Raw genomic sequence first — 49,770 nt, forward strand, 5'->3', positions numbered from 1 at the left:
TCCTCCCGGATGCACCATCTCTTCTGTTATTCCCTTCGATGTTTAGTTCTTAATCACTCTCGTAGTTATCACTTCGCAATCAGCGACAAAAATCACCATTTACGATAAAGTAATGCTTTGTTAATCGTTTAGCGAGAGCACGATGTACGCACAGTATGACGGTTTGATCTTCGATATGGACGGCACTCTCCTGGATACCGAACCCACGCATCGTCAAGCCTGGACTGACGTCCTGGGCCGTTACGGCATGCGTTTCGATCTTCAGGCGATGTTTGCCCTCAACGGATCCCCCACCTGGCGTATTGCGCAGGCCGTGATTGAACTGAATCAGGCCGATCTCGACCCGCATCTGCTCGCGCGCGAAAAAACCGATGCGGTAAAAGCCATGCTTTTAGATACCGTACGCCCTCTGCCGCTGATTGATGTGGTAAAAGAGTGGCACGGGCGCCGCCCGATGTCGGTAGGAACAGGCAGTGAAAGCTCGATTGCAGAAGCTTTGCTCAATCATCTTGGCCTGCGCCACTATTTTTCTGCCGTGGTCGCCGCCGATCATGTTAAACATCACAAGCCCGCACCGGACACCTTCCTGCTTTGCGCAGAATTAATGGGCGTCCCGGCGGCAAAATGTGTCGTTTTTGAAGACGCCGATTTCGGCATTCAGGCCGCGCGTGATGCCGGAATGGATGCGGTGGATGTGCGCTTACTGTGAGTGACGCGCTGTCACTTGCTTCATTATTCGCCAGCAGTTTTTTAAGCGCCACGCTGTTACCGGGAAATTCGGAAGTGGTGCTGGTGGCGATGCTGTTGTCCGGCGTGAGTCAGCCCTGGCTGCTTGTATTAATAGCAACAATGGGTAATAGCCTTGGAGGGCTGACTAACGTTATTCTTGGGCGTTTCTTTCCGCTGCGCGAAAAATCGCGCTGGCAGGAAAAGGCAGTCGGCTGGCTAAAACGCTATGGCGCTGCCACGCTGTTATTAAGCTGGATGCCTGTAATAGGCGATTTACTGTGTCTGCTGGCGGGATGGATGCGCATCTCCTGGGGACCGGTGCTCTTTTTTTTGTGCCTTGGCAAGGCGTTGCGCTATGTTCTCGTGGCGTGGGCAACACTACAGGGTATGACGTGGTGGCACTAATTGGTGGAATGAATACGCGACCTTCAATCGTCAACCATTACAATTATGCTGAGTAACATTACTTTGACAGGCGGGAGGTCAATTTGATCCCGGACGTATCTCAGGCGCTGGCCTGGCTGGAAAACCACCCTCAGGCATTGAAGGGTATTCAGCGTGGTCTTGAGCGTGAAACGCTGCGCGTTAACGCGGACGGTAGCTTAGCGACGACGGGTCACCCGAAGGCGTTAGGCTCGGCGCTAACACATAAATGGATCACAACCGATTTCGCTGAGGCACTGCTGGAGTTCATCACGCCAGTAGAGGGTGATATTGATCATATGCTGACGATCATGCGCGATATCCATCGCTACACCGCGCGCAACATGGGCGACGAACGTATGTGGCCCCTCAGCATGCCGTGCTATATCGAGCAGGGCCAGGAGATTGAGCTGGCGCAGTACGGCACGTCAAATATCGGTCGGCTGAAAACGCTCTATCGCGAAGGGCTGAAAAACCGCTACGGCGCGTTGATGCAGACGATCTCGGGCGTGCATTATAACTTCTCGCTGCCAATGGCGTTCTGGCAGGCGAAATGCGGTGAAACGGATAAAGATGCGATCTCTGAAGGCTACTTCCGCCTGATCCGCAACTATTACCGTTTCGGCTGGGTGATCCCGTATCTGTTTGGTGCCTCCCCGGCGATCTGTTCTTCGTTCCTGCAGGGGAAACCGACCACGCTGCCGTTCGAGAAGACCGAGTGCGGAATGTACTATCTCCCGTACGCCACCTCTCTGCGCCTGAGCGATCTCGGTTATACCAATAAATCGCAGAGCAATCTCGGTATTACGTTTAACGAATTGCACGAATATGTGGCAGGATTGAAGCGGGCGATCAAAACCCCGTCGGAAGAGTACGAGAAAATCGGCCTCGAAAAAGACGGCAAGCGCCTGCAAATCAACAGCAATGTGCTGCAGATAGAAAACGAGCTGTATGCGCCTATTCGTCCTAAACGCGTAACGCGCAGCGGTGAAACCCCGTCGGATGCGCTGCAGCGCGGCGGGATCGAATACATTGAAGTGCGTTCGCTGGATATCAACCCATTCTCACCGATTGGCGTTGATGAGCAGCAGATTCGCTTCCTGGATCTGTTTATGGTCTGGTGCGTGCTGGCGGATGCGCCGGAAATGAGTTCAGACGAACTGCTCTGTACCCGTACAAACTGGAATCGCGTGATTCTGGAAGGGCGTAAGCCGGGCCTGACGTTGGGTATCGGCTGCGAAACGGCACAGTTCCCGCTGACCAAAGTCGGCAAAGATCTGTTCCGCGATCTGAAGCGTGTTGCCCGCACAATGGACAGCATTGACGGCGGCGACGCGTATCAACAGATCTGCGACCAGCTGGTGGAATGTTTTGATAATCCGGAACTGACGTTCTCAGCGCGTATTCTGCGTTCTATGATCGATCAGGGCATTGGCGGCACGGGGCGTTCACTCTCAGCGGAGTATCGTGAGATGCTGATGCAGGAGCCGTTAGAAGTGCTGAGCGAAGCAGATTTTGCCGCGGAACGCGATGCGTCCGTGGTGCGTCAGAAAGAGGTTGAAGCGGCGGATACCGAGTCGTTTGAGACGTTTCTGGCGAAGCAGTCTTAAGCAGAAAAGAAAAAGGCCACATCGCTGTGGCCAAAATATACATCTCTGAATTCAGGGATGATGATAACAAATGCGCGTCTTTCATATACTCAGACGTGCATTCTGTAGAAGAGTTCAGTTTATTTTAAAAAAATCACTGTCGGAGGTGACGTATGCCGTTATTAGATAGCTTTACTGTCGACCATACCCGTATGGAAGCACCTGCAGTACGCGTGGCGAAGACCATGCACACCCCGCACGGCGACACGATCACCGTCTTCGATCTGCGTTTCTGCGTGCCAAATAAAGAAGTGATGCCAGAGAAAGGCATTCATACCCTGGAACACCTGTTCGCCGGTTTCATGCGTGACCATCTGAACGGCAACGGCGTTGAGATCATCGACATCTCTCCGATGGGCTGCCGTACCGGTTTCTACATGAGCCTGATTGGTCAGCCTGAAGAGAAACGTGTGGCAGATGCCTGGAAAGCGGCCATGCAGGACGTGCTGAAGGTGAAAGAGCAGAACCAGATCCCAGAGCTGAACGTTTACCAGTGCGGTACTTACCAGATGCACTCTCTGGAAGAAGCGCAGGAAATCGCGCGCCACATCATCGAGCGTGATGTTCGCGTGAACAGTAACGAAGAGCTGGCCCTGCCAAAAGAAAAACTGCAGGAACTGCACATCTAGTGCACCTTTTCCCTCTCCCTCAGGGAGAGGGTAGGGTGAGGGTTGTTTAACCCATGACCACAACTTCGACTTTTTCCTTTATCCATCGTCCCCTCGTTCCGTTTGCACATGATTACATTCATGGTGACAGCGAGCCGTGGCATGAGCACGACTGCGCGCAGCTGTTGCATACCCTTAGCGGCGTGGTTCGGGTGGATACCGCATCTGGCTGTTGGATTGTGCCTCCCGGTCGCGGCGTCTGGCTGCCGGCGGGGACCCGCCACTCGCTCCGCATAACCGGTAACGTGGCGGCGCGAACGCTGTTTGTCGATCCGCTGGCGCGGGCCGATCTTCCGGCCACCTGCCAGATCGTGCAGATCACATCGCTGCTGCGCGAACTGATCCTCGTCTGCCTTGCTTTACCTGAATCGTACTCACCCGGAAGCCGGGATGAGCGCGTCTATGAACTCATTCTCGATGAAATCCGCACTATGCCGGTGCTGCCGTTTCATCTGCCGGAGCCGGAAAGCGAGGCGCTACGTCGCCTGTGTCTGCTAATCCGGCAAAACGCGGGGGAGAGCTGGAGCGGCGCGCAGGCCGCGAGCATGATGAACATGAGCGAGCGCACCCTGAACCGCCATTTTCAGCAGCAGACGGGATTAAGCTACGGCGAGTGGCTGAGAAGGGCGCGCCTGCTGGAAGCCTTAGTGCGGCTGGCGCAGGGCCAGCCGGTACTGCGCGTGGCGCTGGATCTGGGGTACGGCAGCCACAGCGCCTTTACGGCCATGTTTCGCCGGGTGATGGGCATCTCCCCCAGCGATTACTTTAAGAACGACTGACGGCGTTTAAGAGCGCCTGAAGCGACGCGCGCGCCACGTCGCTGTCGATGCCCACGCCCCAGCGGCTGCTCCCGTCCTGGAACAGGCAGCGGATGTAGGCCACCGAGCGGCTGTCGCTGCGTTCGCCTAACGTATGCTCGTGATAATCCTTAATCACGAACGGGGCGTTGACCCAGCGGCTCAAGCCGTGAGCGGCGGCGGAGAGCAGACCGTTACCCTGACCTTCCAGCTGACGCGTTCCCCCCTGCGTAGCGATGCTTGCCGTCAAACGCAGCTGGCCGTCCTGCTGGCTGTCGCTGCGGTAGGATTGCAGCGCAAACTGCGGCGTGGCAACCAGGCCGTAGCGGGTGCGGAACAGCTGCCACAGCGCATTCTGCGTCATCTCTTTTCCGTGGCGATCGGTTTCCTGCTGCACGTGCTGACTGAAATCCTGCTGCAGGGCGCGAGGTAATTTCAGACCATGATTCTGTTCGATGAGCCACGCGCTGCCGCTTTTCCCTGACTGGCTGTTGACGCGGATCACCGCTTCGTAGGTGCAGCCGATGTCCTGCGGATCGACGGGCAGATACGGCATCTCCCAGCGTTCGCCAGGCCTGCGGGCATCAAAGCCTTTTTTGATCGCATCCTGGTGCGAGCCGGAGAAGGCGGTATAGGCCAGTCGTCCGGCCCACGGGTGGCGCGGATGCACCGGCAGCTGGTTGCAGGCTTCCACCACTTCCACGACCCGGTTCATATCGCTAAAGTCGAGATTCGGGCTGACGCCCTGGCTGTAGAGGTTCATCGCCAGCGTCACCAGGCAGACGTTGCCCGTGCGCTCGCCGTTACCAAACAGACAGCCCTCCACGCGGTCTGCCCCCGCCATCACGGCCAGCTCGGCGCTGGCGACGCCGGTACCGCGGTCGTTATGCGGATGTACGCTGATGCAGACATCCCGGCGGCGGCTGAAGTGGCGACAGAAATACTCGATCTGGTCGGCATAGACGTTCGGCGTGCTCACTTCGACGGTTGCGGGTAAGTTGATCACCATGGGCCGTTCGTCGCACGGCTGCCAGATCTCCGCCACGGCTTCACAAATCTCCAGCGCAAACTCCGGCTCGGTAAAGCAGAAGGTCTCCGGGGAATACTGATACTGCCAGCGGGTGTCTGGGTTCTCTTCACAAAGCTGACGAATAAGCCGCGTGGATCGCGTCGCCAGCTCGACGACTTGTGTTTTCTCCATGCCGAATACCAGGCGGCGGAACAGCGGGGCGGTGGCGTTATACAGATGGACGGTGGCCTGTTTCGCACCGCGCAGGGATTCGAAAGTGCGATGGATGAGATCTTCCCGCGCCTGGGTTAATACCTGAATCGTGACGTCATCCGGAATGCGGTTCTCTTCAATCAGCTGGCGAACAAAGTTGAAGTCCGTCTGCGAGGCGGACGGGAAGGCGACCTCAATTTCTTTGAATCCGCAGCCCAGCAGCAGATCCCAGAACTGCAGCTTGCGGGTGCTGTCCATCGGCTCGGCAAGGGCCTGGTTACCGTCGCGCAGGTCGGTTGAGAGCCAGCGCGGCGCGCGGGTGATACGTCGCTCCGGCCAGCGTCGGTCGGGAAGGGAAAGGGTCGGATAGGGTTGGTACTTGTCGGCGGGTGTGTTCAGCATGATGCGCTCCTGTTGTCTTTTCACTATCGTGAATTGATTTCAGGAGCGCTGCTTTATCGAAACTGACAATCGCTGTCGCGTTCCGGACAACGCGATTTAGTGCGCCCCACCGCCGCCGCTACCGGCGCCAAACGGTGGTTTAGCAAACCACACCAGCCCCAGCAGGACGATAAAGATCCCCGCCGATATCCAGAAAATCTCGTTGGCCGAGATAATCAGACCCTGGTTGGTGATCTGCTGGGCGATCCAGCCGGACGCCTGCTGTTCCGTCATACCCATTCCCTGAAGCTGGTTGTACATCTCCCTGGAGTTCGGATTGAACGGGTTCACCGCTTCGGTCAGCTGGGCATGGTGCATCGATTCACGGTTAGTCCACAGGGTGGTGGTGATCGACGTACCAATCGAGCCCGCCAGCGTTCGCGTAAAGTTCGACAGGCTCGATGCGGCCGCCATGCGCTCAGGCGGTAAACCGGAAAGCGTGATGGTGGTCAGTGGCATAAAGAAACACGCCACGGCAAAGCCCTGAATAAACTGCGGCCACGCGGACGCGCCAAAGTCCATTCCCGGTTCGAACGTATACGCGCGCCAGTAGAAGCACACGGCGTACATGATAAAGCTGAACGTCACCAGCCGGCGCATGTCGAGCTTGTGGGCGAAGCGGCCAATAATCGGCGACAGCAGAACCGGAATCAATCCAACCGGCGCCGAGGCTAAACCTGCCCAGGTTGCGGTGTAGCCGTATACCTCCTGCAACAGCTGCGGCAGCAGTACAATCGCGCCGAAGTAGAGCATGTAGGCGAGGCTGATACACAGACAGCCTATGGTGAAGTTTCGCGACTTAAACAGCGACAGGTCGACTATCGGGTTATCGTCCGTCAGCTCCCAGACAATCAGGAAGCTCAGCGACACCACCGCGACAATCGTCAGGATGATGATCTCCCTGGAGTTGAACCAGTCCAGCTCTTTGCCCTGGTCGAGCATGACCTGCAGGCTACCGATGCCGACAACCAGCAGTGCCAGACCAATGGCGTCGATACGCCGCTGTTCCGTCCGGGTTTCTCTGCCGCGCAGCGACTGGAGCGTCATCATTACCACGATGGCGCCAATCGGTACGTTGATGAAGAAGATCCAGCCCCAGTGATAGTTGTCGCTGATATAGCCGCCTAAGATAGGTCCGCAAATCGGCGCGACAATCACGGTCATTGACCACAGCGCCAGCGCGATGGAGCGCTTGGCGGGCGGGTAGTTGTTCAGCAGTAAACTCTGCGACAGCGGAATCAGCGGTCCGGCAACGATCCCCTGAATGACGCGGAAGAAAATCAGCATCGTCAGGCTGCTGGACATGCCGCACGCCCAGGAGGCAAGAACGAACAATATCGTCGACCAGAGAAACAGCTTCACTTCACCGACGCGCTTTGCCAGCCAGCCGGTAATCGGAATGGAGATGGCGTTTGCCACCCCAAACGAGGTAATGACCCAGGTCCCCTGGCTCAGCGACGAGCCAAGGTTACCGGCGATAGTCGGGATCGCCACGTTTGCGATGGTGGAGTCCAGCACCTGCATGAATGTCGCCAGCGACAGCGCGATGGTCATAATGACCAGCTGCGCGCCTTCCAGCGGTTTTTGCGGCTTTTGCTGTTGCATAACGCTCACCTTCGGATTAACCGGCGTTTGCCTTCACGATGTCATCGATCAGCTTGTTGACCGGATCGAGGCTAATTTCACGGGCGTTACTTTCATAAGCCGGGCTGCTGCGCACCTGGCTTGCCAGGATCTGGCCGTCGCGGTTGGCGGTGTCGACCGTCACCAGCGTAGAGAGGCCAATACGCAGCGGGTGATCCGCCAGCTGTTTGGCATCCAGCTCAATACGCACGGGCAGACGCTGAACCACTTTGATCCAGTTACCGGTGGCGTTTTGCGCAGGCAGCAGGGAGAAAGCGCTGCCGGTCCCCATGTCCAGACCGACCACTTTACCGGTGTACTTCACGTCATCGCCGTAGATGTCGCTGACAACCGTCGCGCTCTGGCCGATACGCATATGGGCAAGCTGCGTCTCTTTAAAGTTGGCGTCTACCCACAGATTGTCCGCCGGCACGACCGCCATCAGCGGCGTGGTTGGGCTAATCTGCGCCCCTGGCTGGACTGAACGACGGGAGACATAGCCGGTCATCGGACTGACGATTTTGGTACGCTGCAGGGCAAGCCACGCGTTGCGCACTTCGGTCGCCGCCTGCTGTACGGCAGGCTGGTTTTCCAGGCTGGTGCCCAGCACCATCGCCTGGTTGGCGTTGTATTGTTGAATGGCTACATCCAGCTGTGCCTGAGCGCTGGCAACGGCGTCGCGGGCGTGCTGCAGCTCTTCACGGCCAATCAGGTTGGCGGTGCCGAGCGGAACGCGGCGGTTCAGGTCGCTCTGCGCCTGCGCCAGCGCCGTTTTCTGCACGTCGATGTTGGCCTGCAGCTGTTTGCTGTTGATCATCAGTTGGCGGGTCTGACGGACGCTGGAGGCCAGCGCGGTCTGTGCTTTTTCAAACGCCTGCTGGGCGTCGGTTGGATCGAGGGTCACCAACACATCGCCTTTTTGCACAAAGTCGGTATTGTCAGCCCAGACTTTCGTCACGCTGCCCGACACCTGCGCCATAATTTGTACCTGGTTCCCTGCCACGTACGCGTCGTCAGTCTCTTCAGCATGACGCAGTACTAAAAACCAATAGATCCCATATGCCACGGCAATAATGATAAAGAGCAAGGTCAACAGAAGAAGGGCGCTCTTACGTTTGCCTTTCTTGTTGGCCGGTTGCTGCGGGGTAGTGCTCTCCGCATTTGCGCTCATTGTTGTTCTCCACGATCTTCTTATTTTCACATCGGCTGAGCCGACCTGTTGTCAGAAAGGCCAGCACTGTGACGTGCTGGCCTGTCGGTTTTCTTATGAATCTGGAATGGTGAGCGTGTCGTCGCGTTAGCGCAGCGCCTCAAGAACGGCGCCGTCTTCATCCATCTGGTCCAGACGGGTGAGCAGCTTGCGAGTGATGTGCTCAAGCTGGTCGCGCTCGGCGGTGCTGAGGGCAGACCAGAGTTTGTGCAGGCAATTGTGCTGAGGTGGCAGCACCTCGCGCAGGAACTGGTGACCTTTATCGGTCAGTTGCAGATGCAGGCAGCGGCGATCGTTGTCGCTTTCACGGCGCTCAATCCAGCCGCGCTTTTCGAGTTCATCGGCAATACGGGTCGCATTGGTACGGGAGGAGCCCAGCGCGCAGCTCAGTTCGGAAGGCTGAATGCTGTGATTTTCCTGAGACTCCAGCGTAATCAACGCCATAAACAACGTCTCGTTAATCCCTTGAGCTTTCAGCATTTTATTACGGTTTTCCAGTAGCTTACCCTGCATGTGCATGCACAGGCGAGTCAGCAGAATTTCCTGATACGGGAAGTCCTCATGGCGACTGGCGCGGAATTTAAGCATTTGTTCAATGGGCGTAAACGAACTATCCATTTGGGCATAACCTCATTAATTACAGCCGATATAGTAACGATAGTGACAAATAATGTAAATGAATTATTTGTGCGGTTATATCCGCCAAACTTATGTCACCATCAGAAAGCGCCGGGTAAGTCCGTGACCCGGTGAGCACAGAAAGCGTTGGGTGTGAACCCGCTGAAGAGAGGATGTGAGGACTGGGGTCTGAACTATTCATGCCAATTGTAAATATGTCACCCACATTAAAATTTCTGGGATAAATGATTACGTTTACATTAACAGAGTGAAGGGCCTCTTAACACCCTAAGAGGCCAACTCAATGTAAATGTTAGTTAATTGCATCCTGACGGTGATAACCGCGCCACCATACTAGCAGGTTGAGGGTAGCGACGATGGCCCCGATCGCGCATACCCCCGACCAGCCCGCATGCTGCCACGCCGACGCTGAAATAAGCGAACCCGCCGCGCCGCCGATGAAGTAGCTGGTCATGTATCCGGCCGTCAGGCGGTTACGCGCCTCTGGCTTCACGCGATAGATGACGGTCTGATTGGTGATGTGAACGCCCTGAACGGTGAGATCGAGCACCAGGATACCGACAATCAGCGCCAGCACCGAGATGTGTCCGTACCAGATCGCCGCCCAGGAGAGCAGAAGTAAAACCAGCCCTGCGGAGGTGGTCAGGTGGGATTTGCCCTTGTCGGCCAGCCCGCCAGCGGGGCGTGCGCCCAGCGCGCCTGCGGCGCCGGCCAGGCCGAACAGGCCAATCACCCCTTCGGAATAGTTGAACGGCGGCGCGGCCAGCAGAAACGCCATCGACGTCCAGAGAATGCTGAAGTTAGCGAAGGTGAAACAGCCCAGCAGGGCGCGGGTGCGCAGAAGCTTGTCCTGCGTAAACAGGCTGAAAACGGAGGCCAGCAGCTGAGGATAGTTCAGGTGGTTTTCCTGCTTCACTTTTGGCAGCCCGCGCCACAGCGCCAGCGCCATGATGACCATCAGCACGCTCGCCACCCAGTATACGGTGCGCCAGCCGCCGAGGCTTGCCAGCAGCCCTGCAACGGTACGCGCCAGCAAAATCCCCAGCAGCAGGCCGCTCATGATGGTGCCCACCACCTTGCCGCGTTTTTCCGGGGAGGCGAGGGTTGCGGCGAGCGGGACCAGGATTTGCGCCACCACGGAGAACAGCCCCGTAAGCGCGGTTCCGACGATCATCATCGTCAGCGACTGGCTGCTGGCGGTGATCAGCATCCCACCGGCGGCCAGCAGGGTCATGGAGACGATCAGCATTCGGCGTTCAAACATATCGCCGAGCGGCACCAGGAACAGCAGCCCGGCGGCATAGCCTAGCTGTGCTGCGGTAACGATAAAGCCTGCGGAGCTGGCAGAGAGATTGAACGCGCGGGCGATGGTGTCGAGAAGAGGCTGCGCGTAATAGTTGCTGGCGACCGCCAGACCCGTTGCCACGGACATTAAAAGGATGAGTGCGGGGCTAAGCCCTTGAGTTGTTTTTGTCATTAGTTTCAGGAATCGTTAGTTGAGTGATTATTTTTCCGGAAACCATAATAGCTAATGATTGTAAATAGTGGGGGATTGTTGGGTGATGTATTGTGCGGTTTAGGTGAATGGTGCGGTCTGGTGCCCTCACCCTAACCCTCTCCCACAGGGAGAGGGAACGCTAGCAGAGAGCCGGGGCGAGGGAAAATGTTTTACTTCTGCGCTTCAAGCGCCTCTTTCACCCAGCCGTCAAACTGCTGCTGGTGGGCCTTGATCCAGCCGTCGACATGGTCTTTCACATCCGCTTCAGACGATTTGCCCGCATGCATCATTGCGTTCTGGGCATTGATGTCCGCCAGCGGCAGCTTCATTACCGAGAACAGCTTCGCCGCCGCCGGGTTTTTCTCCGCCCAGGCTTTGTTGGCCACGATACGCATGGTGTTCACCGGGAAGCCGTAGTTCATGCCGTTCGGCAGTTTGGTGTCGATATCCTTCTGCTCGCCCGGAAGGGAGGAGAACGGCACCTGCAGCCACACCACGTCTTTGCCCGGCTTCAGCACGTCGCTCACCCAGTACGGCGTCCAGGTGTAGTAGATCACCGGTTTACCCTCTTTGAAGCGGGCAATGGTGTCGGCCATCATTGCTGAATAGTTGCCGTGGCTCACGTCGACCGTTTTCGCCAGATCGAAAGCTTTGTTCTGGTGGTTAATCACCGCTTCACAGCCCCAGCCCGGCGAGCAGCCCATCATGTCGGCCTTGCCGTCGCCGTTGGTGTCGAACAGTTTGGCGATCTTCGGATCTTTCAGCTGTTCAATGTTGGTGATGTGGTACTTATCGGCGGTTTTCTTGTCGATCAGATACCCCTGCGCTGCGCCCGTCACGAAGGTGCCTTCGCGGTAGAACTTCTTGTCGCCACCGGCGGCGGCATACATGTCGTCGTGCAGCGGCTGCCAGTTCACCGCGGTAAAGGTGGCGTCACCGGAGGCAATCGACGTGTAGCCTACGTTGTAGTCCACTTCGCTCGGCGTGTTAACCGTGTAGCCCAGCTTCTCCAGCGCGCGGCTGACGATCAGAGTCTGGAAGCTCTCTTCCGAAATGGTGCTCTGCACCGGCTGTACGGTAATGCCTTTGCCAGGCAGGTCAGCCGCAAACGCGCTGGTGGAGACAAGGGTGGCAAACGCTGTGGCAAAAAGTACGTTATGTCGCATCGTTGTTCCTTATTTTGATTTCGTGAAAGGGCGGGTGAGTAACCCGACAGGGCCGGTGGTATACCAGCGACGGTTGCCGCGACTGCGTGAATCACGACCGACGGCCTGGGTCAGGCGGTCAAGGATAATGGCGAGGATCACAATGCCGACGCCGCCGACGGTGGCCAGCCCCATATCGAGACGGCCAATGCCGCGCAGCACCATCTGGCCCAGACCGCCAACAGCGATCATCGAGGCGATCACCACCATTGACAGGGCCAGCATCAGCGTCTGGTTAACGCCCGCCATGATGGTTGGCATCGCCAGCGGGAGCTGAACCTTAAACAGCATCTGGCGCGGGCTGGCGCCGAACGAGCGTGACGCTTCGATCAGGTCCGCAGGCACCTGGTTAATCCCCAGAATGGTCAGACGAATAATCGGCGGCAGGGCGAAGATAATAGTCACCACCACGCCCGGCACGTTGCCGATGCCGAACAGCATTACGATAGGCACCAGATAGACGAACGCCGGGGTGGTCTGCATCGCATCCAGCAGCGGACGAATAATCTTCGCCGCCCGCGGGCTGCGCGCCAGCCAGATCCCCATCGGCAGGCCGATGACAATGCAGAAGAGCAGAGCGGTCAGTACCAGCGCCAGGGTGATCATCGCCTGCGACCACGCCCCAATCGCGCCGATGGCAATCAGCGAAATCAGCGTGGCGACCCCCATCCCCGCGCTACCGAACTGCCAGGCAATCAGGGAGAACAGGATAATCGCCACCGGCGCCGGCATGCCCAGCATCAGCTGCTGGAAGCCGTTCAGGATGTAATCCACCGGGACGCGGATCCCCTGGAAGACCGGACGGAAGTGGGTGACCACCCAGTCGATCCCCTCTGTGACCCAGCTGTCCAGCGGGATCAGCGTTTTATGAAACGGATCCATGATGTTGAAATGTTCTGGCGCAGGCGCGGGTGCGCTGTTCAGCCAGTCTGCCGCGCCGCCGCCATCGGCAGGAGCGGGCGTGGAACCCCACGCGTCGGTGGATTGCGCAGCGCTGTCCGCTGCCTCAGTGGTGCCCCACGGGTTAGATTGATCGGTCATTGTTTGCCCCCTCGCGATCTAAAGCCTGCAGCAGCATCCGTTTTGAGATGATGCCGACGTACTGTTGTTCCTCACCCACGACCGGCACGGCGCACGGCGCCTGGCCCACGTGAGAAAGCAACTCGCTGAGCGGCGTTTCGGCGTCCACGGCAAGCGGAGCGTCAATTAACGCCGCATCGATTCCCTGGTTCTCAGTGAGAGCCGTTTTCAGGGAGTCGATGGAGACAATGCCAACAAATTTATTACCGCGTTCAACCAGATATCCGTATTCACGGTCTTCGTCCTGCAGCAGCTTAAGCGCCGAGCGCGGGCCGAAGCCTGGCGTTTTACGGATAATGCCGTTTGGCGTTCGACGGGCAATATCTTTGGCGCTAAAGACCTGGCTAATATCCACGCCGCGGAAGAAGGTGCGGACATAATCGTTCGCCGGATTATTGAGAATTTCATCCGGCGTGCCGACCTGCACCACTTCACCGTTTTGCATAATGGCAATGCGGTCGCCAATACGCATGGCTTCATCCAGATCGTGGGAAATAAAGACAATCGTTCGCTGATGTTTAGCCTGTAATTTTACCAGCTCGTCCTGCATCTCGGTACGAATTAACGGATCGAGGGCGGAGAAGGCTTCATCCATTAATAATATGTCTGGATTAATGGCTAATGCACGGGCTAATCCCACGCGCTGACGCATACCGCCGGAAAGTTCATCCGGATACGCATGCGCATAATTTTCCAGCCCGACCTGACGCAGCGCATCAAGGGCTTTTTCCTGACGTTCCTGAGCCGGCGTGCCGGCTAATTCCATGCCGAAAGCGGTATTATCCAGCACCGTCATGTGCGGCATCAGCGCGAATGACTGGAACACCATTGCAATCTTCTTTCTGCGCACCTCGCGAAGCTCTGCGTCTGATATTCTGGCGATATCCACGCCGTCAATCAGCACCTGTCCGCGGGTGGGTTCAATCAGGCGATTGAGAAGGCGAACCATAGTGGATTTACCCGAACCGGATAATCCCATGATGACAAAAATCTCGCCTTCTTCAATGGCCAGACTGGCGTCTTTAACGCCAAGCGATAGCCCGGTTTTTTCCAGAATTTGCTCTTTCGTAAGGCCTTTCTCAATATATTTGAATGCGCGCTGCGGATGCTCGCCAAATACTTTATAAAGATTTTTCACTTCTAATTTAATTGCCATGCAATAGAGAGTGTCCTGTTATTTGTTTATGCCGATATGATTACCATGGTAAATTGTTAACGGGCATAACCCTAACATACTGAGAATCTGAGACAACCCTGAGTCGGGCTAAGGGCGGAATTTTGACGCAAGCGAAACGGCTGAATTTCCCATGAATAAAGGGCTGAGGGCGGTTTGAATTTTTCTCAATTTTTTGCTGCTGCATCGGGAAATTTCGCCTGAAACGGAATGATTCAGGCGAATATGACGTGGAAATTACAGTGTAGTTGTTTTGTAAATATTAGAGCGGGAATTGGTGGGATTATATTAAATTAACGAACGTTAGCGTTCATTAAAAATCCCAGTCTTCATCCTCGGTTTCCACCGCTTTGCCCATCACGTACGATGAGCCCGATCCCGAGAAGAAATCGTGGTTTTCGTCGGCATTGGGCGACAGCGCGGCCAGAATCGCCGGGTTCACCTCCGCCATCTCCGGCGGGAACAGCGCGTCGTAGCCCAGGTTCATCAGCGCCTTGTTGGCGTTGTAGCAGAGGAAGGCCTTCACGCCGTCCTCCCAGCCGGTGCCGGCGTAGAGTTCCTCCGTATAGCTCAGCTCGTTGTCGTACAGATCCATCAGCAAATCGAGCGCAAAGCCTTTAAGCTCCCCGCGCTTCGCCTCGCTGACTTTCTCCAGTCCTTTCTGATACTTATAGCCAATGTAATACCCGTGCACCGCTTCATCACGAATGATGAGCCGAATCAAATCGGCGGTGTTGGTGAGCTTGCCACGGCTAGACCAGTACATGGGCAGCCAGAAGCCGGAATAGAAGAGGAAAGATTCCAGGAACACGCTGGCGATCTTCTTCTTCAGCGGCTCGTCGGCGCGGTAATATTCCAGAACCAGCTTTGCCTTTCTCTGTAGTGACTCGCTCTCTTCGCTCCAGGTATAGGCGGCGTCCACGTCTTTGGTCTGGCACAGGGTCGAGAAAATCGAGCTGTAGGAGCGGGCATGCACCGCCTCCATAAAGCTGATGTTCGACATCACCGCCTCTTCGTGCGGCGTCAGCGCGTCGCTCATCAGAGCCGGTGCACCGACGGTATTCTGAATGGTGTCCAGCAGCGTCAGGCCAGTAAAGACGCGGATCGTCAGCTGCTGTTCGGCGTGGCAGAGCGTTTGCCAGGCCGGAATATCGTTGGAGAGCGGAACCTTTTCCGGTAGCCAGAAGTTGCTGGTGAGGCGGTTCCACACCTCCAGATCTTTATCGTCCTGAATCTTGTTCCAGTTAACGGCACTCACGCGTGACAGTTTCATCCTTTCTCCTTACAGCGCGCAGGACACGCAGCCTTCGATTTCGGTGCCTTCCAGCGCAAGCTGGCGCAGGCGAATGTAGTAGAGCGTTTTGATGCCTTTCTTCCAGGCGTAGATTTGCGCTCTGTTGATATCCCGCGTGGTGGCGGTGTCCGGGAAGAACAGCGTAAGCGACAGCCCCTGATCCACATGTTTTGTCGCCTCCGCGTAGGTATCGATGATTTTCTCCGGGCCGATCTCATACGCGTCCTGATACAGCGCCAGGTTCTCATTGGTCATAAATGGGGCAGGGTAGTAGACGCGACCGGTTTTACCTTCTTTGCGAATTTCAATCTTCGACACGATCGGGTGAATGCTCGACGTGGCGTGGTTGATGTAGGAAATCGATCCGGTCGGCGGCACCGCCTGCAGGTTCTGGTTATAGATACCATGGCGCATCACGTCGTCACGCAGCTGCTGCCACATCTCGCGCGTCGGCAGGGTAATCCCCGCGCGGGCAAACAGTTCGCGTACTTTTTCGGTTTTCGGCTGCCAGTCGCCTTCAAGATACTGGCTGAAATATTCCCCGCTGGCGTAGCGGGACTGCTCAAAGCCGGCGAACCGCTGGCTGCGTTCGCGCGCCAGCATCATCGAGGTGTGCAGCGCGTGCCATGTAATGGTGTAGAAATAGAGGTTGGTGAAATCCAGCCCTTCCGGACTGCCGTAGGCGATGCCTTCGCGCGCCAGATAGCCGTGCAGGTTCATCTGCCCCAGACCGATGGCGTGCGACGCGGCGTTGCCCGCTTCAATAGACGGTACGCTGCGGATGTGGCTCATGTCCGACACCGCCGTCAGCCCGCGAATGGCGATCTCCACCGTGCGGCCAAAGTCGGGGGAATCCATGGTGTGGGCAATATTCAGCGACCCGAGGTTGCAGGAGATATCCTTGCCGATGTCCGCGTAGTCCAGGTTCTCGTCGTAGGCCGATGCGCTGTTGACCTGCAAAATCTCCGAGCACAGGTTGCTCATGTTGATGCGCCCGGCAATCGGGTTCGCGCGGTTCACCGTGTCCTCGTACATGATGTACGGATAGCCTGACTCAAACTGAATTTCGGCAAGCGTCTGGAAGAAATCGCGGGCATTGATGGTTTTTTTGCGAATGCGATCGTCGGCCACCAGTTCGTCATAAAGTTCGCTGATGGCCACGTCGCCAAAGGCTTTGCCGTAAATACGCTCAATATCGTACGGTGAGAAGAGCGCCATCTCGGCATTCTCTTTGGCAAGCTTAAAAGTGATATCCGGGATCACCACGCCAAGCGACAGCGTTTTGATGCGAATTTTTTCGTCGGCGTTTTCGCGCTTGGTATCGAGAAAACGCAGAATGTCCGGGTGGTGCGCGTGCAGGTAAACCGCCCCCGCGCCCTGACGCGCGCCAAGCTGGTTGGCATAGGAGAAGGCATCTTCCAGCATCTTCATCTCCGGGATCACGCCGGAGGACTGGTTTTCGATGCGCTTGATCGGCGCCCCCGCTTCACGCAGGTTCGAGAGCAGAAACGCCACGCCGCCGCCGCGTTTGGAAAGCTGCAGCGCCGAGTTCACCGCGCGGCCAATCGACTCCATATTGTCTTCGATACGCAGCAGGAAACAGGAGACCAGCTCGCCGCGCTGGGCTTTGCCGCAGTTGAGAAAGGTCGGCGTGGCGGGCTGGAAGCGTCCGGAGAGGATCTCGTCGGCGAGCTGCTCCGCCAGCGCTTCATCACCCTGCGCCAGCGTCAGCGCCACCATCACCACGCGATCTTCAAAGCTCTCTAAGTAGCGCTTGCCGTCAAAGGTCTTCAGCGTGTAGCTGGTGTAATACTTCCACGCGCCGAGGAAGGTCTGGAAACGAAAGCCGCTGGCGTGGGCGCGTTCAAACAGCGTCACCACAAAGGCGCGGTCGTAGCGGGTCAGCACGCGTTCTTCGTAGTAGCCTTCTTTAACCAGATAGTCGAGACGTTCATTCTGGCTCGCGAACGTCACGCTGTTGGGCCGCACGTGGGCGGCAAAAAAGGCGTCCACCGCCTCACGATCTTTATCGAACTGGATGCGCCCCTCCCGATCGTAGAGGTTAAGCATGGCGTTTAATGCGTGGTAATCCGGTGTCGCCTGAATCACCCGTTCTGCGGTTGTCGTTGCCAAAATTCGTTCACTCCTTTACGCACGTTTTCGACGTCCTGCTGTGTCCCCATCAGCTCAAAACGATAGAGATACGGCACGCCGCATTTTTGAGAAATGACATCCCCGGCGCGGCCGAAGGCATCGCCGAAATTGCGATTCCCCGCCGCGATCACTCCGCGAATCAGCCCGCGGTTGTGAGGATCGTTTAGAAAGCGGATCACCTGGCGAGGCACGGCTCCTGCCGTGCCGCCGCCGCCATAGCTGGGCACCACCAGTATGTAAGGTTCATCTACCCGGATCCGCTCCCGCTCGTTCAGCGGAATGCGCACCGCAGGCAGCCCGACGCGCTCAATAAAGCGGAGCGTGTTTTCCGAGCTGCTGGAGAAGTAGACCAGCCCGCTCATGCACGTGTGGCCTGAGCGCTCAGGCGGTTAATCATGTCCGGGCGGAAGCCGGACCAGCTTGTCTCCCCGGCGACCACCACCGGAAGCTGACGAAAACCCTGCTTGCGCAGGGTATCTGCGGCCTCGGGGACCTGGTCAACATTCACCATTTCAAACGCCACGCCGCGGCTTTCCATTGCCCGTTTTGTCGCGTGGCACTGAACACAATCGTTACGAGTGTAAATAATAATGCTCATGATTCGTATTTCCATTTAAAATGAGGGTGCGGCGCGAATCATCGCGTCGGGTTGTGTGTATCTTGCTAAAAGGAATACTAGATGTAGTTATCTTAAGTTTCAACCATACAAGATATGGGAAATTTAGATTAATATCGCCCCTGTGATGAGCACAGCGGGGCAGGGCAGGCTGTTCGGGTTTTTCAGGCTAACGGGCATAAAAAGCCCCGGCGCCTGAGGCTACCGGGGCAGAATACGCGGGGTTATTTACGCAGGCTGAGCAGGGCACCGACGAAGATGCCGACCGCTGCGACGGTTCCCAGAGTACATAGCGGTTTTTCACGCACGAAGGTCGTAGCACAGCTTGCCATATCGCAGGCAGCCTGCGTGGCGCGTGAACGTCCGTTCATACGGGCGCGAGTTTCACGGAGCAGAGACTGAGCCTTACGCTTTGCGGCATCCGCTTCGTCCTTCGCGTCACTTCCCCAGGACTTCAGCACCTCTTCCAGCGTGTCCGCTAATTGGCTGACATCATTACGAATATCCTGAGCGTCGTCATTAATATCGTTTCGGTTCGGTCTGTTAAACATACGATCCTCCGTAATTTTGTGTTCCCGTTCAGTTTAGTTCAGAAATTTAATATCTGAAGCGCATCACGCGTTATCGGGCAGTTTATGGACTATTCTGAAAGCCCTGCTATTGCTGAATACTGTAAGGTTGCCGGGCAGGAAAAGATAACGAGGAAAAGATATGTATTTACGACCTGACGAGGTGGCACGCGTTCTTGAAAAAGAGGGATTCACCATGGATGAGGTGACGCCAAAAGCGTATGGATATCGCCGCGGCGAGAATTATGTTTATGTTAATCGCGAAGCAAGAATGGGACGTACCGCTCTCATTATTCACCCGACGCTGAAAGACAGAAGTTTGTCATTTGCTGAGCCTGCCTCGGATATTAAAACCTGCGATCATTATCAGCAATTTCCGCTCTATTTAGGCGGTGAACGGCATGAGCATTATGGTATTCCGCACGGTTTCAGTTCGCGTATGGCGCTGGAGCGATTTTTGAAGGGACTGTTTGGCGACGTACAGTAAATCCGCGACTGGCGTGCGCCAGTCGCTTCACATCACGCTTTTGCCTGGTTGTACTGGCTGACCTTAAACAGGCGGCGGCAGTAGTCGAGGAAATAGCCGTAAACGGCTCCCATCAACATCGAAATCACAATATTCGAACTGACCGCCGCAGCGATCTGGTGCCAGTCTGCACCGACAGTCAGGAGAATGGCCACGTAAACCGGCGACTGGAACGTCACATACGCCAGAATGTCCGCCAGGTTTTTCACCCAGCCTGCGGGGCTGATACGACGCGCGAAGCGCATTACCGCATCGCGGTATAAACCGTAAGGCCATGCAATAATAATATTGACCGGGATCGCCACCAGACGAGAAGAAAGCGACTGCTCGAAGGACATTCCGGAGAGGAATATTTCGATCAGCATGTTCACGACGGAACAGTAAACAACCATCGCGAAAGTATCCGCCACCGCGTGGCGCAGGCGAGATTGCGGCGAGAACATGTCTGAACTCCTTGAGAAGAACACAAAAGAAACGATTTTCCTTCAGCGGTTAGTGCTTTAGGTTGGTTTGTTTGACGTGTATAGCGTATATCTCTGAGTTTGAACTAACAACTAGTGATTAATTTTTATTTAATCGCCTTTTGTCCACAAAATTCTCTAAAGTTGTTCGTTTTTTGTTCCGAACGTTATAATCTGTCTTTTTTGATGGTTTTCGCATTAAAATCAACGAGTTGATTTCGTTAATGGCGAAAGTAAGGAATCCTCCACCTGAAGCGGCGCAGTATGCTGTAATTTGGATTAAAGTTGGCCATTTATATTAATGGAGTGATTGGATTCATCGGTGTCCTGTCAGCACCTTGCGCTATTATTAATAGTGAGTTCTAGATATATTTACACTGATGCCCGTACGGACCCTTGGGTAGATATTTCAACTCAAATGAATTATTCTGTCGGCGATTTATCTATTTACCCCCCCAAAGAAAAGGTTTCCAAATAATATGTCTTTGACGTTACAGAATCTTAATAATATCCGAACCCTGCGCGCCATGGCGCGTGAATTATCCCTGGACGTTCTTGAGGAAATGCTGGAAAAGGTCAGGGTCGTTACTGAAGAGAAACGCAGCGAGCTGACGGAATTAGAGCAGCAGCGTGCTGAGCAGCAGGAAAAAATTAATGCCCTGCTGGAGCTGATGAAAGCTGATGGTATTTCACCGACTGACCTGCTGGGTTCTGAACTGGCGCAGACGGGTAAGCCAGCGAAAAAGCGTAAGCCGCGTGAAGCAAAATATCGCTTTATTGACCAGAACGGCGAAGAGAAAACGTGGACCGGCCAGGGCCGCACGCCGAAGCCTATCGCCAGCGCGTTGGCAGACGGTAAATCACTGGATGATTTTCTGATCTGACGAATGAGCCGGGCGGAACACGCCGCCCGGCTGACTGTTCAGCAGACGCCGAAATCGCCTTCTTCGTTATAAGGCGCTACATCGGCGGCTTTCAGCGTATATTTCTCGCCTTGCTCATTGCTGGCCTGAACCGCCACAATGCTGTCACCGTTCACTTCGAGCACTTTCAGTTTCGGGCCGCCTTTACGCGGTTGCACATAATCACCGACAGAAAACATATTACCTCCTCATCGTTTTAGCGATCTTCACCTTAGCCCACGCATGACGCCGGGTACAGCGTATTTCACCGATTACTGCTTATGAGGTACGCCGGTTCCAGGGCATCACCTTGAGCAGTCGCGCCATGCCGCAAAAGCCCGTCACACCGGCGAACAGCAGACCGGCTCCGACAAAGCCGCTGAGCAGGAAAAAGCCGCTGGAGACGCTATAGCCCAGCACCACCCCACAGAGTATTAACAGCCCGGCGGCAATTTGCACCTGACGCATCAGCGGCAGCGGCTGGGACTTGTCTTCGACGGTCGGCAGTCCGGCCTGCTTCCAGCCCTGAATGCCCCCCTCGACCACAAATACCTCTGCTGGCGCGGCGGCCTGAGCAAGGCGGTCGGCATTCCCCGACGTCCGGGCGCCGGACTGGCAGTGAAAAATCACCGTATCGCCCGCCTGCGCGTTAAGTGCGCCGGGTAAGGTATCCAGCGGCACGGACCGCGCGGCGGGAATATGCTCGCGGGCGTACTCGTCGGCATCACGTATATCAATCAGTTTTGCGCCTTCAGCGACGCGGGCATTGGCCTGGCGCGGTGAAAGAAGAGGAAGTGACATGGCTGCTCCTTACGGGCAATAAAGGGTTTTCAGGGTGCTGATAAGCTGATGTACCGCATCGTTTTTAATGAAATAGAGAATGCGCTGCGCGTCGCGAGTGCTGTCGATAAGCCCTTCCTCACGCATGCGCGCCAGATGCTGCGACGTGGCGGAAGGACTTAGCCCCGTGGCTCGCGCAAGCTCCCCCGCGCTGGTGCCGGGCGCTCCGCACAGGGTGCAGAGGATCAGCAGCCGACGGGGGTTGCTCATCGCTTTTAAGAGTGTGGCGGCCTGCCCGGCGCTGGCCTGAAGCTGTTCGAGTTCAGTCATAATAGTTTAGCGTTTACTTAATTAAGTAAATTCTAAACTAATCCGATGCATTAAACCAGCGTCAAAAGCGTAAAAGAGGGTAAACGCGAGACCCGGGACTGGTACAGACGAATAAACTGGCTATGCTTACAGCGTTCTCTTTATTATTTTCAATGGATTAGACTGAACGGAGTGTTTATATGGGATTTTGGCGTATTGTTTTTACAATCCTCATACCGCCGCTGGGCGTGCTGTTGGGCAAAGGGTTTGGCTGGGCGTTTATTATCAACATTCTTCTGACGCTGCTGGGCTACTTCCCCGGCCTCATTCATGCGTTTTGGGTACAGAGCAAAAGCTAGGCGCGCCACAGTAAATCGCTATAGATATCGGTCAGTACCCCCGCTGGACCAAACTGCTGCTTGATCCACCGCGTGACCTGGCCAGTTGCGGCATGCTGCGTGGCGAGCAGCATGCGCGAATCCTGACGCGGGTTATTGATTCGTCGGGTGACCAGCAGCCCCGCGTCTACCGCTTCGCGGGCCATGTATTCCGGCAAAAAGCCAATCCCTTCGCCCAGGATCTGACACTGACATTTGGTGTTAAAGTCCGGGACCAGAATCGCCTCCTGCCCGTGCAGCAGCCAGCCGACCTTTTTGTTAATGGTGTGCGCGGTATCTTCCACCATGATGTTGGGATACAGGCGCAGCTGGCTTTCCGCTATTGGCTCCGGGGTGAACGCCAGCGGGTGTTCCGGCGCGATGGCAAACACCCAGCGAATGGCGCCGATCTCGGTGTAATCAATCCCGCCGCCGTCCAGCAGCGTGTCCGGCGCGCCAATCGCGATGTTGGCCTGGTTGTTGATGATCGAATCCCAGACGCCGTTGTAGACCTCGGTGGTCACGGTGATCTGACAGGTGGGAAACTGCTTTTTCAGCACCTGCAGCAGCCGCGCCGTGTGGCGCGGCGTGTATAAAAGCTGGTTAATACAGATGCGCACCCGCGCCTCAATGCCCTGAGAAATGGTGTCAATCCCGCGCTTGATGGCGTGAAAGTCGTTAAGCAGGTCGGTGGCCTTACGGTAAAAGTAAAAACCGGACTCGGTCAGCTCGATGCTGCGCGTGCTGCGGACAAACAGCACCACGTCCAGCCCGGTCTCCATGCGCTTAATGGTGTAACTGATGGCAGAGGTCGTCACGCCCAGTTCGGCGGCGGCTTTGCTGAAGCTGCCGAAGCGTGCGGCGGTAGTAAAGGCCAGCAGGTTTTCCTCGGTAAAGATGGAATTCATATCTCACTTCCTTCAGTCATCAGTTTTGAACATATTTTAACAGCGTCGTTACAACGCATTTGAAGCCGATCACAGTTCTGACTCTTTGTCGAAGGCCGCATGCGGTAAGGCTTCGTCAGGTATAAGCATAATGCAGCCAGAAGCGCTAAAAAGCGGAGAAACATAAGAAAAAGGTTGCACAGACGCACGTTTTGACCGGTTTATTGAATTTACCTCAACAATGAATTGACTGTCGATGAATCATTTTTAAGCGGATTCTTTTATCACCAGGCTGTTGCTATTCTCAGGTCAACAGAAATAAAAACATCGGGAGTCTGAATATGTCTGCGAACGAACTCGTTACTGAATTTCTGCTGGCGGCAGAAGAGGGCAATAGCGATGCGCTAAAAGCCTGTCTGGAAAAAGGCGTGGATATTAACGCCACCAATCGTCAGAAAAGAACTGCCGTTATTATTGCCAGCCTGAAAAAGCATTATGACTGCGTGGCGTTATTAATTGCCGCCGGGGCGGATATTGATAAACAGGATCAGACCTGCTTTAACCCCTTCCTCATTAGCTGCCTGACCAACGATATCACCCTGCTGCGCCTTGTCCTTCCGGCAAATCCGGATCTCGATCGCCTGACGCGCTTTGGCGGCGTCGGCATTACGCCAGCCAGTGAAAAAGGGCACGTGGAGATCGTTCGCGAGCTGCTGGAGAAAACGGATATCAACGTCAACCACACTAACTTTGTCGGCTGGACGCCGCTGCTGGAAGCGATCGTGCTCAACGACGGCGGCGCTAAGCAGCAGGAGATCGTGAAGCTGCTGTTGGATCACGGCGCGAACCCGCACATGACCGATAAATACGGTAAAACCCCGCTCGAACTGGCGCGGGAAAAAGGCTTCGATGCAATAGCTGACCTGCTGCTGGCGGCGGGCGCATAACGCATTCGGCCAGCTTTTTCCGGCTGGCTGCTAATTAAAACGCATTTTTACCGACGTGCATTTTGCACGACGGCGGCCCCCTTTTATCCGCGTTCAGGAGAAAATAATGCCCACAAAAATCGTCATAAAAAAGAACACATATTTTGACTCCGTCTCATTAATGTCTGTTTCCACCAAAGCCAATAAATTACCGGGCGTTGAGCAGGCGTTTGTCGCGATGGCGACGGAAATGAACAAAGGCGTATTAAAAAACCTCGGGCTATTAACGCCGGAATTAGCGGAAGCCAAAAACGGCGACCTGATGATCGTAATTAAAGGCGACGCGGCGAATGATGAAACGCTGGCGGCCATCGAAGCGCTGTTCACGCGTAAAGAGAGCGGTGGCACCCATGAAGCGCGCTACGCCACGATTGCCAGCGCCAAAACTCATCGCCCGGAGAGCAACCTCGCGGTGATTTCCGTCAACGGCACCTTCGCTGCCCGCGAAGCGCGCCAGGCGCTGGAAAACGATCTCAACGTGATGCTGTTTTCCGATAACGTGTCGCTCGACGACGAGCAGGCGCTGAAGCAGCTGGCGCATAAGAAAGGTCTGCTGATGATGGGACCGGATTGCGGCACCGCCATTATCAACGGCGCGGGACTGTGCTTTGCCAACGCGGTGCGCCGCGGACCGATTGGCATCGTCGGCGCATCCGGCACCGGCAGCCAGGAGCTGAGCGTGCGCATTCACGAATTCGGCGGCGGCGTGTCGCAGCTGATTGGCACCGGCGGACGCGATCTCAGCGAGAAAATCGGCGGCCTCATGATGCTCGACGCCATCGACATGCTGGAAGCGGACGACGCGACCCAGGTGATTGCGCTGATCTCCAAGCCGCCGGCTCCTGCGGTGGCGGAGAAAGTGCTGGCCCGCGCGCGCGCCTGCCGCAAGCCGGTGGTTGTCTGCTTCCTCGGCCGCAGCGAACCGCCCGTCGATGAAGATGGCCTGCAGTTTGCGCGCGGCACCAAAGAGGCGGCCCTGAAGGCGGTCCTGCTCACCGGCATCAAAAAAGAGTCCCTCGATCTGCATCCGCTCAACTTGCCGTTGATTGAAGAAGTGCGCGCTCGCCTGACGCCGCAGCAGAAGTACATTCGCGGCCTGTTCTGCGGCGGAACCCTGTGCGACGAGGCGATGTTCGCGGCGCTGGAGAAATTCGACGACGTTTACAGCAACATTCAGCCCGATCCGGCTAAGCGTCTGGGCGACGTCAATGTCAGTAAAGCCCACACCTTCCTCGACTTTGGCGACGATGACTTCACCAACGGCAAGCCGCACCCGATGATCGACCCGACCAACCGCATCAGCCGCCTGCTGCAGGAGGCGCGCGATCCGGAGGTGGGCGTCATCGTGATGGACTTCGTGCTGGGCTTCGGCGCGCACGAGGATCCGGTCGGCGTGATGATCGACGCTATCAAAGAGGCGCAGGCGATTGCGAAGGCCGAAAACCGTCCGCTGGAGATCCTCGGCTACGTGCTCGGCACCGATCAGGATCCGCAGTCGCTGGCGCAGCAGTGCCAGCAGTTGACCGACGCAGGCGTCATCTGGGCCAGCAGCAGCACCAACACCGGATTACTGGCACGCGAATTTGTCTGCAAAGGGGAGAAAGCATAATGACGACCTTATTCAACCAGCCGCTGAACGTGATTAACGTCGGCATTGCGATGTTCAGCGACGATCTTAAAAAACAGCACGTTCCCGTGACCCAGCTCGACTGGACGCCGCCGGGGCGGGGCAATATGCAGGTCGTTGAAGCGCTCGACCAGCTGGCGGAAAAACCGCTGGCGGAGAAAATTGCCGCCGCCAACCGCATCGCTCTTGAGCGCATTATTCAGTCCCATCCGGTGCTGGTGGGCTATGACCAGGCTATTAACGTGGTGCCGGGCATGACCCGCACCACCATTCTGCACGCCGGTCCGCCTGTCGACTGGGAGAACATGTGCGGGGCGATGAAGGGGGCGGTCACCGGGGCGCTGGTGTTTGAAGGGCTGGCGAAAGATCTGGACGACGCGGCAAGGCTAGCTGCCTCCGGAGATATTACCTTCTCGCCGTGCCACGAGCACGACTGCGTGGGCTCGATGGCGGGCGTCACCTCCGCATCGATGTTTATGCACATCGTTGAAAACAAAACCTACGGCAACCGCGCGTTCACCAACCTCAGCGAGCAGATGGCGAAGATCCTGCGCATGGGCGCTAACGACCAGAGCGTGATCGACCGTCTGAACTGGATGCGCGACGTGCTCGGCCCGATGCTGAGCGACGCGATGAAGATCGTCGGCGAAATCGACCTGCGCCTGATGCTGGCCCAGGCGCTGCACATGGGCGACGAGTGCCACAACCGCAACAACGCGGGCACCACGCTTCTTATTCAGGCGCTGACGCCGGGGCTGATTCAGGCGGGCTATCCGGTGGCGCAGCAGCGCGAGGTGTTCGAGTTTGTCGCCAGCAGCGACTACTTCTCCGGCCCGACGTGGATGGCGATGTGTAAGGCCGCGCTGGACGCCGCGCACGGCATTGAGTACAGCACCGTCGTCACCACCATGGCGCGTAACGGCTACGAGTTTGGCCTGCGCGTTTCCGGTCTGCCGGGGCAGTGGTTCACCGGCCCGGCGCAGCAGGTAATCGGCCCGATGTTCGCGGGCTATAAGCCGGAAGACTCCGGGCTGGACATCGGCGACAGCGCCATCACCGAAACCTACGGCATCGGCGGCTTTGCGATGGCGACGGCCCCGGCGATTGTCGCCCTGGTGGGCGGCACGGTGGATGAAGCCATCGACTTCTCGCGCCAGATGCGCGAAATCACCCTCGGCGAAAACCCGAACGTCACCATTCCGCTGCTCTCGTTTATGGGTATCCCGACCGCGATCGATATCACCAAAGTCGCCGGCAGCGGCATTCTGCCTGTGATTAACACCGCCATTGCCCATAAAGACGCGGGCATCGGCATGATTGGGGCGGGCATCGTTCACCCGCCGTTTAGCTGTTTTGAAAAGGCGCTGTTGACCTTCCGCGATCGCTACTTTTTATAAGGCATGCATCCATGAAAAACATGAAACTGGAGTGGAAAAGAGGTGACTGGGCGGCGTATTTCGGGTTGATGACCAACAACCTGACCAATCTGCTGACCATGATGGGGCTGCTCATTTTTGTCGTCGGCATCCCGAAGGAGATTGTTTATGGACGCATCGCGCCGGCCTTCGGGCTGGCGGTGCTGGTCGCGAGTATTTGCTACGCCTGGTTCGGCATGCAGATGGCGCGCGCCACCGGGCGTACGGACGTGACCGCGCTGCCGTCCGGCCCGAGCGCGCCGTCGATTTTTACCGTGACCTTCCTGGTCCTGATGCCGGTGTATCAGCAGACCGGCGATGCGGACTTCGCGATCCAGATTGGCCTGGTGTGGTGCTTCGTGGAGGCGATGATCCTCGCGGGCGGTTCGTTCCTCGGTGAAACCATCCGCAAGATGATCCCGCGTACCGTGCTGCTGTCGTGCCTCTCCGGTTTGGGCCTGCTGCTGCTGGCGATGAACCCGATGCTGCAGGCGTTCGAAGCGCCGACCGTGTCGTTTATCGTGCTGCTGCTGATCTTCATCAACTGGTTCGGTAAAAAGCCGATTTTCGCCCGTATCCCGACCGGTCTGCTGCTGCTGATTGCCGGTACGGCACTGGCGTGGATCTCCGGCCTGCAAAGCCCGGAAGCGATTAAAGCGTCCATGTCATCCTTCGGCTTTAACCCGCCGGAAGTGCACGTGGACAGCTTCATGCAGGGCCTGCCGCACGCGCTGCCTTATCTGGCATCTGCCGTGCCGCTGGGGCTGGCGAACTACATCTTTGACCTGGAGAACATCGAAAGCGCCCACGCGGCGGGGGATGCGTACCCGACGCGCAAGGTGATGCTGGCTAACGGTCTGGCGTCGATGCTCGGCTGCCTGATGGGGAACCCGTTCCCGGTGACGGTCTACGTCGGCCACCCTGGCTGGAAAGCGATGGGGGCGAGCATCGGCTATACGCTGGCCTCCGGCGTGACCATGTTCATCGTGCCGCTGTTCGGACTGGGGGCGTTTATGCTCGCCATCATTCCGATGACCGCCATCGTGCCGATTCTGGTGTTTATCGGCGTCGTCACCGCCAACCAGGTGGTGAGGGAAACGCCCAAAGTGGAAGTGCCGGTGATCTTCATCTGCCTGTTCCCGTGGATCGCTAACTGGGCGCTGACCATGATGAACAGCGTGATGGGAGCGGCGGGCACGAATGCCGCCAAAATCGGTACCGACGTGCTGCACAGCAAAGGGATCTACTACGAAGGATTAGTCCATCTGGGGAACGGGGCTCCGCTTGCCAGCATGCTGTGGGGCTGTATCGCCATTTTCGCCATTATCAACAAACCGCTGCGCGGAGCCGTGGCCGCGGCGGGCGGGGCACTGCTGGCGCTGTTCGGGGTGATCCACGCCCCGGTGGTGGGTTTTGCCGAAGGCAGTTCGCTGATGTTCGTCACCGCGTATCTGATGATGGGCGGGATGTTTGTGGTGAAGCATGTGCTGGATAGTCGCGAAGCGGCGAGCGCGGCGGCACCGGTTTCTGAATCCTGATAATGCCTGATGCCCTCACCCTAACCCTCTCCCACAGGGAGAGGGAACGTTAATCCCCCTCCCTGTGGGAGAGGGCCGGGGTGAAGGCACCAGAACGCACCTTCGAAAGGAAACAAAATGAAAGAGCTTATGGTCGTCGCCATCGGCGGCAACAGCATTATCAAAGACAACGCCAGCCAGTCGGTTGAACATCAGGCGCAGGCGGTGAAAGCGGTAGCAGAGTCGGTGCTGGAAATGCTGGCCTCCGACTATGACATCGTGCTCACGCACGGCAATGGCCCCCAGGTGGGGCTGGATCTGCGCCGCGCCGAAATCGCCCACGAGCGGGAAGGGCTGCCGCTGACGCCGCTGGCAAACTGCGTGGCGGACACCCAGGGCGGGATTGGCTACCTGATCCAGCAGGCGCTCAACAATCGCCTGGCCGCTCGCGGGGAGCAAAAAGCGGTCACGGTCGTCACGCAGGTGGAGGTGGATAAAAACGATCCGGGCTTTACTCACCCTACCAAACCTATCGGTGCGTTCTTCACCGAGGCGCAGCGCGACGAGCTGCAGCGCGCACACCCGGACTGGCATTTTGTCGAGGATTCAGGCCGTGGCTACCGTCGCGTGGTGGCCTCACCGCAGCCGCTGCGTATCGTTGAGGCTGATGCCATCAAGGCCCTTACGCAAAAAGGCTTTGTGGTGATCGGCGCGGGCGGCGGCGGAATACCCGTGATTCGCAGCGAGCAGGGCGACTACCAGAGCGTCGACGCGGTGATTGATAAAGATCTCTCTACCGCGCTGCTGGCGCGGGAGATCGGCGCCGACGTGCTGGTGATCACCACCGGCGTGGAGAAGGTGTGCATTAACTTCGGCAAGCCGAACCAGCAGGCGCTGGACTCCGTCAGCGTGGCGCAGATGACGCGCTACAGGGAAGAGGGCCACTTCCCGGCGGGCAGCATGCTCCCCAAAATCGTCGCCTCGCTGGAATTTTTACACCACGGCGGCAGGCGCGTGATTATCACCTCGCCGGACTGCCTGCCCGCGGCGCTGCGCGGGGAAACCGGCACCCATATTGTTAATGAAGGAAGATAAGATGAGTGAAAACAAAAGCCGCCGCGAATTTATCAGCCAGAGCGGCAAAATGGTCACCGCCTGCGCGCTGTTTGGCACCACCGGATCCGTCGCGTATGCTGCTGACTCCGCGAAGCCAACCTGCGAGACGGGCAAACCGATGAGCATCAACGCGAAACATTACTATCTGGACAACGTGCTGCTGGAGGCCGGGTTCAACGTCGACGGCGGCGTGGCGACGAGCACCCGCACCGAGCTGAAAACGCTGGAGATTAACGACGGGAAGATCGTCGCCCTGCGCGATAACAAGCGCCACGCCGACGCCACGCTGCCGCACTACGACGCGGGCGGCAAGCTGATGCTCCCGGCGATGCGCGACATGCACATTCACCTGGATAAAACCTTTTACGGCGGTCAGTGGCGCTCCCTGAACCGCCCGGCGGGCACTACGATTCAGGACATGATCCGCCTTGAGCAGAAGCTGCTGCCGGAGCTACAGCCCTACACCCAGGAGCGTGCGGAAAAGCTGATCGATCTGATCCAGTCGAAAGGCTCCACCATCGCCCGCAGCCACTGCAATATCGAGCCGACCTCCGGCCTTAAGAATCTGGAAAATCTGCAGACGGTTTTATCGCGCCGTAAGCCCGGCTTTGACTGCGAAATCGTCGCTTTCCCGCAGCACGGCCTGCTGCTGTCGCACTCCGAAAAGCTGATGCGCGAGGCGATGCAGGCCGGAGCGCACTATGTGGGCGGGCTGGACCCAACCAACGTCGACGGCGCGATGGAGAAATCCCTCGACACTATGTTCCAGATTGCGCTGGACTACGATAAAGGGGTGGACATCCACCTGCACGAAACCAGCCCGGCAGGCGTGGCGGCGGTGAATTATATGGTCGAAACCGTGGAGAAAACGCCGGAGCTGAAGGGCAAGCTGACCATCAGCCACGCCTTCGCGCTGGCGACGCTCAACGAGCAGCAGGTGGATGAGATCGCCACCCGCATGGCGGCGCAGCAGGTGACCATCGCTTCCACGGTGCCGATTGGCACTCTACATATGCCGCTGAAGCAGCTGCGCGAGAAGGGCGTGTTCGTGATGACGGGGACCGACAGCGTCATCGACCACTGGTCGCCGTACGGTCTGGGGGACATGCTGGAGAAAGCGAATCTTTACGCTCAGCTCTACATCCGCCCGAACGAGCAGACGCTCTCCCGCGCGCTCGGTATCGCCACCGGCGACGTGCTGCCGCTGAATGACAAAGGCGAGCGCGTGTGGCCAAAAGCGCAGGACGACGCCAGCTTTGTGCTGGTGGATGCCTCCTGCTCCGCCGAGGCCGTGGCGCGCATTTCTCCGCGCACCGCGACGTTCCATAAGGGCAACCTTGTCTGGGGCTCGGTGGGTTGACGTGCATTTATCCCTCTCCCTGTGGGAGAGGGTTGGGGTGAGGGCATCAGGCCGCACTTCCATAGGTCGGGTAAGGCGAAGCCGCCACCCGACAATGCAGTATACTGCTATGCACATTCTTAAAGAGGGATCTGCCATGGCACAAAACATCTACGACAATCCGGCGTTTTTTGAAGGCTACGCCCGGCTTCCACGCTCGGTGCAGGGTCTGGACGGCGCGCCGGAGTGGCCCGCGCTTAAGGCCATGCTGCCTGATTTAACCGGCAAATCGGTTGTCGATCTCGGCTGCGGCTACGGCTGGTTCTGCCGCGCGGCGCGCGAGCTGGGCGCTGCTGACGTCACGGGGGTCGATATCTCAGAAAAGATGCTCGCCCGCGCAGCGGAGCTTACCGCTGACCCACAGATTCACTATCAGCGTAGCGATCTGGAATCTCTCAAGCTCAACGAGAACAGCCTCGATCTGGTCTACAGCTCGCTGGCGCTGCACTACCTGCCGGAACTGGATACGCTATTCGCCAGGGTTCAGCGCGCGCTCAAGCCCGGCGGCAGCCTGGTCTTTTCGATGGAGCACCCGATCTACACCTGCGCCACCCGTCAGGGCTGGCTGACCGACGATAACGGCGAGCGATACTGGGGTGTTAATCATTATCAGGATGAAGGCAAACGAATCAGCAACTGGCTGGCGGACGGGGTGGTGAAATACCACCGCACGCTGGGCACCACGCTTAATGCGCTGATCGGGGCCGGATTAACGATAAGCGACGTCAACGAGTGGGGTCCAGCGCAGGCGCAGATTGACGCCTGGCCCGCGCTGGCCGAAGAGGCGGAGCGCCCGATGCTGGTGCTGATCGCCGCCCGTAAGGCTCAGTAACCCACCTTATACACCCGCCCGCTCTGCACGCCTTCCACGCTGCGGCGATAGGCCTGCGCCACGGTCGCGGCGGGAACGCTCTCAAAGCCCGGGAAGAAGCCGTCGTAGGTTTCGACGGATTCGGTGAGTACCGTCGGGCTAATCAGGTTGATGCGGATCCCGCGCGGCAGCTCGCAGGCTGCAGCGCGGACAAACCCTTCCAGCGCCGCGTTTACCGTGGTGGCATTCACGCCCTGGGCAATAGGCTCGTGCGCCACGATGCCGCTAATCAGGGTGATCGAGCCGCCCTCGTTCAGGTAGTGCTGGCCGATCAGCGCCAGGCGCACCTGCCCGAGCAGCTTGTCCTGCAGGCCCTGGTTGAAGTCGCTGTCCTTCATGGTCGCGAGCGGGCCAAAGTAAAGACCCCCGCTGGCGGAGACAATCGCATCCACCGGGCCGATTTTCTCAAACAGCGCCTGGACGCTCGCCTGCGAGGTGATATCCACCTGCTCGTCGCCCTGCGTGCGGCCGACGCGGATGCCCTCGTGGCGACGACTCAGCTCTTCCGTTACCGCACGACCGACCGTACCGCTGGCACCAATAATCACGATTTTCATAGCCGACTCCTTATGTTGTGAGCCTTCATTCTTTAATAAATAAAAAAGCAGATAAACTGGGCTAAAGTTAGAAGATTGCTAACCAGAGGTTTGGAATATGGATAAGCTTCGCAGCATGGAGACCTTTATTGCCGTGGTTGAAAGCGGCAGTTTTACCGGTGCGGCGGCTCGGCTGGAGATGTCGGCGGTAATGGTGGGGAAATACGTTGCACTGCTGGAATCACAGCTCGGCACCCGTCTGCTGGAGCGTAACACGCGGCGCCAGAGCCTGACCGACGCCGGACGGGTCTATTACGACGAGGCGAAGCGGGTGCTGGAGCAGGTCACAATCGCCGAAAGCGCCGTGGAACGCCTGCGCGCCGTGCCGTCCGGCACCCTGCGCGTGACCGCACCCACCTCGTTTGGCGGCAGCGCGATCGCGCCGCTTACGGCCTCTTTTTTACAACGCTACCCGGAAGTGCGCATCGAGCTGGATCTCACCAACCGGATGGTGGACCTGGTGGAGGAGGGCATCGATCTGGCCATTCGTATTGGCGACATTCACAACGACGATCTGGTGGCGAAATACCTCTGCCCTTACCGGATGGTGATCTGCGCCGCGCCGGACTACCTTGCGCGCTACGGTACGCCGCAAACCCCTGCCGATCTGGTGGATCATCTCTGCTTATCCCACAGCGTGTGGACCGCACGCAACGAGTGGCGGCTGCCGGGCGTCGAAGGCGAGGTGCGCTGGAAGCGGGATGCGGTCTTGAGATGCAACGACGGCTACGGGCTGCGGATGGCCGCGAGAGCCGGGGCGGGGCTATTGCTGCAACCGGAGGTGCTGGTGGCGGAAGATCTGGAAAGCGGCAGGCTGGTGCGGGTGCTGGAGGCGTATATTCCGGCGCCGAGACCCGTGCATTTGCTGTGGCGTCAGGATTTACGACCTCTCCCTAAGCTAACGGAATTTATCGCCCATATTCTGCTAAGATTGGGCACACTATAAAAAAGAAGGTATGCAAAGAATGTCTGTGAATAAACTCGCCAGCAGCGCGCAGGGCCTGCAATCATCTGCCATCCGTGAATTATTAAAACATAGCAAAATGGCCGGCGTTATTTCGCTGGGCGGGGGTATTCCTAATCCCGATCTGTTCGATCACGAAGGGCTTAAAATTGCTGCCGATGCCGTCTTATCACAGCATTTTGGCGAGGCGTTCCAGTACGGCCTGACGGAAGGCGTACCGGGACTGCGGGAAGAAATTCAGCGCATCTGCGAGGGGCGTGGGATCCGCTGCAAGGCGGATGATGTTGTTATTACTTCCGGCTCGCAGCAGTCCCTCGACGTGCTTGCGCGTGCATTAATCAACCCGGGTGACACCGTTGTGGTTGAGCGTCCAACCTATCTTGCCGCGCTGCAGGTCTTCGGTCTGGCGCAGGCGAATTTTGAATCCGTTGGCACAGACGGCGACGGCATGAAGGTGGATGAGCTTGAAGCGCTGGCGGCAAATAAAACCATCAAAGCGGTCTATATTGTTCCGACGTTTGGCAACCCTGGCGGGGTAACCCTTTCTGAGGCGCGTCGCAAACAGCTGGTGGAATTATCGAAGCGCTATGACTTCGTCATTATTGAAGACGATCCGTACAGCGAAATTAATTATACCGATGAAGTTTTCCGCCCGTTAATTGCCCATGCCAAAGATATCGGCAACGAAGACAACGTGGTGTATACCTCGACCTTCTCCAAAATTCTTGCTCCAGGAACCCGCGTGGGCTGGGTGCTGGCGCCGGAATGGCTGAAGCGCGCAGTAGTAAACCTTAAGCAAACCACCGACCTGCACACCAGCACGCTGTCGCAGCTGATGACGTATGAATACCTGAAAACCGGTCGCCTGCCCGATCAGATTAAAACGATCCGCGAAGCCTATCGCCAGAAATACCAGACGTTCGCAACCGAGCTGGAGGCCGAGCTGGGCGATGTGATGTCGTTCCACAAGCCGAAGGGCGGCATGTTCCTGTGGGCGAATATGAAAAATGGTAGTAATACCACTCGCTGGCTGGAAAAAACGTTAAGTAACGGCGTAGTATTTGTGCCGGGCGAATTTTTCTACTGCAATGAGCCAGACCATTCAACGCTGCGTATGTCGTTTGTCACGCCAACGGATGAAGAGCTGAAGGAAGCGGTTCAACGCCTGAAAAAATCGCTGTAAAAGACCTGCGCATAGTGGCTTTCCTGCCGTTATGCGCAATACGCGTTCAGGGCGGCACGGGCCGCGATCGTCCATGGAGATCTCCATGTTTGAATTTCTGTTCGGTGTCGTTACGCACACGCCCGCCTGGGTGTGGGTGCTGTTTATCTTCCTTATCTCTCGCGGCATTAAAGCCCGCAGGCCTGCCACCGTTACGCTGGAGAGGCTTGCCATCATTCCGGCAATATTTCTAATCTGGGATATCTACGATCTGGTGGTCTACCGCACGCTGACGCCCGGAACTGTCGCATTGTGGACGGCGGGGATCCTCGCAGGGGCCGCGCTGGGGTATTTCCTGATTAAGCAGGCGGTTATCACCCGCGCAGATGCGCCGCGCAGCCTTTACCGTCAGGCAGACTACACCGCGCTGCCGTTTATGATGCTGGCGTTCGGCGTCAAGTATGTGCTGGGCGTGATGAGCGCGGTCTCTCCCCAGACGATGCAGCAGCCCGCCATGAGCGCGCTGGCGATCGTCTCCGGCGGCGTGTTTGCCGGTGTGTTTCTCGGGAAATTTGCGCGTTATATTGGCGTGTATAACAGCGCCGCACCGCGTCCGGCGGAGTAAGATTATTCTGTCGCGTGTGCCAGCATGCGATCTGCAGCATAGCCGCTGAGTGCTCGCGTGACTTCATGGATCCGCCAGATTTTCCCTTCACGCAGCGCGGCAAACAGGTAAACCTCGATCTCTGCCTGACGACCATCAGGATACGTGACCGTCACGATATGCCGGTCAGCCAGAAGTTCGTCATGACAGGCTATCTCCACCACGGTAAAGGCGATCGCGCGGATCTGCGAGCTGACGTGGCTCAGATGCTGGACAAAACCCCGGTAGTCAAGCGCGTGACCGTCCGTAAACTGCTGGTAATCGGGCGTAAATACCTCTGCCGGATCGATATCGCCGTTGAATAAGCGGGTTAAGAGGCAGGACATCTTTTCGCGCTGCGCGGCGTTGTCGGTGTGGGATATCAAGGATGTGATAATGCTCATGCGGGCTCCTTATAGGGTGAATCACCATTATCCTTGACAGCCGAAGACGTAGTTTCTGTAATGCGTCGATGAATAACGCTTTTCGGTCAAAATGATATGGTCAGTGTTGAAACGCTCCTTCATCCCGGCGGGTACCGAACGCCCTGGCACAGTCATCGCACCGGCCAGCTGTGGCGCATTGCAGCGGGGCTGCTGGTCATTGAGACGCCGCAGGCGCGATCGGTCGTACCGGCAAAACACATCGGCTGGATCCCTCCGGATCAGCAGCACGCCGCTTTTTCCGAAAGTGCGATAGAAGGCTGTGCTATCTATCTTGACCCCGCCGGATGCGCAATGCTTCCCGATGCGCCCGCGCTGTTCGAGCCCGACGATCTCACCCATGCACTATTTTCCCGTTTATGCGATGCAGAGAGCGAGTACGATCCGCGAAAGCTGACTTTGCTGCTGGATGAGCTTGCCCTGACGCCCCAGGCTCGTTTTTATCTGCCCGTGCCGACGGATCCGCGTCTGAAGAAAGTGGTCAGCCATTTGCTGCAGTTTGTCGATGATAACCAGACGGTCGAGAGCCATGCTGTTCATGCTGGGATGAGCGTACGTACGTTCAACCGTCGGTTTAGCGCCCAGACCGGAATGAACTTTGTTAACTGGCGGCAGCTGGCGCGCGTCATGCGGGCAATGGAGTGGCTGGCGGCGGGGAAGCCGGTAGGGTGGATTGCGCTGTCCTGCGGCTACAGCAGCGTCAGCGCATTTATTGAGGTTTTCAGAGCATGGACCGGTAAAACGCCGGGGCAGTGGGTGATTAAAGAAGGCCCTTTTGGGCGAAGGTAATGCGCGTGGCTGCGTTGAGATCCAGCTCTTTTAACGATTCCGGATTCACCCAGGCGATCTCCTGAAACTCTTCATTAAACGTGACTTCCCGGTTGGCGCTGATGCAGTCGAAGATAAGATAGATCATGTAAATCTCCTCTGTGGTGCCATCGGCGTAGGTTTTCACCCTGATGTCATCGCGAAAAGCCCATGGCGTAACCGAGACAATCACCAGCGCTTCGCCCAGCTCTTCGCGGATCTCACGGCGCAACGCCTGTTCCATGGTTTCGCCCGGTTCCATTCCACCGCCGGAGAGAGCCCACTGGCCGGGGAACACGCCGCGATCGTCGGCCATTTTACACAGGAGGTAGGCACCGTCATTCTGGATGATGGGGCAGACAATGGTTCGTTGGCGCATGATTTCTTCCTGAAAAAGTATTGATAAGTGAATTGTTTACCGAATCAGGCAACATCCGGCTGGCCTGATTTTCGCTTAGCTATGACGTCCGCAACGGTCTTTATACGGCTTAGCTCTTCCTGCGTCCTGGGGTTGGATTGCGCTTCCCAGATATCGACGTTCAGCTGTAAGTTAAGCCAAAATTCAATCGTGGTATCAAAGGCTTTTGCCAGTTTGATCGCCATATCTGCAGTAAGCTTGCGATTGTTATTGACCAGCGCGCTGATGGTGTTGCGGTGAACGTTGAGCATCTCCGCCAGATCGCTGATTTTCAAATTGAGCGGTTCAAGATACTCATACTGCAACACGTCGCCCGGCGTGGTGGGTTTGCGGAGTGCCTGTTGAAGTGTCATAGGTGATGCCTCACTTGTGTTGCGTGTACTTGTGTGGAGAGAGGTAGAGATCTTCTGCTTTACCCTCTGTCCAGCGAAATACGAGCCTGTATTGCCTGTTTACTCGGATTGAGGAATATCCCTTCAGCGGAGGATTCAATGCTTCATACATATTGCCCGGTGGCGATCGCAAATCCCTGTGCGAGGTTGCTGCTCTGATGATATCGAGCTTTCTCGCAAGCGCAGTTTCCAGATTTGCAGGAATAACACTGCTCGATCTGCCGTAAAGAAAAAAATCCTCAAGCCATTGATCCCGAAAATAACTAATCATAATGGTGCTGAGCTCCAGTCCTTGAAGCTGATTGAATAGTAATGCACTCCCGCACTGTGCGCAAGTGCGTTTTTGTCTGGGGTTAATATTACCTGGGCGATTGCTGAAGGGAAGTGGGATGCATGGCTAAAGATTAATACTCCGAGGTAGGTTCCAGTTCTGACGTGCGGTTTAATGCCCGGCGGCGCTGCGCTTGCAAGGGCCTCCGGGTATGTAGGCCGGGTAAGGCGGAGACGCCACCCGGCGATTGACTACCGCTCCCGCAGCGCCTCTTTCGCACGGTTAAACGGCTTGATCAGATAATCCAGCACCGTTTTCTCGCCGGTCTTGATGTCCACCGTCGCAATCATCCCCGGCACAATCGAGAAGTGCCTGCCCGCCTTATTCACCAGGTAATCCTGGCTGGTGCGGATAAACACCCGGTAATAGAACACTTCCGGCTTGGCCTCGTCCTGGATGGTGTCCGGAGAGATCGTTTCGACGACCCCGTGCAGGCCGCCGTAAATGGCGTAATCGTAGGCGGTGATTTTAACCAGCGCCTCCTGGTTAGGGTGGATAAAGGCGATATCGCGCGGCGACAGGCGGGTTTCGATCAGCAGGTGATCGTCCACCGGCACAATCTCCATCAGCTCGCCGTTGGGCGGGATCACGCCGCCGATGGTGGTGACCTTGATGTTTTTCACGATCCCGCGTACCGGGGATTTTACCGTCAGACGGGTCACGGAATCCTGGCGGCCTTTGAGGATCGCTGAAACCATATCCACCTCGGCGTTGGCCTTGGATAACGCCTCCCGGGCCTGGACGTAATACTGCGAACGCACGTCGGTGAGCTTCAGCTCCAGATCGCTTTTCTGCCGCTGCAGGCGCAGCACCTCCACGTGGCTGGCGGCGCCGGTTTTGACCAGCCGCTGGGTGATGGCCAGCTCCTTATTGGCGAGATCTAACGCGGCGCGCAGCTCCCGCTGGGTATCCTCCAGCTGCGCGCGGCGGGAGTTGTAGAGGCGCGTTTCGTCAGCAATCAGATCCGGCCATTTTGCCAGCGAAGGGGGGAACTTCAGCGGGAGATCGTTCACCTCGGCGTACAGGCGGGCGCTGGAGGCCAGTGAGGCCCGGTAGCGCGCCGCGCTTTCGCCGACGTTCGATTCGGAACGCGTCGGATCGAGCCGCGCCAGCACCTGCCCGGCCTGCACTTGATCGCCCTCGTGGACGTTCAGCTCGGTGAGGATCCCGCCGTCGAGAGACTGTAAGACCTGCTCGCGCGAGCTGGGGATTACTTTACCCGAGCCGGTTGATACCTCATCCAGCACGCCAAACCACGCCCAGACGCCCAGCACCACAAACATCAGCAGCGAGAAGATCACTATCCGACGCGCGCCGGTGTAGCCGCTTTCGGAGTCGAGGGCGTTATCCAGATCGTCCATTGCCGCCACGTCACGCTGACTGATTTTCATTTTTCCACTCCCGTCCGGTTGCTGCCTGCTGCTGTTGCTGCTGCATACGGCTGTTGTTCAGCGCCTGGGCTTTTGGCGCGTCCATCACCAGCATCCCTTCTTTCAACACCACGACGCGCTCCACCAGTTCCAGCACCGGTACGCGATGCGTGGCGACAATCAGGGTGCGATGCCCGAGCCAGTCGCCAAGGCGCTGGATGAATTCCCGCTCGGTGTGCTCGTCCAGCGACGCGGTGGGTTCATCCATCAGCACAATATTCGGATCGCGCAGCAGCATCCGTGCCAGCAGAATCGACTGGCGTTGTCCGCCGGATAATCCCACGCCGTTTTCCATGATCGGGTAGTCCAGCCCCTTGGGCAGCTTCTGCACGAAGCCTGCCGCGCCGGTCAGCTCCAGCGCCTCGAAAATCTCTTCGTCGGTGGCGCGCGGCATGCCGAGGGTGATGTTTTCGCGCAAGGTGCCGTAAAACAGCCGCGCGTTCTGGGTCATAAAGCCGACGTTGCGCCGGACGTCGGCGACGTCGAGATGCGGCAGGCTGAAGTTATCAAGCCGCAGCTCGCCGGCCGCCAGATCCATCCCGCCCGCCATGGCCTGCAGCAGGGTCGATTTGCCCGCGCCGTTGCGCCCGAGGATCGCCACTTTTTCTCCCGGCCGGATCTCCAGCCGGTTAATGCGCAGCGCCATGCGCGGATCGTCCGGCTGATAGCGGAACTGCGCCTGCTCGAAAAGATAGTGTCCGCGCAGCACGTCCTGGCGGATCGGCGTCTCCTCGCGCTGATTTTCGGTGGGAAGCTGCATGATGCTGTCCAGCCCCTCTTTTGCCGCTTTGACCTGCTGCCAGCGCGCCAGCACGCCGCACAGCGTCGCCATCGGGGCGATCATGCGGGAGGCCAGCATCGACGCGGCGACCACCGAGCCGGTAGTCAGGGTGCCGTCGATCACCATCGGGGCGCCGACCACGATCACCCCGGCGTAGACCAGGCTCTGAATGGTCATCCCCCAGCTGATCAGGTTCTGCGTCAGCTCGCGGGTGCGCAGGCCGGATTCGGCGGTGATCAGGATATAGCTGTTCCACTGCTGCAAAAAGCGGTTTTCCGCCTGCATCAGCTTGATGTCCTCCAGCCCCTGCACGCTCTCCACCAGCACCGCGTTGCGCAGGGTCGATTCATGGGCCGACTGTTTCGCCAGCTCCGCCAGCTTCTTCTGCAGCAGCAGGCCGGGCAGGACCATGATCACCGCCGCGACCGGGGCGATCCACGCCAGCTGCGGCGCGATGATCGCCAGCACCACCACGAACAGGAGAAAGAAGGGCAGATCAACAATCGTCGAGATGGTGGACGAGGTCACCATCTCGCGGATCTGCTCCAGCTCGCGCAGCTGAGAGATAAAGCTGCCGGTGGAGCGGGGGATCGCGCTGTTGCGCAGCCGCAGCGCGTGGCCGAAGACGCGATCCGAAACGCGCATGTCCGAGCGCTTGCCGAGCAGATCCATAATGTGCCCGCGCGCCACGCGCAGCACAAAGCCAAACAGGGTGGCAATCAGCACCCCGATGGTCAGGACGTAAAGCGTCGGGTAGGACTGCGCGGGGATCACCCGGTCATAGACCTGCATGGAAAAGACGATTCCGGAGAGCGACAGCACGTTGATAAAGAGGGCGGCCAGCATGACCCAGCTGTAGGGGCGCAGGTCGCGCATCACCAGCCGGTAGAGCCAGTCCGGGCGGTATTTTGAGATATAGGCATCCACGCGGCTGTCCTTCAGCGCGGCGAGTGGACGCAGGGCAATGACGTGGCGGATAGCGGGCAGCATCGCCGTCATCGACAGCCGGTTGGTGTAGGTCTCATCGTCAAAAAAGCTGACCTCCAGCGTATCGTCCCCGTCGAAATGCTCGATCACGCCGATCCTGCCGTCGTTCATCGCCACCACTACCGGCAGACGCCAGCTGTTGATCGCCTGCCGATCGTCGGTAAGAAGCTGAAACGACAGCCCCGCTTCGCGGGCCAGCTGGGTGAGGGCGGGCACCATCGGTTTGCCTTTTAGCCACGGTGCGCCTGCGATCAGAGCGCCGGGCGAGCAGGCGACGCGGTAGCGCGTGGCGACAAAACCGAAGGCCTGCGCCCACTGCGCCAGCGCCTCATCCGTCATGTTTTCACCTTGCGGGATATCACGCTGCTTCATGGCTGGATCTCCACGGTCTGGATGGTGCGGTTATCAAGATCGAACGCATGACGCAGCTGCCCGGTGTTATACAGGCAGTTGAGCTGCAGCTGGTGCAGCTGACCGAGGGTCTGCTGCTGGGTGAAGCGCGCCTGATAGACCTCCTGCTCGGCGTTGAGCACGTCGAGCAGCGGGCGCGAACCGAGATCGAGATACTGCTGCTGGTACAGTTCGCGGGTGCGTGCGCTGAGGGCTTCCTGGCGGCTCTGGATTTGCAGCGTGCTTTGCAGGCTCATCACCTGGCTGCGGGCTTCCAGCAGCTTCTGGCGGACGTCAAGGCGCGTACGCTGAATGGTGGACTGCGCCGCCTCCACCGCGTGTCCGGCAGCGTTACGCCGGGCGGTGAGGCCGCCGCCCTGATAGAGCGGCATCTGCACTTTTACCCAGGCTGAATACTGGGTGCGATCCCGGGTTTCGCTCCCCGCGTAGCGATCGTTCATATAGTGACGCACCTCCGGCTCCAGCGAGACGGTGGGCGTCATCTGCGCGTCGGCGTAGTCGAGGTTCGCCTGGGCGACGTTAGCCTGCGCCCAGGCGGCAAGTACCGCGGGCACCAGACGGTCATCCGGCTCGGCGATGTCGCAGCTCCGGCCCAGCTTTTGTGGAAAGTCATTGCTGATTGCGTTCAGGCTGTTCCAGCCGAGAAAGCTCATCAGCGTGGCGCGGGCGCTGTCCAGGCTGGCCTGGTACTGCATCAGCTGGGCGCGCGCGCCTTCAATGCGCGCATCGGTCTGCACCACGTCAGAGAGCGACGTGGCCCCTTCGTCGTTACGCTGGCGGGTCAGCGTGCCAATCGAGGAGAGGGCGTCGAGCTGTTCTTTAGCGGTGTCGACCATCTGCTGTAAGGTTTGCACCTGCACCATGGCGATGGCGGTATCGTGGGCAATAGTGTCGATACTCACCAGCACGTTGGCCTGCTGCTGGGCAACGCCCGCGCTCTCGGCGCGCACCTGGCTTGCCACTTTGCCAAAGTCGTAGAGCATCTGTGAGAGAGAGAGCACCAGCGACGGTGTAAAGCCGTTCTGGTCGCCGTCATGGGAATAGCCGTTGTCCACGCCGGCATTAATCTGCGGATAGTATTTTGATTTAGCGACGTCCACCTCTTCGCTCTGTTCATAGAGTTTTCCCACGGCTTCGCCGATCGCCGGGTGCCAGGTGACGGCGCGGTTAACGGCATCGCCAAGCTGCAATGAACCGGGTGCGGCTTTGCCAGCCGCAGGTGCGACGCGGCCATTGAGCGAGGGGAGTTCCTGCGTTTCGCGAAGCTGCCCGGTATTGATGATTGCCGCCGGGTTCGCGCAGAGAGCGGGCATAGATATCAGGCAGCACGAGAGCCACCAGTGAGGCATCTTCATTCCCATGTCATGTCCCTATTAAAAAGAGTATGTCTTTATTATTTATGCCCGGGCGCTGTGCGCCCGGGTCATCTCTTGCAGGTGCTATCAGGTAATGATGTGTTGCTGGTTAACAAGCTCGTCGTATGTGGTCTGAACGTTATCAAGCGTAACGAGTGCAGTATTAGTGTAGGTGGACCCTGCACCATCACGGTCGATGGAGATCACAGTGTTGCTACCGCTTTGTGTGACATGGATATAATTCCCCAACGAGGCGGTATTACCATCCCAGCCCACCAGCAGATCGCCGATGTCGATTTTGTCCCCCTGCGCCAGCGAGAACCCGGTCCAGTGATCGCCCGCGGTGCTGCTGACGTTGCCCGCCGTGGCATTTCCCACCGTACTGTTCAGCACCTGATAAATCAGCGTATCACCGTAGGCCGTACCGGTGATGGCGTCGTTATGCTCCGAGCTGATGAACTGCGGTGCCATATTGATGGTCAGCGTGGCGGTATCCGTGTTGCCGTTGGCATCGGTCAGGGTGTAGTTGAAGGTCTCCTTCGACGTCATGGTTGAGAGCGATACCCCGCTGTTGAGGGTATAGGTGTAATGACCGTCAGCGCCGATCGCCAGGACGCCGTAATGGCCGGTAATGTTCACCGTTGCGCTGCCGGTATACGGATCCAGCGTGGTGGTCACGCCGTTGTACCCGGTCACGCTCAGGCGGGTATCCACCGAGTGGAGCTGATCCAGCACGCCGCCAGAGTCGGTGCCGTCAAAGATATTGCCGTTGACGGTGTGGCTGCCGGTGACGTCAAAATCACTCAGCGAGTAGGTGGTGCCGTTCACGCTTGGGGTGATGGTGATGGTCCCGACGCTCAGCCCCGGTACGCTACCGGTAAAGTTCAGCGTATAGGTCCCGGCGTTGAGATCCAGCCCGGTCAGCGGAACGTCGATACTGCCGCCCAGCAGCGAGGCGCCGCTGAAGGAACCGCTGCGAATCACGCCCGACCCGTCGCTGATGGACCAGTTCACCGTCAGTCCGCCCAGCGACAGCAGCGAGGCCACGTTAAAGTGCAGCGACGCGTTGTGCAGCGCGGTGTTCGCGTCGACCACGAAGGTTCCGCTGCCGGAGCCCTGGGTTGACGAGAGCAGCGCCGTCGTCCAGCTGGCGGTACCCACGGTGGTATCCGAGTAGACCGACGTGTGGTGCACCGAGGTGAGGTCCATCGTGGCGCTGACATCGTTCACCGCATCCATCGCCTGGGCGGTTGGGGTGATGTTGAGCGATGCCGTATCCTTCGAGCCGTCAGGTGCGGTAACGGTGTAGACGAAGGTGTCAGGCGTGCTGATATGGTCCGCCCCCACGCCGCTTCTCAGGGTGTAGGTGTACTGGCCGGACGAATTGATGGTCAGCGTGCCGTATTCCCCCTGAATGTCGGTTGTTCCACTGCTGTTGACCGCCACGCCGTTCACTTCGGTGACCACCGTGCCCGCCGGAACAGGGTCATTCGCCAGCACGTCGCCCGTGGTGGTTTCGCTGATGCTCGCCACGCTGTAGACATGATCCTGCAGAACGCTCAGCGTGTAGCCCGTCAGGACGGCGATCCCCGATGCGGTATTGAGTAAGAACAGGTACTCACCGGCCGGCAGATTCAGCGTCAGCTGAGATGAGGTCCCCCCCAGCAGCGGGGCGCGCAGCCAGCCCGACTCGACGCGAACCTGCTCGAAGGTCTGGGTGGCGTTGTTGAACTTATAGACGTACAGATCGAATACCGACGCCAGCGCCACGCCGCCCACGGAGGCCTGGATGGTCATGGTGCGGGTCGTGCCTTCCTCGACGTTGTAGATAATTGGGTTGGTCATGTCGTCCAGCAGGTTAAGCCCCAGCGTGCTGCCGAGATTAATGCCCACCAGGGTAAAACCGTTCTGAGACGAGGCGCCGTTATTAATCTCGCTCACGGTGGTGTCAAAGGTCAGCGAGGCCGTGTCGTCCACCGCCACAATGCCGTTGATTACCGTACCGGCACCCAGAGACAGTACCAGGTTTGCTGACGCGCTGACGCCGTTATGGGTGATGGTGTAGGTGAAGCTCTCCGTCCGGCCAATGACCGCGGCGCTGGTGTCGGTCAGGCTGTAGGTGTAGCTGCCGTCGCGGTTGATGGTCAGCGTACCGTACTGGCCCTGGATCACCGTGCCGTCGGCGTTCACGCTGGTGGTGACGCCCTGGGCGTTCGTGACCGCGGAGATAGTGGTTCCGGCCGGCGCGTTGTCGCTGCCGGCGGTCGGGTCCGTATCGAGGATCACGTTGCCGTTGAGGCTGGTTTCGCCCGTGACCGTACCCGGACCGGTCTCTTTCACCGCCACGTCGAGGCTGGTGTAGGAGCCGGTTGCCAGCAGGTTGGTGTTGTAGCTGAGCACGCGATAGTTGCCGTCAGCCAGCCCGGTTAGGTTCAGCGAGACGCCGGTTGCTCCGAGGGTCAGGAGATCGGCAAACTGCGGTTGGCCGGTGTCCACCACGGTGGTCCAGGCGCCGTTGACGTAATGCTGAACCACCAGTTCAAGGGTGTTGAGCAGAGAGAGCACCGCTCCCGTGGCGTTGGCGTTCACCACGATATCGGCGCTGCCGCCGTTGCCCACCGTGAAGTTGACCTGGGCCGTATCATTGCCCAGCAGCGTCAGGACGTTGCCGACGGCGCCGACCAGCAGGAAGCCGTAATCGCTGTACTGGCTGTTGGTCACGGTTGCAGTGGTGCTGAGGTTCAGCTCTTCGACGTTATTGCTGGCGGAGAGCGGCACTACCGGCGCAAGGGCGGAGCCCGGCAGCGAGGTGTTGCCCGCGGCATCGGTGGCGGTGATCTGCAGCGTCTGGCCTTCGGTCTGTTTGTTAATGAAAGTGTAGGTGTAGGTGCCGTTGCTGTCCGCAATGGCGGTCACCGTCGAGCCGTCCGCAAGGCGGATCGCGACGGTGCTGCCTGCTTCCGCAGTTCCGGTCAGGACGCTACCGTCGGCGTTGAAGGTTCCGGTTGGCGCCGTTGGGGCGGTCGTATCGACGATAATCGTCGTCACGTCTGACGCCACGCTGGTGTTGCCCGCCGCATCGGTGGCCGTGGCGGTGAAGTTATGCGTTCCTTGCGTCAGCGTGGTGGTTTGCGGCAGGGTCCAGTTTCCGCTGCCGTCGGCGGTCACCGTGCCCACCAGCGTGATGCCATCGTAGATCCGCACCGTGGCATTCGCTTCGGCGGTTCCGCTCAGCGTTGGGCGCGTGTCGTTGGTCGGATTTGTTCCGGTCACCGGCCCGGTGACGCTGCCGACATCATCAATGACCGAGCTGATGACCGGTGCGCCCGGCGCGAGGGTATCGACGTTAATTACATACCCGGCGGTAGGCGCGCTCGCGTTGCCCACCGCATCGGTGGCGGTAAAGGTTAAATTGTGCGGACCGTTGCTCAGCGCCGGGGATGGCGTAAAGCTCCACGCCCCGCCAGTCGCCGTCACGCTGCCGATTTGTACGCCGTTATCAAAGATTTTCACCGTTGACCCGGCTTCCGCCGTGCCGCTGAGGGTTGGCTGCGCGTCGTTGGTGAACCCGCCGTTCGCCACCGGCGTCGCCGCATTGCCCACGTCATCCAGAATGCTGGTCAGCACCGGCAGCGCAGGCGGCGTGGTGTCGACGGTGAGGCTGAAGCTGGTGGAGGACACGCTGGTGTTGCCTGCCGCATCCGTCGCCTGCGCGGTGAAGCTGTGCGCGCCTGCTGTCAGCGTGGTGTTGAGCAAGATACTCCAGCTTCCGTTGCCATCCGCGGTGCCTGTTCCGACAAGGGTTGTTCCCTCATAGATGTTCACGGTGGCAAACGGTTCGCTGGTCCCGACAAGGCGCGGAACGGTATCGTCGGTTGTTTGCCCGGACGTGAGCGGGCCGGTGATGCTGCCCACGTCGTCTATCGCCTGGCTGATAACCGGCGCGTTCGGTGCCGCGGTATCAACAATCAGGGTAAAGCCCGGCGAGGTCGGGCTGACGTTGCCCGCTGCATCGGTGACCGTGGCGGTCCAGGTATGGCTGCCGCTGGCCAGCGGCGTTGACGGCGTAAAGCTCCATGCGCCGGTACCGTCCGCCTGAACGGTGCCGACCGGCTGGCCGTTCTCATACACGGTGACCGTGGCGTTCGCGGTCGCGGTGCCATTCAGCGTCGGCGTGGTGTCGTCGGTGCTCTGCCCGGAAGAGAGCGGGGTTTGAATGCTGCCCACATTGTCACCCGCGGTCGAAATGACCGGCGCCGACGGCACACCCGTATCCACCGTCAGGTTAAACGGTGTCGTCGTGCTGCCGGTATTGCCAGCCACGTCGGTGGCGTTGAAGGTGATGGCGTGTGGACCTTCGCCCAGATCGGTACCCGGGGTGAAGGTCCAGTTGCCCTGGGCATTCACCACCGCAGTGCCAATTTCGCTGCCATCAACGATCACGTGCACGGTAGAACCCACCTCGCCCGTACCGTTGAAGGTTGGGCGCGCGTCGTTGGTGCTGTTACCCGACGTGAGCGCCCCGGTGACCGGACCGACGTCGTCAATCACGCTGGTTACCACCGGTACGCCGGGAGCTGCGGTATCAATGGTAAAGGCGAAGACCGACGAGTTCGCCGAGGCGTTGCCTGCCGCATCCGTTGCATACGCGCGCAGGGTGTAGCTGCCGTCGCCCAGCGGCGCGGTCGGCGTAAAGGACCAGTTGCCGCTGCCGTCAACAACCGCAGTACCAATCTGCGTGCCGTTGTTCATGATGTGAATCGTGCTGCCCGCCTGCCCGGTGCCGCTGATGGTCGGGGTGCTGTCGTTGGTCACCTGGCCGCTGGTGAGGTTACCCTGGACGCCGCCAGGGACGTTGTCGCTCACATTATCCAGCGTCGGAACCGTTGGTGCCGTCAGGTCAATGACCACGCTCCACGGGGCTGAGTCTTCGCTGACGTTGCCCTGCGGGTCGGTCGCCCGGACGGTGAAGCTGTGCGAGCCTTCGCCGAGCGCGGTATCAGGGGTAAACGTCCATGCGCCGGTGCCGTCAGCCGTCACCACGGCAATCTGGGTGCCGCCGTCGAAAATGGTCACCACGCTGTTTGCATCCGCTGTCCCCGAAAGGGTTGGCGTGGCGTCGTTCGTTTCGCTGCCGCTAACCACCGTGGTGGCGGCGTTACCGACGTTATCCGTGACGTTGGTGATAACCGGCGTGGCGGAAACGGAGTCCACCACGACGGTGAAGCCCGCGGAAGGACCGCTCTGATTCCCCGCCGGATCGGTCTCGCGGATGGTCAGGACGTTGTTACCTTCTGCAAGAACGGGCGTGGTGTAGCTCCAGGTGCCGGTGTTGCCGACCTCCACGCTGCCCAGCAGCACGCCGTTGTTGTAGATGGAGATGGTATCGCCCACCGCGCCGGTGCCGGTGAGGGTCGGCTGGTTGTCGTTGGTGATCTGGCCGCTGGTCAGCGGGCCGGTGCCCGGACCGACGTCGTCAATCACCGCGCCGATAGCTGGCGTGCCCGGTGCGGTAAGGTCGACGGTGACGCTGGCCGCCGGAGAGCGGCCGCTGGTCTGGCCGTTGAGGGTCGCGGTCACCTCAAAGGTGTGCAGCCCCTCGCCAAGCGCGGCTGGCGTATAGCTCCAGTTGCCGCTGCCGTCAGCGGTCACCGTTGTCAACGGCGTCGCGCTACCGTCCTGATAGATAGTAATCACGCTGCCCGCTTCGGCCGTACCGGTAAGCGTTGGCGTGGTGTCGTTGGTAGTTTTGCCTTTCACATCGCCGGTGACCGGATCCGCGTCATCGACAATCGCCGTGATGACGGGCACGTCTGGAAGATTCGGAAGCGTACCGATGACGTTGTAAGTCGCATCAGGGCTGGTACGTCCGGACGCATCGGTTGCGGTCACGGTCAGGGTCGCGCCATCCTGCGGGGCTGGGCTGACCGCGATGGAGAAGTTGCCCCCGGTCGCAACCCCGGTACCAATGACGTTTCCGCCGCTATCCTTAACGGTAATGAGTGCTCCAGCCTCGGCGGTTCCGGTCAGCGGTGTACCTTCTGGAGCAAGGCTAAGATTGCCCGGGGCGGTTGGATCCTGGGTATCCACCGTCACGCTCAGCGGGGCTGAAGTTCCTGAAGCGTTACCCGCCGCATCGGTAGCGGAGACAGTGAAGGTATGCGAGCCGTCTGAGAGCGTTGTGCCTGCGGTCCAGCTCCAGCTGCCGTCCGGCTGTATCGTGACCGGCACACCTGACGGGATACCGTCGACGGAGACGATAACGGTGGTGCCGGGTTCGCTTGTCCCGGTAAGGGTCGGCGTGCCGTCGCGGGTGTAGAGCACGTTGTTGGTGAACTGGCTGTCTGAGACGGCATTAATCTGCGGTATCCCAGGCGCAACGGTATCGAGGGTGACGGTAAAGACCGAACTCGGCGCGCTAAGGTTGCCAGCCGCATCCACACCCGCAACGGTGATATTCAGCGGACCGTCCGTTTGCGTTGGAAGCGTCAGGCTCCATTCCCCGTTAGCCACCACGACACGGCCCACTTCGACGCCGTTGTTGTAGACGATCACCGTCTCACCGTTGATGCCGGTTCCGCCCACTGTCGGTGTGGTATCCGTGATGTAGCCACCGTTAGGCTCACCGCCCACTGCACTAATCACCGGCGTATCCGGCGCCAGGGTGTCCACGATGATCGTAATCGCTGTAGACGGGTCAGAGACGTTGCCCGCCTCATCGGTGGCGGTGGCGGTATAGACGTGGCTGCCCTCTCCAATATTACTGTCAGGACGCCAGCTCCAGTTGCCGCTGCTGTCTACCGTTACGGTGCCCACGACGGTCGGTGTGCCGTTAACGGTATCAGTGATGTTGATGACGTCGTTCGGCGTGCCGGTGCCGCTCAGG

46 protein-coding genes are annotated in these 49,770 nt (G+C 58.4%); 19 read left to right on the forward strand and 27 right to left on the reverse strand.

From position 1 onward, the window contains the following. Nucleotides 1-142: 142 nt before the first annotated feature. The 5 genes from yqaB (at nt 143) to INF68_RS08790 (ending at nt 4,248) form a co-directional block, all read left to right on the forward strand. Nucleotides 143-709: a fructose-1-phosphate/6-phosphogluconate phosphatase gene (gene yqaB / locus INF68_RS08770; RefSeq protein WP_126785884.1), complete on the forward strand. Its 567-nt coding sequence runs from the start codon at nt 143-145 to the stop codon at nt 707-709. Continuing rightward, complete coding sequence (locus INF68_RS08775; protein WP_008499541.1) at nt 706-1,134, forward strand: YqaA family protein; 429 nt, start codon at nt 706-708, stop codon at nt 1,132-1,134. The genes yqaB and INF68_RS08775 overlap by 4 nt, the downstream gene beginning before the upstream one ends. Before the next feature lie 83 nt (nt 1,135-1,217). Next, on the forward strand, nt 1,218-2,762 hold the full coding sequence (gshA, locus tag INF68_RS08780; protein WP_126785885.1) for a glutamate--cysteine ligase: 1,545 nt from the start codon (nt 1,218-1,220) through the stop codon (nt 2,760-2,762). A 152-nt stretch (nt 2,763-2,914) separates the two neighbouring features. Then, nucleotides 2,915-3,430: an S-ribosylhomocysteine lyase gene (luxS, locus tag INF68_RS08785; protein WP_014833019.1), complete on the forward strand. Its 516-nt coding sequence runs from the start codon at nt 2,915-2,917 to the stop codon at nt 3,428-3,430. Nucleotides 3,431-3,483: 53 nt separating this feature from the next. After that, complete coding sequence (locus INF68_RS08790) at nt 3,484-4,248, forward strand: helix-turn-helix domain-containing protein (RefSeq protein ID WP_126785886.1); 765 nt, start codon at nt 3,484-3,486, stop codon at nt 4,246-4,248. Here INF68_RS08790 and leuA read toward each other — a convergent pair. The 13 genes from leuA to INF68_RS08855 all read right to left on the reverse strand — a co-directional run bounded on the left by leuA (nt 4,235) and on the right by INF68_RS08855 (nt 18,973). Beyond that, complete coding sequence (gene leuA, locus INF68_RS08795; protein ID WP_126785887.1) at nt 4,235-5,890, reverse strand: 2-isopropylmalate synthase; 1,656 nt, start codon at nt 5,888-5,890, stop codon at nt 4,235-4,237. The genes INF68_RS08790 and leuA overlap by 14 nt on opposite strands. Nucleotides 5,891-5,986: 96 nt before the next feature. After that, nucleotides 5,987-7,534: a multidrug efflux MFS transporter permease subunit EmrB gene (gene emrB / locus INF68_RS08800; protein WP_109844701.1), complete on the reverse strand. Its 1,548-nt coding sequence runs from the start codon at nt 7,532-7,534 to the stop codon at nt 5,987-5,989. Nucleotides 7,535-7,550: 16 nt separating this feature from the next. After that, nucleotides 7,551-8,723, reverse strand: a complete 1,173-nt coding sequence (gene emrA / locus INF68_RS08805; protein WP_023308934.1) for a multidrug efflux MFS transporter periplasmic adaptor subunit EmrA — start codon at nt 8,721-8,723, stop codon at nt 7,551-7,553. Between the two features lie 126 nt (nt 8,724-8,849). After that, nucleotides 8,850-9,380: a transcriptional repressor MprA gene (gene mprA, locus INF68_RS08810; RefSeq protein WP_023308933.1), complete on the reverse strand. Its 531-nt coding sequence runs from the start codon at nt 9,378-9,380 to the stop codon at nt 8,850-8,852. A gap of 313 nt (nt 9,381-9,693) precedes the next feature. After that, complete coding sequence (locus INF68_RS08815; protein WP_029742048.1) at nt 9,694-10,878, reverse strand: MFS transporter; 1,185 nt, start codon at nt 10,876-10,878, stop codon at nt 9,694-9,696. A gap of 191 nt (nt 10,879-11,069) precedes the next feature. After that, nucleotides 11,070-12,065: a glycine betaine/L-proline ABC transporter substrate-binding protein ProX gene (gene proX, locus INF68_RS08820; protein WP_126785888.1), complete on the reverse strand. Its 996-nt coding sequence runs from the start codon at nt 12,063-12,065 to the stop codon at nt 11,070-11,072. A gap of 9 nt (nt 12,066-12,074) precedes the next feature. Beyond that, nucleotides 12,075-13,145 carry a glycine betaine/L-proline ABC transporter permease ProW gene (proW, locus tag INF68_RS08825; protein WP_126785889.1) on the reverse strand — a complete coding sequence of 357 codons (1,071 nt, stop codon included), beginning with the start codon at nt 13,143-13,145 and terminating at the stop codon, nt 12,075-12,077. Beyond that, a complete protein-coding gene (gene proV / locus INF68_RS08830) occupies nt 13,129-14,340 on the reverse strand; it encodes a glycine betaine/L-proline ABC transporter ATP-binding protein ProV (RefSeq protein WP_032660399.1) in 1,212 nt (403 codons plus the stop codon). Before proV ends, proW begins: the two co-directional genes overlap by 17 nt. Nucleotides 14,341-14,671: 331 nt before the next feature. After that, nucleotides 14,672-15,631 (reverse strand): class 1b ribonucleoside-diphosphate reductase subunit beta, encoded by a 960-nt coding sequence (gene nrdF / locus INF68_RS08835; protein ID WP_126785890.1) that lies wholly within the window; start codon nt 15,629-15,631, stop codon nt 14,672-14,674. Nucleotides 15,632-15,640: 9 nt separating this feature from the next. Continuing rightward, nucleotides 15,641-17,785 (reverse strand): class 1b ribonucleoside-diphosphate reductase subunit alpha, encoded by a 2,145-nt coding sequence (gene nrdE / locus INF68_RS08840; protein ID WP_193525302.1) that lies wholly within the window; start codon nt 17,783-17,785, stop codon nt 15,641-15,643. Then, complete coding sequence (nrdI, locus tag INF68_RS08845) at nt 17,758-18,168, reverse strand: class Ib ribonucleoside-diphosphate reductase assembly flavoprotein NrdI (RefSeq protein WP_023308926.1); 411 nt, start codon at nt 18,166-18,168, stop codon at nt 17,758-17,760. The genes nrdE and nrdI overlap by 28 nt, the downstream gene beginning before the upstream one ends. Beyond that, nucleotides 18,165-18,404 (reverse strand): glutaredoxin-like protein NrdH, encoded by a 240-nt coding sequence (nrdH, locus tag INF68_RS08850; protein WP_023308925.1) that lies wholly within the window; start codon nt 18,402-18,404, stop codon nt 18,165-18,167. The genes nrdI and nrdH overlap by 4 nt, the downstream gene beginning before the upstream one ends. A gap of 242 nt (nt 18,405-18,646) precedes the next feature. After that, nucleotides 18,647-18,973 carry a DUF883 domain-containing protein gene (locus INF68_RS08855; protein WP_023308924.1) on the reverse strand — a complete coding sequence of 109 codons (327 nt, stop codon included), beginning with the start codon at nt 18,971-18,973 and terminating at the stop codon, nt 18,647-18,649. A gap of 160 nt (nt 18,974-19,133) precedes the next feature. On the opposite strand from INF68_RS08855, the gene INF68_RS08860 reads away from it, so the two are divergent. Next, nucleotides 19,134-19,478 carry a DUF2002 family protein gene (locus INF68_RS08860; protein ID WP_023308923.1) on the forward strand — a complete coding sequence of 115 codons (345 nt, stop codon included), beginning with the start codon at nt 19,134-19,136 and terminating at the stop codon, nt 19,476-19,478. A 32-nt stretch (nt 19,479-19,510) separates the two neighbouring features. Here the strand turns inward: INF68_RS08860 and alaE are convergent, their stop codons facing one another. Then, a complete protein-coding gene (gene alaE / locus INF68_RS08865; protein ID WP_126785892.1) occupies nt 19,511-19,960 on the reverse strand; it encodes an L-alanine exporter AlaE in 450 nt (149 codons plus the stop codon). A gap of 497 nt (nt 19,961-20,457) precedes the next feature. Between alaE and stpA the strand changes: the two genes are divergently transcribed. Next, nucleotides 20,458-20,862: a DNA-binding protein StpA gene (stpA, locus tag INF68_RS08870; RefSeq protein ID WP_032660403.1), complete on the forward strand. Its 405-nt coding sequence runs from the start codon at nt 20,458-20,460 to the stop codon at nt 20,860-20,862. Nucleotides 20,863-20,900: 38 nt separating this feature from the next. On the opposite strand, the gene INF68_RS08875 is transcribed toward stpA, so the two are convergent. The 3 genes from INF68_RS08875 to INF68_RS08885 form a co-directional block, all read right to left on the reverse strand. Continuing rightward, on the reverse strand, nt 20,901-21,080 hold the full coding sequence (locus INF68_RS08875) for a hypothetical protein (protein ID WP_024907679.1): 180 nt from the start codon (nt 21,078-21,080) through the stop codon (nt 20,901-20,903). 79 nt (nt 21,081-21,159) lie between these two features. Next, a complete protein-coding gene (locus INF68_RS08880) occupies nt 21,160-21,681 on the reverse strand; it encodes a rhodanese family protein (protein WP_126785893.1) in 522 nt (173 codons plus the stop codon). A 9-nt stretch (nt 21,682-21,690) separates the two neighbouring features. Then, entirely contained in the window at nt 21,691-21,990 is a 300-nt protein-coding gene (locus tag INF68_RS08885) for a helix-turn-helix transcriptional regulator (protein WP_063144167.1), read from the reverse strand. A 179-nt stretch (nt 21,991-22,169) separates the two neighbouring features. Here INF68_RS08885 and INF68_RS08890 point away from each other — a divergent pair, with 179 nt between their 5' ends. Next, nucleotides 22,170-22,328 carry a YqaE/Pmp3 family membrane protein gene (locus INF68_RS08890; protein ID WP_023308917.1) on the forward strand — a complete coding sequence of 53 codons (159 nt, stop codon included), beginning with the start codon at nt 22,170-22,172 and terminating at the stop codon, nt 22,326-22,328. Here the strand turns inward: INF68_RS08890 and INF68_RS08895 are convergent. Then, entirely contained in the window at nt 22,325-23,254 is a 930-nt protein-coding gene (locus INF68_RS08895) for a LysR substrate-binding domain-containing protein (RefSeq protein ID WP_023308916.1), read from the reverse strand. The two genes, INF68_RS08890 and INF68_RS08895, sit on opposite strands and share 4 nt — an antisense overlap. A gap of 320 nt (nt 23,255-23,574) precedes the next feature. Between INF68_RS08895 and INF68_RS08900 the strand changes: the two genes are divergently transcribed. The 7 genes from INF68_RS08900 to INF68_RS08930 all read left to right on the forward strand — a co-directional run bounded on the left by INF68_RS08900 (nt 23,575) and on the right by INF68_RS08930 (nt 32,125). Continuing rightward, the gene (locus INF68_RS08900) at nt 23,575-24,180 is read left to right on the forward strand and encodes an ankyrin repeat domain-containing protein (RefSeq protein ID WP_039263421.1); all 606 of its coding nucleotides are present in this window, start codon (nt 23,575-23,577) and stop codon (nt 24,178-24,180) included. Nucleotides 24,181-24,286: 106 nt separating this feature from the next. Next, complete coding sequence (gene fdrA, locus INF68_RS08905; RefSeq protein ID WP_126785894.1) at nt 24,287-25,828, forward strand: acyl-CoA synthetase FdrA; 1,542 nt, start codon at nt 24,287-24,289, stop codon at nt 25,826-25,828. After that, nucleotides 25,828-27,243, forward strand: coding sequence for a DUF1116 domain-containing protein (locus tag INF68_RS08910; RefSeq protein ID WP_185874177.1), 1,416 nt, complete (start codon nt 25,828-25,830; stop codon nt 27,241-27,243). Before fdrA ends, INF68_RS08910 begins: the two co-directional genes overlap by 1 nt. An 11-nt stretch (nt 27,244-27,254) precedes the next feature. Beyond that, complete coding sequence (locus INF68_RS08915) at nt 27,255-28,799, forward strand: xanthine permease (protein WP_109844710.1); 1,545 nt, start codon at nt 27,255-27,257, stop codon at nt 28,797-28,799. A 117-nt stretch (nt 28,800-28,916) separates the two neighbouring features. Continuing rightward, the gene (locus INF68_RS08920; RefSeq protein WP_109844711.1) at nt 28,917-29,873 is read left to right on the forward strand and encodes a carbamate kinase family protein; all 957 of its coding nucleotides are present in this window, start codon (nt 28,917-28,919) and stop codon (nt 29,871-29,873) included. A gap of 1 nt (nt 29,874) precedes the next feature. Then, nucleotides 29,875-31,254, forward strand: coding sequence for an amidohydrolase family protein (locus INF68_RS08925; protein WP_126785895.1), 1,380 nt, complete (start codon nt 29,875-29,877; stop codon nt 31,252-31,254). Between the two features lie 136 nt (nt 31,255-31,390). Next, the gene (locus INF68_RS08930) at nt 31,391-32,125 is read left to right on the forward strand and encodes a bifunctional 2-polyprenyl-6-hydroxyphenol methylase/3-demethylubiquinol 3-O-methyltransferase UbiG (protein ID WP_126785896.1); all 735 of its coding nucleotides are present in this window, start codon (nt 31,391-31,393) and stop codon (nt 32,123-32,125) included. On the opposite strand, the gene INF68_RS08935 is transcribed toward INF68_RS08930, so the two are convergent. Then, nucleotides 32,119-32,721, reverse strand: a complete 603-nt coding sequence (locus tag INF68_RS08935; RefSeq protein ID WP_126785897.1) for a short chain dehydrogenase — start codon at nt 32,719-32,721, stop codon at nt 32,119-32,121. The two genes, INF68_RS08930 and INF68_RS08935, sit on opposite strands and share 7 nt — an antisense overlap. 97 nt (nt 32,722-32,818) lie before the next feature. Between INF68_RS08935 and INF68_RS08940 the strand changes: the two genes are divergently transcribed. From INF68_RS08940 to INF68_RS08950, 3 genes are all read left to right on the forward strand, one after another. Further along, entirely contained in the window at nt 32,819-33,706 is an 888-nt protein-coding gene (locus INF68_RS08940; protein ID WP_126785898.1) for a LysR family transcriptional regulator, read from the forward strand. A gap of 19 nt (nt 33,707-33,725) precedes the next feature. Beyond that, entirely contained in the window at nt 33,726-34,907 is a 1,182-nt protein-coding gene (locus INF68_RS08945; protein WP_126785899.1) for a PLP-dependent aminotransferase family protein, read from the forward strand. 85 nt (nt 34,908-34,992) lie between these two features. Next, nucleotides 34,993-35,511 (forward strand): DUF6622 family protein, encoded by a 519-nt coding sequence (locus INF68_RS08950; RefSeq protein WP_109844716.1) that lies wholly within the window; start codon nt 34,993-34,995, stop codon nt 35,509-35,511. A gap of 2 nt (nt 35,512-35,513) precedes the next feature. On the opposite strand, the gene INF68_RS08955 is transcribed toward INF68_RS08950, so the two are convergent. Continuing rightward, complete coding sequence (locus INF68_RS08955) at nt 35,514-35,933, reverse strand: nuclear transport factor 2 family protein (RefSeq protein WP_126785900.1); 420 nt, start codon at nt 35,931-35,933, stop codon at nt 35,514-35,516. Nucleotides 35,934-36,029: 96 nt separating this feature from the next. On the opposite strand from INF68_RS08955, the gene INF68_RS08960 reads away from it, so the two are divergent. Continuing rightward, entirely contained in the window at nt 36,030-36,761 is a 732-nt protein-coding gene (locus tag INF68_RS08960) for a helix-turn-helix domain-containing protein (protein ID WP_126785901.1), read from the forward strand. Here the strand turns inward: INF68_RS08960 and nudI are convergent. From nudI to INF68_RS08995, 7 genes are all read right to left on the reverse strand, one after another. Further along, complete coding sequence (nudI, locus tag INF68_RS08965; protein ID WP_109844719.1) at nt 36,733-37,158, reverse strand: nucleoside triphosphatase NudI; 426 nt, start codon at nt 37,156-37,158, stop codon at nt 36,733-36,735. The genes INF68_RS08960 and nudI overlap by 29 nt on opposite strands. Before the next feature lie 44 nt (nt 37,159-37,202). Continuing rightward, nucleotides 37,203-37,550: a HigA family addiction module antitoxin gene (locus INF68_RS08970; protein WP_109844720.1), complete on the reverse strand. Its 348-nt coding sequence runs from the start codon at nt 37,548-37,550 to the stop codon at nt 37,203-37,205. 10 nt (nt 37,551-37,560) lie between these two features. Beyond that, nucleotides 37,561-37,860 (reverse strand): type II toxin-antitoxin system RelE/ParE family toxin, encoded by a 300-nt coding sequence (locus INF68_RS08975; RefSeq protein WP_109844721.1) that lies wholly within the window; start codon nt 37,858-37,860, stop codon nt 37,561-37,563. Nucleotides 37,861-38,111: 251 nt separating this feature from the next. Continuing rightward, nucleotides 38,112-39,281, reverse strand: coding sequence for an HlyD family efflux transporter periplasmic adaptor subunit (locus INF68_RS08980; RefSeq protein ID WP_086374946.1), 1,170 nt, complete (start codon nt 39,279-39,281; stop codon nt 38,112-38,114). Between the two features lie 10 nt (nt 39,282-39,291). Then, nucleotides 39,292-41,490: a type I secretion system permease/ATPase gene (locus INF68_RS08985; protein WP_109844722.1), complete on the reverse strand. Its 2,199-nt coding sequence runs from the start codon at nt 41,488-41,490 to the stop codon at nt 39,292-39,294. Further along, the gene (locus INF68_RS08990; RefSeq protein WP_126785902.1) at nt 41,487-42,890 is read right to left on the reverse strand and encodes a TolC family outer membrane protein; all 1,404 of its coding nucleotides are present in this window, start codon (nt 42,888-42,890) and stop codon (nt 41,487-41,489) included. Before INF68_RS08990 ends, INF68_RS08985 begins: the two co-directional genes overlap by 4 nt. An 81-nt stretch (nt 42,891-42,971) precedes the next feature. After that, a partial coding sequence (locus tag INF68_RS08995) for a BapA/Bap/LapF family large adhesin (protein ID WP_193525303.1) occupies nt 42,972-49,770 on the reverse strand: 6,799 nt, incomplete at its 5' end.

The sequence above is a fragment of the Enterobacter cloacae complex sp. P16RS2 genome, from assembly GCF_014982155.1.
Lineage (GTDB): Bacteria > Pseudomonadota > Gammaproteobacteria > Enterobacterales > Enterobacteriaceae > Enterobacter > Enterobacter cloacae_M.

Coding starts and splice junctions, on each gene's coding strand:
- yqaB (WP_126785884.1), top strand. CDS start 143: ATGTACGCACAGTATGACGGTTTGATCTTCGATATGGACGGCACTCTC.
- luxS (WP_014833019.1), top strand. CDS start 2,915: ATGCCGTTATTAGATAGCTTTACTGTCGACCATACCCGTATGGAAGCA.
- INF68_RS08790 (WP_126785886.1), top strand. CDS start 3,484: ATGACCACAACTTCGACTTTTTCCTTTATCCATCGTCCCCTCGTTCCG.
- leuA (WP_126785887.1), bottom strand. CDS start 5,890: ATGCTGAACACACCCGCCGACAAGTACCAACCCTATCCGACCCTTTCC.
- emrB (WP_109844701.1), bottom strand. CDS start 7,534: ATGCAACAGCAAAAGCCGCAAAAACCGCTGGAAGGCGCGCAGCTGGTC.
- emrA (WP_023308934.1), bottom strand. CDS start 8,723: ATGAGCGCAAATGCGGAGAGCACTACCCCGCAGCAACCGGCCAACAAG.
- mprA (WP_023308933.1), bottom strand. CDS start 9,380: ATGGATAGTTCGTTTACGCCCATTGAACAAATGCTTAAATTCCGCGCC.
- INF68_RS08815 (WP_029742048.1), bottom strand. CDS start 10,878: ATGACAAAAACAACTCAAGGGCTTAGCCCCGCACTCATCCTTTTAATG.
- proX (WP_126785888.1), bottom strand. CDS start 12,065: ATGCGACATAACGTACTTTTTGCCACAGCGTTTGCCACCCTTGTCTCC.
- proW (WP_126785889.1), bottom strand. CDS start 13,145: ATGACCGATCAATCTAACCCGTGGGGCACCACTGAGGCAGCGGACAGC.
- proV (WP_032660399.1), bottom strand. CDS start 14,340: ATGGCAATTAAATTAGAAGTGAAAAATCTTTATAAAGTATTTGGCGAG.
- nrdF (WP_126785890.1), bottom strand. CDS start 15,631: ATGAAACTGTCACGCGTGAGTGCCGTTAACTGGAACAAGATTCAGGAC.
- nrdI (WP_023308926.1), bottom strand. CDS start 18,168: ATGAGCGGGCTGGTCTACTTCTCCAGCAGCTCGGAAAACACGCTCCGC.
- nrdH (WP_023308925.1), bottom strand. CDS start 18,404: ATGAGCATTATTATTTACACTCGTAACGATTGTGTTCAGTGCCACGCG.
- INF68_RS08855 (WP_023308924.1), bottom strand. CDS start 18,973: ATGTTTAACAGACCGAACCGAAACGATATTAATGACGACGCTCAGGAT.
- INF68_RS08860 (WP_023308923.1), top strand. CDS start 19,134: ATGTATTTACGACCTGACGAGGTGGCACGCGTTCTTGAAAAAGAGGGA.
- alaE (WP_126785892.1), bottom strand. CDS start 19,960: ATGTTCTCGCCGCAATCTCGCCTGCGCCACGCGGTGGCGGATACTTTC.
- stpA (WP_032660403.1), top strand. CDS start 20,458: ATGTCTTTGACGTTACAGAATCTTAATAATATCCGAACCCTGCGCGCC.
- INF68_RS08875 (WP_024907679.1), bottom strand. CDS start 21,080: ATGTTTTCTGTCGGTGATTATGTGCAACCGCGTAAAGGCGGCCCGAAA.
- INF68_RS08880 (WP_126785893.1), bottom strand. CDS start 21,681: ATGTCACTTCCTCTTCTTTCACCGCGCCAGGCCAATGCCCGCGTCGCT.
- INF68_RS08885 (WP_063144167.1), bottom strand. CDS start 21,990: ATGACTGAACTCGAACAGCTTCAGGCCAGCGCCGGGCAGGCCGCCACA.
- INF68_RS08890 (WP_023308917.1), top strand. CDS start 22,170: ATGGGATTTTGGCGTATTGTTTTTACAATCCTCATACCGCCGCTGGGC.
- INF68_RS08895 (WP_023308916.1), bottom strand. CDS start 23,254: ATGAATTCCATCTTTACCGAGGAAAACCTGCTGGCCTTTACTACCGCC.
- INF68_RS08900 (WP_039263421.1), top strand. CDS start 23,575: ATGTCTGCGAACGAACTCGTTACTGAATTTCTGCTGGCGGCAGAAGAG.
- fdrA (WP_126785894.1), top strand. CDS start 24,287: ATGCCCACAAAAATCGTCATAAAAAAGAACACATATTTTGACTCCGTC.
- INF68_RS08910 (WP_185874177.1), top strand. CDS start 25,828: ATGACGACCTTATTCAACCAGCCGCTGAACGTGATTAACGTCGGCATT.
- INF68_RS08915 (WP_109844710.1), top strand. CDS start 27,255: ATGAAAAACATGAAACTGGAGTGGAAAAGAGGTGACTGGGCGGCGTAT.
- INF68_RS08920 (WP_109844711.1), top strand. CDS start 28,917: ATGAAAGAGCTTATGGTCGTCGCCATCGGCGGCAACAGCATTATCAAA.
- INF68_RS08925 (WP_126785895.1), top strand. CDS start 29,875: ATGAGTGAAAACAAAAGCCGCCGCGAATTTATCAGCCAGAGCGGCAAA.
- INF68_RS08930 (WP_126785896.1), top strand. CDS start 31,391: ATGGCACAAAACATCTACGACAATCCGGCGTTTTTTGAAGGCTACGCC.
- INF68_RS08935 (WP_126785897.1), bottom strand. CDS start 32,721: ATGAAAATCGTGATTATTGGTGCCAGCGGTACGGTCGGTCGTGCGGTA.
- INF68_RS08940 (WP_126785898.1), top strand. CDS start 32,819: ATGGATAAGCTTCGCAGCATGGAGACCTTTATTGCCGTGGTTGAAAGC.
- INF68_RS08945 (WP_126785899.1), top strand. CDS start 33,726: ATGTCTGTGAATAAACTCGCCAGCAGCGCGCAGGGCCTGCAATCATCT.
- INF68_RS08950 (WP_109844716.1), top strand. CDS start 34,993: ATGTTTGAATTTCTGTTCGGTGTCGTTACGCACACGCCCGCCTGGGTG.
- INF68_RS08955 (WP_126785900.1), bottom strand. CDS start 35,933: ATGAGCATTATCACATCCTTGATATCCCACACCGACAACGCCGCGCAG.
- INF68_RS08960 (WP_126785901.1), top strand. CDS start 36,030: ATGGTCAGTGTTGAAACGCTCCTTCATCCCGGCGGGTACCGAACGCCC.
- nudI (WP_109844719.1), bottom strand. CDS start 37,158: ATGCGCCAACGAACCATTGTCTGCCCCATCATCCAGAATGACGGTGCC.
- INF68_RS08970 (WP_109844720.1), bottom strand. CDS start 37,550: ATGACACTTCAACAGGCACTCCGCAAACCCACCACGCCGGGCGACGTG.
- INF68_RS08975 (WP_109844721.1), bottom strand. CDS start 37,860: ATGATTAGTTATTTTCGGGATCAATGGCTTGAGGATTTTTTTCTTTAC.
- INF68_RS08980 (WP_086374946.1), bottom strand. CDS start 39,281: ATGGACGATCTGGATAACGCCCTCGACTCCGAAAGCGGCTACACCGGC.
- INF68_RS08985 (WP_109844722.1), bottom strand. CDS start 41,490: ATGAAGCAGCGTGATATCCCGCAAGGTGAAAACATGACGGATGAGGCG.
- INF68_RS08990 (WP_126785902.1), bottom strand. CDS start 42,890: ATGGGAATGAAGATGCCTCACTGGTGGCTCTCGTGCTGCCTGATATCT.